The organism is Corynebacterium glaucum (assembly GCF_002287505.1).
Classification (GTDB): Bacteria; Actinomycetota; Actinomycetes; order Mycobacteriales; family Mycobacteriaceae; genus Corynebacterium; species Corynebacterium glaucum.
The window spans coordinates 1,299,454-1,354,872 of sequence record NZ_CP019688.1; the positions used below are offsets into that span (position 1 = coordinate 1,299,454).

At 64.0% G+C, this 55,419-nt stretch carries 54 protein-coding genes and 1 tRNA gene (2 of these 55 cut by a window edge); 22 read left to right on the forward strand and 33 right to left on the reverse strand.

The genetic code is table 11. The features are described 5' to 3' along the window. On the reverse strand, positions 1–789 hold the 5' portion of the coding sequence (gene dop / locus CGLAU_RS06335) for a depupylase/deamidase Dop (RefSeq protein ID WP_095659958.1). 723 nt of this gene lie to the left of the window's left edge; the window shows 789 of its 1,512 coding nt (coding positions 1–789); the start codon lies at positions 787–789; its stop codon lies off the left edge, out of view. Between the two features lie 33 nt (positions 790–822). Then, positions 823–1,698: a pyridoxal 5'-phosphate synthase lyase subunit PdxS gene (pdxS, locus tag CGLAU_RS06340; protein ID WP_095659959.1), complete on the reverse strand. Its 876-nt coding sequence runs from the start codon at positions 1,696–1,698 to the stop codon at positions 823–825. 75 nt (positions 1,699–1,773) lie between these two features. Here pdxS and pdxR point away from each other — a divergent pair, with 75 nt between their 5' ends. After that, entirely contained in the window at positions 1,774–3,225 is a 1,452-nt protein-coding gene (gene pdxR / locus CGLAU_RS06345; RefSeq protein WP_095659960.1) for a MocR-like pyridoxine biosynthesis transcription factor PdxR, read from the forward strand. Positions 3,226–3,344: 119 nt separating this feature from the next. Further along, positions 3,345–4,988: an HNH endonuclease signature motif containing protein gene (locus CGLAU_RS06350; protein WP_095659961.1), complete on the forward strand. Its 1,644-nt coding sequence runs from the start codon at positions 3,345–3,347 to the stop codon at positions 4,986–4,988. On the opposite strand, the gene CGLAU_RS06355 is transcribed toward CGLAU_RS06350, so the two are convergent. The 4 genes from CGLAU_RS06355 to CGLAU_RS06370 all read right to left on the reverse strand — a co-directional run bounded on the left by CGLAU_RS06355 (position 4,985) and on the right by CGLAU_RS06370 (position 9,769). Further along, positions 4,985–6,019: a bile acid:sodium symporter family protein gene (locus CGLAU_RS06355; protein ID WP_095659962.1), complete on the reverse strand. Its 1,035-nt coding sequence runs from the start codon at positions 6,017–6,019 to the stop codon at positions 4,985–4,987. The two genes, CGLAU_RS06350 and CGLAU_RS06355, sit on opposite strands and share 4 nt — an antisense overlap. A 106-nt stretch (positions 6,020–6,125) precedes the next feature. Continuing rightward, positions 6,126–7,667, reverse strand: coding sequence for a proteasome ATPase (gene arc / locus CGLAU_RS06360; RefSeq protein WP_095659963.1), 1,542 nt, complete (start codon positions 7,665–7,667; stop codon positions 6,126–6,128). Positions 7,668–7,690: 23 nt separating this feature from the next. Next, positions 7,691–8,524, reverse strand: a complete 834-nt coding sequence (locus CGLAU_RS06365; RefSeq protein WP_095659964.1) for a tRNA (adenine-N1)-methyltransferase — start codon at positions 8,522–8,524, stop codon at positions 7,691–7,693. 33 nt (positions 8,525–8,557) lie between these two features. Then, a complete protein-coding gene (locus tag CGLAU_RS06370) occupies positions 8,558–9,769 on the reverse strand; it encodes a M18 family aminopeptidase (RefSeq protein WP_095659965.1) in 1,212 nt (403 codons plus the stop codon). A 32-nt stretch (positions 9,770–9,801) separates the two neighbouring features. On the opposite strand from CGLAU_RS06370, the gene CGLAU_RS06375 reads away from it, so the two are divergent. After that, positions 9,802–10,638, forward strand: a complete 837-nt coding sequence (locus tag CGLAU_RS06375; protein ID WP_198304848.1) for a RecB family exonuclease — start codon at positions 9,802–9,804, stop codon at positions 10,636–10,638. Here CGLAU_RS06375 and CGLAU_RS06380 read toward each other — a convergent pair. From CGLAU_RS06380 to CGLAU_RS06420, 9 genes are all read right to left on the reverse strand, one after another. Beyond that, positions 10,635–12,320 carry a formate--tetrahydrofolate ligase gene (locus CGLAU_RS06380; RefSeq protein ID WP_095659967.1) on the reverse strand — a complete coding sequence of 562 codons (1,686 nt, stop codon included), beginning with the start codon at positions 12,318–12,320 and terminating at the stop codon, positions 10,635–10,637. The genes CGLAU_RS06375 and CGLAU_RS06380 overlap by 4 nt on opposite strands. A 5-nt stretch (positions 12,321–12,325) precedes the next feature. Continuing rightward, complete coding sequence (locus CGLAU_RS06385; protein WP_198304850.1) at positions 12,326–13,675, reverse strand: anaerobic C4-dicarboxylate transporter; 1,350 nt, start codon at positions 13,673–13,675, stop codon at positions 12,326–12,328. A 78-nt stretch (positions 13,676–13,753) separates the two neighbouring features. After that, positions 13,754–15,178 carry an aspartate ammonia-lyase gene (aspA, locus tag CGLAU_RS06390; protein ID WP_095659969.1) on the reverse strand — a complete coding sequence of 475 codons (1,425 nt, stop codon included), beginning with the start codon at positions 15,176–15,178 and terminating at the stop codon, positions 13,754–13,756. 8 nt (positions 15,179–15,186) lie between these two features. Then, positions 15,187–16,035: an ATP phosphoribosyltransferase gene (hisG, locus tag CGLAU_RS06395; RefSeq protein WP_095659970.1), complete on the reverse strand. Its 849-nt coding sequence runs from the start codon at positions 16,033–16,035 to the stop codon at positions 15,187–15,189. Positions 16,036–16,081: 46 nt separating this feature from the next. Next, positions 16,082–16,345, reverse strand: a complete 264-nt coding sequence (locus tag CGLAU_RS06400) for a phosphoribosyl-ATP diphosphatase (RefSeq protein WP_095659971.1) — start codon at positions 16,343–16,345, stop codon at positions 16,082–16,084. 24 nt (positions 16,346–16,369) lie between these two features. Then, positions 16,370–17,041 carry an HAD family hydrolase gene (locus CGLAU_RS06405; protein ID WP_269768535.1) on the reverse strand — a complete coding sequence of 224 codons (672 nt, stop codon included), beginning with the start codon at positions 17,039–17,041 and terminating at the stop codon, positions 16,370–16,372. Further along, the gene (locus CGLAU_RS06410) at positions 17,034–17,414 is read right to left on the reverse strand and encodes a hypothetical protein (RefSeq protein ID WP_198305086.1); all 381 of its coding nucleotides are present in this window, start codon (positions 17,412–17,414) and stop codon (positions 17,034–17,036) included. Before CGLAU_RS06410 ends, CGLAU_RS06405 begins: the two co-directional genes overlap by 8 nt. 33 nt (positions 17,415–17,447) lie before the next feature. Continuing rightward, positions 17,448–18,683 carry a cysteine--1-D-myo-inosityl 2-amino-2-deoxy-alpha-D-glucopyranoside ligase gene (gene mshC, locus CGLAU_RS06415; protein WP_095661083.1) on the reverse strand — a complete coding sequence of 412 codons (1,236 nt, stop codon included), beginning with the start codon at positions 18,681–18,683 and terminating at the stop codon, positions 17,448–17,450. Positions 18,684–18,735: 52 nt separating this feature from the next. Then, complete coding sequence (locus CGLAU_RS06420) at positions 18,736–19,575, reverse strand: undecaprenyl-diphosphate phosphatase (protein WP_095661084.1); 840 nt, start codon at positions 19,573–19,575, stop codon at positions 18,736–18,738. An 88-nt stretch (positions 19,576–19,663) separates the two neighbouring features. On the opposite strand from CGLAU_RS06420, the gene CGLAU_RS06425 reads away from it, so the two are divergent. After that, complete coding sequence (locus CGLAU_RS06425) at positions 19,664–20,710, forward strand: WD40 repeat domain-containing protein (RefSeq protein ID WP_232507063.1); 1,047 nt, start codon at positions 19,664–19,666, stop codon at positions 20,708–20,710. 23 nt (positions 20,711–20,733) lie between these two features. After that, positions 20,734–21,819, forward strand: coding sequence for a quinone-dependent dihydroorotate dehydrogenase (locus tag CGLAU_RS06430; protein ID WP_095659974.1), 1,086 nt, complete (start codon positions 20,734–20,736; stop codon positions 21,817–21,819). Here the strand turns inward: CGLAU_RS06430 and CGLAU_RS06435 are convergent. Both CGLAU_RS06435 and CGLAU_RS06440 read right to left on the reverse strand, forming a co-directional pair. Next, entirely contained in the window at positions 21,794–22,141 is a 348-nt protein-coding gene (locus CGLAU_RS06435; RefSeq protein WP_095659975.1) for a hypothetical protein, read from the reverse strand. The genes CGLAU_RS06430 and CGLAU_RS06435 overlap by 26 nt on opposite strands. Positions 22,142–22,164: 23 nt before the next feature. Next, positions 22,165–22,695: a YbhB/YbcL family Raf kinase inhibitor-like protein gene (locus CGLAU_RS06440; protein WP_095659976.1), complete on the reverse strand. Its 531-nt coding sequence runs from the start codon at positions 22,693–22,695 to the stop codon at positions 22,165–22,167. Between the two features lie 216 nt (positions 22,696–22,911). On the opposite strand from CGLAU_RS06440, the gene CGLAU_RS06445 reads away from it, so the two are divergent. The 3 genes from CGLAU_RS06445 to CGLAU_RS06455 all read left to right on the forward strand — a co-directional run bounded on the left by CGLAU_RS06445 (position 22,912) and on the right by CGLAU_RS06455 (position 24,344). Then, positions 22,912–22,997: transfer RNA gene (locus CGLAU_RS06445), tRNA-Leu, on the forward strand. 76 nt (positions 22,998–23,073) lie between these two features. After that, positions 23,074–23,745 carry a TVP38/TMEM64 family protein gene (locus tag CGLAU_RS06450; protein WP_095659977.1) on the forward strand — a complete coding sequence of 224 codons (672 nt, stop codon included), beginning with the start codon at positions 23,074–23,076 and terminating at the stop codon, positions 23,743–23,745. An 11-nt stretch (positions 23,746–23,756) separates the two neighbouring features. After that, positions 23,757–24,344: a MarR family transcriptional regulator gene (locus tag CGLAU_RS06455; RefSeq protein ID WP_095659978.1), complete on the forward strand. Its 588-nt coding sequence runs from the start codon at positions 23,757–23,759 to the stop codon at positions 24,342–24,344. Here CGLAU_RS06455 and CGLAU_RS06460 read toward each other — a convergent pair. The 3 genes from CGLAU_RS06460 to CGLAU_RS06470 are packed head-to-tail and all read right to left on the reverse strand — an operon-like array spanning position 24,286 to position 26,962. Next, positions 24,286–25,647: an SPFH domain-containing protein gene (locus CGLAU_RS06460; RefSeq protein WP_095659979.1), complete on the reverse strand. Its 1,362-nt coding sequence runs from the start codon at positions 25,645–25,647 to the stop codon at positions 24,286–24,288. The genes CGLAU_RS06455 and CGLAU_RS06460 overlap by 59 nt on opposite strands. A 7-nt stretch (positions 25,648–25,654) precedes the next feature. After that, complete coding sequence (locus tag CGLAU_RS06465) at positions 25,655–26,080, reverse strand: NfeD family protein (protein WP_095659980.1); 426 nt, start codon at positions 26,078–26,080, stop codon at positions 25,655–25,657. Between the two features lie 27 nt (positions 26,081–26,107). Beyond that, complete coding sequence (locus tag CGLAU_RS06470; RefSeq protein WP_095659981.1) at positions 26,108–26,962, reverse strand: DUF3097 domain-containing protein; 855 nt, start codon at positions 26,960–26,962, stop codon at positions 26,108–26,110. Positions 26,963–26,996: 34 nt separating this feature from the next. Between CGLAU_RS06470 and CGLAU_RS06475 the strand changes: the two genes are divergently transcribed. Then, positions 26,997–27,764, forward strand: a complete 768-nt coding sequence (locus tag CGLAU_RS06475; RefSeq protein WP_095661085.1) for a hypothetical protein — start codon at positions 26,997–26,999, stop codon at positions 27,762–27,764. A gap of 12 nt (positions 27,765–27,776) precedes the next feature. Here the strand turns inward: CGLAU_RS06475 and CGLAU_RS06480 are convergent, their stop codons facing one another. From CGLAU_RS06480 to CGLAU_RS06490, 3 genes are all read right to left on the reverse strand, one after another. Further along, positions 27,777–28,811 carry a ferrochelatase gene (locus tag CGLAU_RS06480; protein WP_095659982.1) on the reverse strand — a complete coding sequence of 345 codons (1,035 nt, stop codon included), beginning with the start codon at positions 28,809–28,811 and terminating at the stop codon, positions 27,777–27,779. Between the two features lie 64 nt (positions 28,812–28,875). After that, entirely contained in the window at positions 28,876–30,777 is a 1,902-nt protein-coding gene (locus CGLAU_RS06485) for an NlpC/P60 family protein (RefSeq protein WP_095659983.1), read from the reverse strand. Positions 30,778–31,251: 474 nt separating this feature from the next. Next, on the reverse strand, positions 31,252–31,767 hold the full coding sequence (locus tag CGLAU_RS06490; RefSeq protein ID WP_095659984.1) for an Rv1476 family membrane protein: 516 nt from the start codon (positions 31,765–31,767) through the stop codon (positions 31,252–31,254). A 226-nt stretch (positions 31,768–31,993) separates the two neighbouring features. Here CGLAU_RS06490 and acnA point away from each other — a divergent pair, with 226 nt between their 5' ends. The 3 genes from acnA to CGLAU_RS06505 all read left to right on the forward strand — a co-directional run bounded on the left by acnA (position 31,994) and on the right by CGLAU_RS06505 (position 36,191). Then, positions 31,994–34,774, forward strand: coding sequence for an aconitate hydratase AcnA (gene acnA, locus CGLAU_RS06495; protein ID WP_232507064.1), 2,781 nt, complete (start codon positions 31,994–31,996; stop codon positions 34,772–34,774). A gap of 72 nt (positions 34,775–34,846) precedes the next feature. Continuing rightward, positions 34,847–35,398 carry a TetR/AcrR family transcriptional regulator gene (locus tag CGLAU_RS06500; RefSeq protein ID WP_095659986.1) on the forward strand — a complete coding sequence of 184 codons (552 nt, stop codon included), beginning with the start codon at positions 34,847–34,849 and terminating at the stop codon, positions 35,396–35,398. Between the two features lie 49 nt (positions 35,399–35,447). Then, positions 35,448–36,191, forward strand: a complete 744-nt coding sequence (locus CGLAU_RS06505) for a glutamine amidotransferase-related protein (protein WP_095659987.1) — start codon at positions 35,448–35,450, stop codon at positions 36,189–36,191. An 18-nt stretch (positions 36,192–36,209) separates the two neighbouring features. Here the strand turns inward: CGLAU_RS06505 and CGLAU_RS06510 are convergent, their stop codons facing one another. Beyond that, positions 36,210–36,908 (reverse strand): NAD(P)H-binding protein, encoded by a 699-nt coding sequence (locus CGLAU_RS06510; protein ID WP_232507065.1) that lies wholly within the window; start codon positions 36,906–36,908, stop codon positions 36,210–36,212. Positions 36,909–36,978: 70 nt separating this feature from the next. Between CGLAU_RS06510 and CGLAU_RS06515 the strand changes: the two genes are divergently transcribed. The 5 genes from CGLAU_RS06515 (at position 36,979) to CGLAU_RS06535 (ending at position 41,652) form a co-directional block, all read left to right on the forward strand. Then, on the forward strand, positions 36,979–37,245 hold the full coding sequence (locus tag CGLAU_RS06515; protein ID WP_095659988.1) for an ACT domain-containing protein: 267 nt from the start codon (positions 36,979–36,981) through the stop codon (positions 37,243–37,245). A 2-nt stretch (positions 37,246–37,247) separates the two neighbouring features. Then, entirely contained in the window at positions 37,248–38,618 is a 1,371-nt protein-coding gene (locus tag CGLAU_RS06520) for a PFL family protein (protein WP_095659989.1), read from the forward strand. Between the two features lie 65 nt (positions 38,619–38,683). Then, complete coding sequence (locus CGLAU_RS06525) at positions 38,684–39,373, forward strand: MerR family transcriptional regulator (RefSeq protein WP_095659990.1); 690 nt, start codon at positions 38,684–38,686, stop codon at positions 39,371–39,373. Continuing rightward, a complete protein-coding gene (locus CGLAU_RS06530) occupies positions 39,366–39,992 on the forward strand; it encodes a hypothetical protein (protein WP_095659991.1) in 627 nt (208 codons plus the stop codon). Before CGLAU_RS06525 ends, CGLAU_RS06530 begins: the two co-directional genes overlap by 8 nt. A gap of 88 nt (positions 39,993–40,080) precedes the next feature. After that, complete coding sequence (locus tag CGLAU_RS06535; protein WP_095659992.1) at positions 40,081–41,652, forward strand: HNH endonuclease signature motif containing protein; 1,572 nt, start codon at positions 40,081–40,083, stop codon at positions 41,650–41,652. Positions 41,653–41,696: 44 nt separating this feature from the next. Here CGLAU_RS06535 and CGLAU_RS06540 read toward each other — a convergent pair whose 3' ends face one another. Beyond that, entirely contained in the window at positions 41,697–41,960 is a 264-nt protein-coding gene (locus CGLAU_RS06540; protein WP_157731283.1) for a PLD nuclease N-terminal domain-containing protein, read from the reverse strand. 43 nt (positions 41,961–42,003) lie between these two features. Here CGLAU_RS06540 and CGLAU_RS06545 point away from each other — a divergent pair, with 43 nt between their 5' ends. Both CGLAU_RS06545 and CGLAU_RS06550 read left to right on the forward strand, forming a co-directional pair. Beyond that, positions 42,004–42,741, forward strand: a complete 738-nt coding sequence (locus CGLAU_RS06545; protein ID WP_095659994.1) for a glutamine amidotransferase — start codon at positions 42,004–42,006, stop codon at positions 42,739–42,741. A gap of 155 nt (positions 42,742–42,896) precedes the next feature. Next, positions 42,897–43,901 (forward strand): hypothetical protein, encoded by a 1,005-nt coding sequence (locus tag CGLAU_RS06550; RefSeq protein WP_095659995.1) that lies wholly within the window; start codon positions 42,897–42,899, stop codon positions 43,899–43,901. A 52-nt stretch (positions 43,902–43,953) separates the two neighbouring features. Here CGLAU_RS06550 and CGLAU_RS06555 read toward each other — a convergent pair whose 3' ends face one another. The 8 genes from CGLAU_RS06555 to CGLAU_RS06590 are packed head-to-tail and all read right to left on the reverse strand — an operon-like array spanning position 43,954 to position 51,932. After that, complete coding sequence (locus CGLAU_RS06555; RefSeq protein ID WP_095659996.1) at positions 43,954–45,582, reverse strand: ABC-F family ATP-binding cassette domain-containing protein; 1,629 nt, start codon at positions 45,580–45,582, stop codon at positions 43,954–43,956. A gap of 57 nt (positions 45,583–45,639) precedes the next feature. Next, positions 45,640–46,056: a metal-sulfur cluster assembly factor gene (locus tag CGLAU_RS06560; protein WP_095659997.1), complete on the reverse strand. Its 417-nt coding sequence runs from the start codon at positions 46,054–46,056 to the stop codon at positions 45,640–45,642. A gap of 4 nt (positions 46,057–46,060) precedes the next feature. Continuing rightward, entirely contained in the window at positions 46,061–46,543 is a 483-nt protein-coding gene (sufU, locus tag CGLAU_RS06565) for a Fe-S cluster assembly sulfur transfer protein SufU (protein WP_095659998.1), read from the reverse strand. Further along, positions 46,540–47,772, reverse strand: coding sequence for a cysteine desulfurase (locus CGLAU_RS06570; protein ID WP_095659999.1), 1,233 nt, complete (start codon positions 47,770–47,772; stop codon positions 46,540–46,542). Before CGLAU_RS06570 ends, sufU begins: the two co-directional genes overlap by 4 nt. Further along, entirely contained in the window at positions 47,772–48,527 is a 756-nt protein-coding gene (gene sufC, locus CGLAU_RS06575) for a Fe-S cluster assembly ATPase SufC (RefSeq protein ID WP_095660000.1), read from the reverse strand. The genes CGLAU_RS06570 and sufC overlap by 1 nt, the downstream gene beginning before the upstream one ends. 25 nt (positions 48,528–48,552) lie before the next feature. Further along, complete coding sequence (gene sufD, locus CGLAU_RS06580) at positions 48,553–49,734, reverse strand: Fe-S cluster assembly protein SufD (RefSeq protein WP_095660001.1); 1,182 nt, start codon at positions 49,732–49,734, stop codon at positions 48,553–48,555. Between the two features lies 1 nt (position 49,735). Continuing rightward, entirely contained in the window at positions 49,736–51,181 is a 1,446-nt protein-coding gene (gene sufB / locus CGLAU_RS06585; RefSeq protein WP_095660002.1) for a Fe-S cluster assembly protein SufB, read from the reverse strand. Continuing rightward, positions 51,168–51,932, reverse strand: coding sequence for a helix-turn-helix transcriptional regulator (locus CGLAU_RS06590; protein ID WP_095661087.1), 765 nt, complete (start codon positions 51,930–51,932; stop codon positions 51,168–51,170). The genes sufB and CGLAU_RS06590 overlap by 14 nt, the downstream gene beginning before the upstream one ends. A 252-nt stretch (positions 51,933–52,184) precedes the next feature. On the opposite strand from CGLAU_RS06590, the gene mptB reads away from it, so the two are divergent. The 3 genes in view from mptB to CGLAU_RS06605 are tightly spaced (at most 57 nt apart) and all read left to right on the forward strand, a layout consistent with a single transcriptional unit that may run on beyond the window. Continuing rightward, complete coding sequence (mptB, locus tag CGLAU_RS06595) at positions 52,185–53,828, forward strand: polyprenol phosphomannose-dependent alpha 1,6 mannosyltransferase MptB (RefSeq protein WP_095660003.1); 1,644 nt, start codon at positions 52,185–52,187, stop codon at positions 53,826–53,828. 6 nt (positions 53,829–53,834) lie between these two features. Then, the gene (locus tag CGLAU_RS06600) at positions 53,835–54,770 is read left to right on the forward strand and encodes an ABC transporter ATP-binding protein (protein ID WP_095660004.1); all 936 of its coding nucleotides are present in this window, start codon (positions 53,835–53,837) and stop codon (positions 54,768–54,770) included. 57 nt (positions 54,771–54,827) lie between these two features. Then, on the forward strand, positions 54,828–55,419 hold the 5' portion of the coding sequence (locus tag CGLAU_RS06605; RefSeq protein ID WP_095660005.1) for an ABC-2 transporter permease. The gene runs 194 nt beyond the window's last position; only the first 592 of its 786 coding nucleotides appear in the window; it begins with the start codon at positions 54,828–54,830; its stop codon lies beyond the right edge, outside the window.

Below are 55,419 nucleotides of genomic sequence, written 5' to 3' on the forward strand. Positions count from 1 at the left end.
GAAGTTGGAGAACTGGCTCATGTTCGCATCGCCGACGATGACGTGGAGGCGGCGGAATCGATCGGCATCGACGTGCGGCTCGTCGCGGGTGTTCATAATGCCCCGGTTCAGCGTGGTTTCCAGCGAGATCTCCTGTTCGAAGAAGTCCGCACGCTGCGAGATCTGGAAACCGGCGCGCTCGGATTTCTGACCGATACCTACGCGGCCCGCGCCGATGATGACCTGGCGGGTGACGAAGAACGGGATGAGCGCCTGGGTGAGTTGGCCAAAGTCGGTTTCGCGCGAATAGAGGTAGTTCTCGTGGCTGCCGTAGGACTGGCCTTTGCCGTCCACGTTGTTCTTGTAGAACTTCAGCGGCGGGCACGGCTCATGGTTGCGCAGCACGCTGACCTGTTCGCTCCACAGTTGCTGAATGTCTGCGGCGGCCTGGTTGAGGTAGTAGTCGCCCGCTGCGTCGTAGATCATCGCGTCGAGCGCGTTCGACGTCTCCGGTGCGGAGTACTCGGGGTGGCCGTGGTCGACATAGAAGCGTGCGCCGTTGACGGTGACGACGTTAGCCACGCCGAGCGCATTCGGGTCGACGACGGGAACCGTGCGGTAGCGCTGCAGGTCGAAGCCGCGGATGTCGTTGAGCGGCGCCTCCTCCGCGTAGTCCCAGCGCGAGCGCGCCGCCGTGTGCATCGCGGCGTACGCCACCACCGCATGGGTCGAGGTGAGCAGAGGGCTTATCGACGGATTGTCTGGAGTCGTAATCCCGTACTCAGTCTCAGTACCCATGAAGCGTGCCATGAGCACCGATGGTAGCTGGTGGAGTGTGGCGGTTTACCAGCCGCGCTCCGCCAGGCGGTGCGGCGCCGGAAGGTCGGCGACGTTGATGCCGACCATCGCCTCGCCGAGACCGCGGGAAGCGTCGGTGACTGCTTCGATGTCCTGCCAGTTCTGGGTCGCCTTCACCACGGCCTTGGCGCGAGCCTCCGGGTTGCCCGACTTGAAGATGCCAGAGCCAACGAACACACCGTCCGCGCCGAGGAGCATCATCTGCGCGGCATCGGCCGGGGTGGAGACGCCGCCGGCGACCAGCAACGGCACCGGGAGCTTGCCGTCTTGTGCGACCTTGGCGACCAGGTCGTAGGGCGCCTGCAGCTCCTTGGCGGCGACGTAAAGCTCATCGCGGTTGCCGTTGTAAATCGCCTGAAGGCCGGCGATCTCCGCCGTGATCTTGCGGATGTGCTTGGTCGCCTCGGAGACGTCGCCGGTGCCGGCTTCGCCCTTCGAGCGAATCATTGCTGCGCCTTCGTTGATGCGGCGGAGAGCCTCACCGAGGTTGGTGGCACCACAGACGAACGGGACGCCGAAGGCGCGCTTGTCGATGTGGTTGCCGTAGTCGGCGGGGCTTAGAACCTCGGACTCGTCGATGTAGTCCACGCCGAGGTGCTCAAGGATCCGCGCCTCCATGGTGTGGCCGATGCGCGCCTTCGCCATCACTGGGATGTCGACTGCGTCGATGATGCCCTCGATCAGGTCCGGGTCGCTCATACGGGCAACGCCGCCCTGGGCGCGGATGTCCGCTGGCACGCGCTCGAGCGCCATCACGGCGACTGCGCCGGCGTCCTCGGCGATCTTCGCCTGCTCAGGGGTGACAACGTCCATGATGACGCCACCGAGGAACTGCTTGTTCAACTCTGAAGATTTGACCATGCAGACCAGGCTGCGCCAACCACTGGTAGATTCCTAGATCCAGTTGGCAATTGATTCTCTGGACCAGTTGGGCTCATGCTTTACGACGTCTCCCCTCGCAACCCTTTACCCCTCCCCGCGCAAATCGCCGCTGCGGTGCGCACCGCGGTGGCTGACGGTTTGCTACAACCCGGCGACGCGGTGCCGTCCACCCGCGTCGCGGCTCAGCAAGCGGGAGTGTCACGCGGCACCGTCGTCGCCGCTTACGACCAGCTGATAAGCGAGGGCTACTTGCTCGCGTCCCAAGGGGCGCCGACGCGGATAAACCCGGAGCTGCAGGTCACGGATCCGGGGCCTCGGGCGGTGCGGGTGAAACGAAGCGTCGACAAGCACCCGCCCCTTATCTCCCTGAAACCGGGCGCGGGCGGTGCCGGAGCGATCAGCCCTGCTGCCTGGCGGCGTGCGTGGCGGGAGGCGGCGGCCGAGCCTGCAACCGCCGGACAACGTGCTGATCCGGCTGGCGAGCCAGAGCTGCGGGAAGCAATCGCCGAGCACCTCCGCCTTGCCCGCGGGGTGACCGTGGATCCGGCGCACGTCGTGGTTACCGGCGGCTCGCGCGAAGGACTGCTGTTGATCCTCATGTCCCTGGGGAAAGGGCTGCGGGTCGGCGTGGAAGACCCGGGGCACCCCGGCCTGCGAAAGGTCATCCCGCTCGCCGGGCATGAAGTGGAGGCGTGCCGCTCTGACGCCGGCGGTGTGGTGGTGTCCGAGCTTGACCCGGGTTTGAACGCGCTCCTGGTCACACCAGCGCACCTCTACCCCTTCGGAGGCACGATGCCCGCCCCGCGTCGAGCGCAGTTGATCGAGTGGGCGGCCCGAACGAACACCGTAGTGATCGAGGACGATTTCAGTGCGGAACTGCGCTATCGCATCACCCCTCACCCCCCGCTGGCAGCGCTCGGAGGCAACGCGGAGGTGATTACGTTGGGCACGTTCTCGACGCTGCTTTCCAAGGAGGTATCGGCGGGATACGTTGTCGCATCTGGGCTATCGGGGGAGGCTCTGCTCGATGTCCGTAAGGTGCTCGGCATGCCTGTCAGCACCGTCACGCAACGGGCGGTGGCAGAGCTGCTTCGCAGCGGTGCCGTGAGGCGCGTTACGCGTGTAACCCATTCCCGGGTCGCGCAGCGCAGGGCCGTAATCGAGTCCTCTGCGCTGACCACCCTGCAATCACTGCCAGGCGCGACGGTGCGGCTTTCCGACGCGGGAGCCGAGGTTCAGTTGCTTTTCGACGATCCCTTGCACCACGACAGTTTCAACCGCACCCTTCGAGCCGAGGGGTTCGAGTGCGCTGTCGTCCAGCCACTCCCGTCCGGCGGGGGCGGTGTAGTGATGGCTTTTGCACATCTCGCCGATCACGAGTTCAACGATGCGGTGCGGGCTGTTCGGCGTGCATGTGGAGTTGCTGGTGGGTCTGGTGGAGTTGCTGGTGGGTCTGATGATGTTGTCGGTGGGTCTGGTGGTGCAGGAGAAACGAGCGCATTGTGATCTAGCTCTCACTTTAGACCATTATGTCTTACTTTGTGGACATAAAGCCCATTCGTGTCGGGAGCGGTTTGTAGGGTGATGCCCAACTTCGAAAAATCGTTCGCTTGAAGGGAGGGTTCATGGCTACCGAACTGGGGAAACATGTCGACACGATCGGCAATGCACTGCTGCAGATTCGAGACACATTCGCCGATCCCTCCCGGTTGAAGTTCGACGACGTCCATAAGGACATGGAGCGGCTTGAGGCCTTCTTCAACGCAAAGCCGCTCATCGACGCCAGCTTCGCCTACATCTGCGAACGCGATGACGCCGGGCGCCTGGCGGGTGCCAAATACCCGAACGCCTACCTTAAAGAATTCATGGGGCTCAGCCCCAAAGAGGCCTTCGACCGCCTTGCTCGCGGCAAAGATCTTTTCGCTGAGCCAGAGATCCCTGAGCCGGAACCGGAGCCTGAGTCCGAGAATGAAGCTGATACCGATGCAGGTGACTTGTTGGACTTCGGTGAAACCGAAGAAGAGCGCCTTGCCCGCGAGGCCGAAGAGCGGCGGCGGCGCGAGCAGGAGCGTCGGAAGGCCGAAGATGCTGCCCGCAAGAAGCAAGAGGAAGCTCGTAAGCATGCGGAGAAGGTGAGCACAGCGAAGCAAGAAGCGATCCGGCAGGAGCTGGACAAGCTCCTCGACGCGGCGAAGGGCGAGCGCGCTCGGTTGCTCGCCAGCGCGCTTGCTGAGGCCGACTGCCGCGACGTCAAAGACCTGCGCGCCACCGTGCGCCGCTGGGTGGACGCCGAAAACCGGAAGCACCGCAAACCTCAACACCCAAACGCGGGGATGGAAAAGCGCTCTCTGCGAATCGGGCAGCCGGGTGCCGACGGCATGGTGGACATTCAGATGAAGGCCACCCGCGGCGACGCGGCCCTCATCAAAGCGCTGGCCGATAAGGGGTTAGTTGCCAACTCCAACCTGCCCGAAGGCATTGAGGATTACCGGTCACCGCAGCAGCGCAGGTACGACCAGTGCATTGCAATTCTCAAGCACTTCGACGACTGTGAGAAGCCGAGGAACGGCGGCGCCGCCTCCCTAGTCATCTCAGTGACAGCCGACGACATCGCGGACGCAGACTCGACAACGCTCTTTTCCACGAACACCGGTATCGAGGTAGACATCTTCGACATCGTCCGCTTGGGCACCGAGGGTGCAGCTGAGTATCTGCTGACCATCGACGGCGCTACCCAAGTGCCCTTGAACCTCTACCGCACGCGCCGAACGGCCTCAATCGGGCAGCGGATCGCGTTGCTTGCAGTTCAGGGTGTGTGCTCTTGGGCAGGATGCTCTGCACCGCTCACCGAGTGCGAGGCACACCATATTCTTGCCTGGATCAGGGGCGGCGACACCAACATCGCGAACCTTACCGGGCTTTGCAGAGAGCATCACCGGCGAAACAACGACGACTGTGACAACTCTTTTAACACCAGTCATATGGAGTATGACGCTGAAGCAGGTCGCGCCGGTTTGCGCAGACCAACCGGCGACCTAGAGTTCAACGACAGCGACGGCGCCCGGAATTGTGCAGTAAGTAAGCTTCGGCGGCGAAAGAAACACCCGCGCCCGACCAGCGCCCCACCGCACTGTGAACCGCCACCCAGCGAACGACCGCACAGCGATCCACCGCGCCCAAGCAGCGGAGATTCCGGCCCGCTGGCAGGAGCCGCACCCTTGCGCCTCCCCGCGGAATTCCCCTTCGGACCAGATGGCCCTCCGTTCTAGTGATTCGCTACGACGTTGCCTGTGTCTCGGCCGGGTGCGTCGCGCGCTGGGCCATTGTCAACCTGCGGGGCATCTTTCTCCGTCGGGCGCCCGCGCACCAACGAGGCGTAGACCGCACCAGTGATGTTGTGCAGCACCGCCGCGACCGCGCCAGGCAGGGCGGCTTCCGGCGCGAAGAACTTGCCCGCCATGCCGCTCGAAAGTCCTGCGGACTGGGTGCCAACCTCGATGGCCACGGTACGCCGGTAGCTCTCCGGCTGGCCGCACAATTTCGAGGTGTAGTAACCAAGGATGTAGCCCAGCACGTTGTGCGCCAGCACCGCAAGAAAGACGATGAGTCCAACCTCAACGAGCGCGTCCTTATTCTTGGCCACCGTCGGAAACACGACGCCGCCGATACCGAGGATGGAGATCCACGGCAGCACCGGAGAGATCTTCTCCATCCACGCGTCCAGCAGGTAGCGCAAAAGAATGCCGCCGATGACCGGGATCAGGACGGTTTGCGCGAGCGACTTCGCCATGCCAGCCGCGTCAACCTGGATCTCGGCCCCGGCGAGCAGCAGCATCAGAATCGGGGTCATGATTGGCGCAACCAAGGTGGACACACTGGTCATGGCCACAGAAAGCGCGACGTCCCCCTTGGAGAGGTATGCGATCACGTTCGAGGAAGTGCCGCCCGGCACCGAGCCAAGCATGAGCAAACCCACCGCAAGCATCGGGTTGAGGTTGAAAAGCTTGGCGACGAGCACCGCTGCCAACGGCATGATGACGAACTGGGCAATCACCCCGATTAGGACAGGGATCGGACGGCGCGCGATCTCCTTGAAGTCCGGGATGGTCAGGGTGAGACCCATTCCGAACATGATGATCATCAGGAAGTACGTGATGTACTGCGTGAGTGGAAGGAACGGGCCTGGAGCGAAGAATGCAATCGCCGAGCCGATCAAGATGAATACCGGAAATGCCGCGACGGCGAAAGCGGCAGACCTGTCCTTCTCGGTGGTGAATTCGTATTCAACTGGCGCGCTCATGTGCCCTCCTGTCCAAAGCGTGGAACGGTGAGTTCCGTTTCGTGGGATAGGAGGCACTGTACGCTACGTCACATTCCTCCGCGCAATGTTTTGCGCAATAAACCCCCTACACACTGGCAGTGCGCGGCTTCTCGCCGGCAAGCACCTCGGCGGCCACGATGCGCTTGCCCTGGCGACCCGATATGCGAGCCCACTCGTCCGGGTTCGCGGTGTTGGGCATATCTTCGCTTTCGTCCTGCTCGGTGCGCACGGCCTCCCGGAGGTGCGCGGCGGTCACACCGGTAGCGTTCGTGCCCGCGATGTGGTCCTTGATGGCCAGCTTCTTGGCCCGGTCCACCACGTTGGCGATCATGGCTCCGGAGACAAAGTCGTGGTAGTGAAGCGTTTCAAAGGTGCCGTCGACAAGCTGCAGGCGCACGAAGGGGCGAGGGGCGAAGAGTTCCTCGACCGCTGCCTCGATGAGTGTTTCCGGCGAATCAGCGAGCGGGATGTCCGCGGTGATGTAGCGGGCGAAGATGTCCGCGGCCTCCTCGCGGTTCGGGCGCGAGACGCGGATCTTGATGTCCAAGCGACCGGGGCGCAGGATCGCCGGGTCGATGAGTTCTTCGCGGTTGGTCGCGCCAATCACGATGACGTTCGCGATGTCCTCCACACCGTCGATTTCGGTGAGCAGCTGCGGCACGACGGTGGTCTCCATGTCGGAAGAGACACCAGAGCCGCGGGTGCGGAAGATGGACTCCATCTCGTCGAAGAACACGATGACGGGACGGCCGTCGGAGGCGAGTTCGCGGGCGCGCTCGAAGATGAGGCGGATGCGGCGTTCCGTCTCGCCGACGAACTTGTTCAAAAGCTCCGGGCCTTTGACGTTAATGAAGTGCGCCTGTCCCCCGTCGCCAATGCGCTGCGACAGCGAATTCGCCACCGCCTTGGCAATCAGGGTCTTGCCGCAACCCGGAGGGCCGTAGAGCAGCAGGCCCTTTGGCGGCGCGAGGCGGTACTGGCGGTAGAGCTCCGGGTAGGCAAACGGCAGCTCGACGGAGTCCTTGATCGTCTCGATCTGGCTCGAAAGGCCGCCGATATCGGCGTAGGTCACATCCGGGACTTCTTCGAGCGAGAGCTGGTTGACCTCGGTCTTGGGGATGCGCTCGAAGGCGTAGCCAGCCTTCGGATCGATCAGCATCGTATCGCCGGCACGAGCCGCTTCCTGCAGCGGATCGGTGAGGTGCACCAGGTGCTCCGTGCCCTGCTGATCCGCCACCACTGCCCGGTTGCCGTCGATCTTTTCCACCAGCATCGCAAGCTGGCCGGTGGATTCGTAACCGCAGGCCTCGACGATCACGGTGCCGTCGCCAAGCCTGACGAGTGTGCCAGGGGCGAGCGAGGTGGGCTCGACCGTCGGTGCGACTTTGACCCGCATCCTGCGCCCGGAGGTGAAGACCTCTGCTTCCATGCCGCGCGGCGAATCCTCAAGGAAGATGCCGTAGGTCGAGGCGGGTTCGCCGAGCGCCTCAACTTGGGCGTAGAGCAGGTTGAGCTTGTCGCGGCTCGACTTGAGTAGCTCGGCGAGCTTGGTGTTGCGCTCGCTCATTGCGCGGTTCTCGCGTTTTAGCTCTCGCAGTTCGGGCCCGAAAGCATCGTCTTCAATCATGCTGTCTAGCTTAACGGCCTAGCTTATCGACGGGCCCTGCGCTGCGGCCTCGGCGGCACCACCCCATCGGCGAGGCGGCGGGTCCAGACTAGGAACGCGGTGTGCGCGTTCATACGGTGCTCTGGACGGGTGGCCAGGCCTTCCACCTTCCACTCGCGCAGCAGCGTTTCCCAGGCGCGAGGTTCGGTGAAGCACTTCGCCTCCCGGATCGCCTCCATGATGTTCATCAGCTGCGGCACGGTGGCCACGTACGTCATGAACACGCCACCGGGAATGAGCACGTCTTTCACCGTGTCGATGAAGTGCCAGGGCTCGACCATGTCCAAGATCACGCGGTCGACGGGACCGTCGAGATCCTCGCGGGTGATCTCGCCGAAGTCACCTAGACGCGGCGACCACCACTCGGGGTGCGAGCCGAAATACTCGGCGACGTTGTCTTTCGCGAAAGCGAGGTGGTCGTCGCGGATCTCGTAGGAGAACACCCGGCCTTCCGGGCCGACTGCGCGCAGCAGCGACATGGTCAGGGCGCCTGAGCCGGCACCTGCCTCAAGCACGCGCGCGCCCATAAAGATGTCGCCTTCGACGAGGATCTGCGCAGCGTCCTTCGGGTAGATCACCGCCGCGCCGCGCGGCATCGACAGCACGTGGTCCACCAGCAGGTGGCGGAAGCACAGGTAGTCCGCGCCTAGCGTCGACTCCACTACCGAACCCTCGTCGGCGCCGATGATGTCGTCGTGCTCGACGATGCCCTTGTGCGAGTGGAACTGCCCGCCTGGCACCAGCTCAATGGTGAAGTGCCGACGCTTGGCGTCGGTGAGCTGAACTTTGTCGCCTGGCTGAAACGGGCCTGAATACATGGACTTCCTCTGGTGTTGCTAACGAGCTGGGTGTTATGCGCCGCTCAAGTATGCCGTAAGCGCCTGCTCGAACCACAGCTGGTCCTGAACACCGGCCAGCTCGCGCGCCGAGTGCATGGACAGAAGCGGGATGCCGACATCCACGGTCGGGATGCCTAGCCTCGTCGAGGAAATTGGCCCGATCGTGGACCCGCACGGCACCTCGTTGTGGCCCACAAAGAACTGCACCGGCACGCCCGCAGCGTCGGCGGCACTGCGCCAGATCGCCTGCGTCTCCGCGTTCGTCGCGTAGCGTTGGTTCGCGTTGACCTTCAGCACCGGCCCGCGGTTCATCATCGGGCGGTGCGTCGGGTCGTGCTTGTGGCCATAGTTCGGGTGCACCGCGTGCGCCGCGTCGGCAGAGATTATTGACGACGCCGCATACACACCCAGCGGGTCACCCATCTCAGGCACTTCCGCAACCAGTTTGGCCAGCACGCGTTCCAAGAGCGGCCCGCCGGCACCCTCAGTAGTCGAGGAGCCAATCTCCTCGTGATTGAACGCGGCGAGCACCAGCACGTCGCCCGACTCTGGACCGTTTTCTACCGCGGCCAGCATCGCGTTGAGCGACGCGTGCACGCTGGAGAGATTGTCCAGGCGGCCTGCCGCCAACAGGTCGCCGAACACCTCGGGACGTTGCGCGTCAGCGGAGATCAGCTCGTGGGCGACGATGCGCTGCGCGTCCACGCCCGCTGCCTCGGCCACGATCTCGCGCAGCGGCCGATCTTCGGCCAGCACCGGTTGCAGGTGCGTTTGCCGGTTCAGCTCCGGCGGGTTGCCGCGGTAGAGGTGAATGGCCAAGTGCGGGACACGGGCGACTGGGCCGGTGGAAACCAGGCGCACCGAGCCGTCGTCAAGCGAGATGCGCCCTGCGAAGGTGAGCTCTCGATCGAACCATGCCTCGACCACTGCCCCTCCGTAGACTTCGACGGCGACCTGGCGGAATCCTTCCCCCTCGAAGTCCATGCCTGGCTTGACAACGAGCCCGGGCGAGTCGGTGTGCGAGCCGATGATGCGAAAGCGCGGCTGCGCGTTCTCGGGCACCCACCAGGCCATGACCGCCCCGCCTTGCACCATGACGTGCCCGCCAGGCGTGGTCGCGGTGTCCTCCGCGAACCCCGCGGCGACAAGCGCGTCGCGGACGTTCGCGGCCGCGTGGTAGGCGCTGGGAGAATCGGCAATGAACTCAGCGAGGTGTTGCGTCATGCAACCCACCCTAGCGATACCCTGTGAACACGATGACTACACCTAAACCGCTCGCGCTCTCCCCGTCGCGTGCCAGCGATTACCGGCAATGCCCGCTGCTCTACCGCCTGCGCACCATCGACCGGCTGCCCGAGCCGAAGACCATTCAGCAGGTTCGAGGCACGCTCGTGCACGCGGTGTTGGAGGAAATGTTCGACTGGCCGCGCGAGGAACGCACCTACCCCGCCGCGGTCAAGCGGCTGAAGCCGGCGTGGGCGCGCATGCAGCAAAAGGAGCCGGACTGCGCCGCGGCAGTTGAGGATGAGCTTCAATTGCTTATCGACGCCCGCGCCCTGCTCAAAGGCTACTTCCACATGGAATCGCCGGTTGGGTTTGATCCGCAGGCCCAGGAGATGTTCGTGGACGCGGTGTTACCCAACGGCGTGCCGGTGCGCGGGTTTATCGACCGCGTGGATGTGGCGCCGAGCGGCGAAGTGCGCGTGGTCGACTACAAGACGGGCAAGATGCCTTCCGCACGGTTTGCCGACGGCGCGCTCGCGCAGATGCGGTTCTACGGCCTGGTGTACTGGCGCCTCTTCGGCGTGATTCCGACCCAGCTCAAGCTGATGTATCTGGGTGTGATGGATTCGCTGATGATCTCGCCGTCGCGCGAGGAGCTGGAGTATTTCGAGCGCGACCTCGGCGACCTTTGGGCGAAGATTGTTGCCGACGGTGTTGAGGGGCGGTTCCGCCCGCGCAAGACGGCGCTGTGCCCGTGGTGCCCCCACCAGGCGTTGTGCCCGGAGTTCGGCGGTACTCCCCCGCCGTATCCGGGGTGGCCCGGTTCGGCGGCGGATGCCGCGGAGGGCGCCACGGAACAGGCGGACTAGAACAGGCCGGTAATCCTGCCGTCGTCGTCGATGTCGATGGTGTTGGCGGCGGGGGTTTTCGGCAGGCCAGGCATGGTCATGACATCGCCGGTGAGCGCCACGACGAATCCGGCGCCGGTGCGTGGGATCAGCTTGCGCACGTGCAGGGTGTGGCCGGTCGGCGCACCGAGCTGGGCCGGATCGTCCGAGAACGAGTACTGCGTCTTCGAGATGCACACCGGCAGCGTGTCGAAGCCGTTGTCCTTCAACACCTTCAGATCGCGCTTCGCGTTCGCGGAGTACTGTACGTTGTCTGCCCGGTAAATCTCGCGCGCAATCGTCTCAATGGCGTTCTCGATGCCGTCGGCCGGATCGTACAGCGGTGCCAACGATTCCTCGGAGAGGTTGTCCAAGAGAAGCTGCGCCAACTCTTCCGCGCCTTCCCCACCGCGCGCCCAGACATCGGCCTCACCGAGCGCGACGCCGAGCTCATCCGCCCATTCGCGGATGAAGGCGCGCTCCGCGTCCGTGTCCGTGGCGAAGAGGTTCAGCGCCACGATCGGGGTCACGCCGAACTTCCGCACGTTTTCGACGTGGCGCTCGAGGTTCACGATGCCGTCGCGCAGCGCGTCGAGGTTCTCAGTCTTCAGGTCATCCTTGGCGACGCCCGCGTTGTGCTTGATGGAGCGAATCGTCACTACGATGACCGCCGCGGCGACATCCAACTCGCCCGCACGCGCCTTGATATCGAAGAACTTCTCCGCGCCGAGGTCGGAGCCGAAACCGGCCTCAGTGAGCACGATGTCGGCGTAGCTCAGCGCCGTGCGCGTCGCGATCAAGGTGTTGCAACCGTGTGCGATGTTGGCGAACGGGCCGCCGTGGATGAACGCCGGGGTCCCGCCCAGGGTCTGCACGAGGTTCGGGTTGATCGCCTCCTTGAGCAGCGCCGCCATTGCGCCTTCTGCGTGGAGCTGACCTGCGGTGACGGGGTTGCCGTCGAAGTCCAGGCCGATGGTGATTGCTGCGAGGCGGCGCTTGAGATCTTCCAGGTCGCCGGCGAGACCGAGGATCGCCATGATCTCAGAGGCCGCAGTGATGGTGAACCCGGTTTCGGCGGGCACGCCGCTGGTTGGACCACCTAGACCGGTGACCACGTTGCGCAGCGCGCGGTCGTTCACGTCCAGGCAGCGCTGCCATGTGACGCGACGCGGGTCAATGCGCAGCTCGTTACCCTGCTGGATGTGGTTGTCGATCATCGCTGCCAGCGTGTTGTTGGCGCTGGTGATCGCGTGGAAATCCCCGGTGAAATGGAGGTTGATGTTCTCCATTGGGACGACCTGGGAGTAGCCACCGCCGGCGGCGCCGCCTTTGATACCCATGACGGGGCCGAGCGAAGGCTCGCGAAGCGCCACCATCGCTTTCTTGCCGAGCCGGGTCAGCGCGTCGGTAAGCCCGATGAGGACGGTGGACTTACCCTCGCCCGCCGGTGTCGGCGAAACACCGGTGACCAGCACCAGCTTTCCCGGCTCCGAGTCCGACACCTGGGTGACGTCCACCTTGGCCATGTACTTGCCGTACGGCACCAACGCCTCGTCCGCGACCCCGGCACGGGCGGCGATCTCGGTGATCGGCTCGAGCTTGTGGGCCTGTGCGATCTCGACGTCGGTCTTGGGCTGGGTTTCCTGCGTGTGCTGGGCTGTCATAGGCCTCAGAGTACCGCAGCGCCGATGGCGTACCCCAGGGCTACGGCGATCGCGATGCAGATCACTCCAGGGATAAGGAATGGGTGGTCAAAGACGTATTTCCCGATGCGTGTGGAGCCTGTGTCGTCCATTTCGACAGCCGCGAGCAACGTCGGGTAAGTCGGCAGTACGAACAGTGCTGACACTGCCGGAAAAGCGGCCACCGCGGTCAGTGGGCTAACGCCGATCGCCAATGCAGCGGGCATGAGTGCCTTCGCCGTTGCAGCTTGCGAGTACAACAGGCACGCCGCGAAGAACAGCACGACGGCGAGCAACCACGGTTGCGCCTGCAGCACGTCCCCGGCAATGCTCTGAATGTCTTCGAGGTAGTGGTTGATGAATGTCGTGCCCAGCCACGCAACACCCAAAACGCACACGCTGGCGGACATGCCAGACTTAAATACTTGGGTGTTCAGCACCTCTGCCGCTTGGGACCGGCTCGTCAGAAGAATGACAGCAGCGGCAGCGAGCATGATGGCCATGATGGCCTCGTTGCGCGGGATAGCGGGGTCTTGGATCAAACCGATCTGGTCCGAAATTAGCGTGGCGTAAACCATCACAAGCACAATGGCAATAAGGAAGATCGCCACCGAGGTTTTCGCCCCTTGCTTGACGACGGCAGCTTCGCGCCCATTCGGCGGGGCGACGAGCCCGTCGCGGAGGCGCTGCTGGTACACGAAGTCGTCGTCAAGCTCTTTGCCCATTCTGTTAGCAACCCAAGCTGTGGGGAAGATTGCGAGGAATGTGGCGGGGAGCATGACCGCGAGCAGCTGCAGATACCCCACGCCGAGGGGCTCCAGAATGGAAGCCATGAACACCACGGCCGCAGAGATGGGCGACGCGACAATTGCCATCTGGGATGCGATGACCGCGACCGACAGTGGGCGCGACGGGCGGACCCTGCCTTCCTTCGCGACCTCGACGATCACCGGAAGGGTGGAGAATGCGGTGTGTCCGGTGCCGGCGAGCACCGTCATCAGCCAGGTGACTATCGGCGCGTAGAGCGTGACGCGCTTTGGATTCCTGCGGAGGAACCGTTCGGCAAGTTGAACGAGGTAGTCCATACCACCAGCGAGCTGCATCGCAGCGATGGCTGCAATGACGCACATGATGATGCCGATCACGTCGAACGGGATGGCATCTGCGCTGACTGGGACACCGGTCAGACCAAGTACGAGGACCCCGAGGCCACCGGCGAAGCCGATAGCTACGGAGCCCATACGCGCGCCGAGGACGATGGCGCCGAAAAGGATGATGAGTCGCGCGAGGAGGAGCACGTTTACGGTCTTTCGATAGGAATGTTCAAGTACTCCCATTATCGGCCGGAAGGTAGCACCTAAGCGGTCAAAACCACTGTGATGTCCGCTACCTGCCCCGCTCGGTCCGGTGCGGGGTTAGTCCTCGTCGATGTAGAGCTTGCCGCGGTACTCAGGGTGCATGAGGTTCTCCTTGCTCAATGCTTTGTCCAGCTCATCTTGGGTCATGAGCTGCTTCTCCAGCACGAGGTCGTAGACGCTGCGCCCGGTCTCCGCTGCCTCGCGGCCGATGACGTCGCCGGCGTGGTGGCCAATCACCGGGTTGAGGTAGGTGATGATGCCGATGGAGCGGGTGACGTAGGACTCGCAGATTTCCTTGTTCGCGGTGATGCCGGTGACGCACTTCTCGCGCAGGGTGCGGGCGGCGTTTGTGAGGAGGCGGATGGACTCGAACAGCGACTGCGCGATCACCGGCTCCATCACGTTGAGCTGGAGCTGACCAGCCTCGGCGGCCATGGAGACCGTGACGTCGTTGCCGAAGACCTTGAAGCAAACCTGGTTGACCACTTCCGGGATCACCGGGTTGACCTTCGCCGGCATGATCGAGGAACCGGCCTGGCGCTCCGGCAAGTTGATCTCGTTCAGGCCAGCGCGCGGACCAGAGGAGAGCAGGCGCAGGTCGTTACAGGTCTTGGAGAGCTTCATCGCGGCGCGCTTAATGGCGGAGTGCATCATGACGTAGGCACCGGTGTCCGAAGTTGCCTCGATGAGGTCCGGCGAGGCCTGGATGTCCAACCCCGTGACCTCGCGAAGCGCCGCAACGACCTGGTCGCGGTAACCCGTCGGGGTGTTGATGCCGGTGCCGATCGCGGTCGCGCCCAGGTTGACCTCGAGCAGGGACTCAGCGGAATTGCACAGGGTGCGCTGCTCCTCGGCCAGGTTCGATCCAAAGGCGGAGAACTCCTGGCCAAGGGTCATCGGGACCGCGTCCTGAAGCTGGGTGCGGCCCATCTTCAAAATGTCGGCGAACTCGTCGCCCTTCTCGCGGAATGCCTTCTGCAGCTGGTCGAACTCCTCGATCAGGCTCCGCACCGCGTAGTACACGCCAAGGCGGAACCCGGTCGGGTACGCGTCGTTCGTGGACTGGGACATGTTGACGTCGTCGTTCGGGTTGAGGTGGTCGTAGGAGCCCTTTTCGTGTCCCATGATCTCCAGCGCAACGTTGGCAACGACCTCGTTGGTATTCATGTTTACCGAGGTGCCGGCGCCGCCCTGGAAAACGTCGGAGGGCCACTGGTCCATGCAGAAGCCCTCGTCGAGAATCTTGTCGCATGCGGCGACGATTGCCTCAGCCTTATCCTTCGGCAGGGTGTGGAGGCGGCGGTTGGCAACTGCGGTGGCCTTCTTCACCTGCACCATGCCGCGGATGAACTCCGGGAACTCGTTGACGGTAGTGCGGGAGATCTGGAAGTTGTCCACCGCGCGAAGCGTGTGGATGCCGTAGTACACGTCCCCCGGCACTTCCATGGTGCCGAGCAAGTCTTCTTCAATGCGTTGGGTCATGCCCGTCACTATAGGCGGGCAATGCGCAGCTCGGTGGCCAAAATGCCCTCCGCGCCGATTGAAGCGAGCTGGTCCATCACCTGGTTAGCCTGCGACTTTCGAACCATGGCGCGTACCGCAACCCAGCCATCGCGAGACAGCGGGGACACCGTTGGGCCGGTAATACCGGGGGTGAGTGCCGTGGCTTGATCGAGGTGGTCTCGGCTGACGTTGTAGTCAATCATCAGGTAGTTGTGGGCGGTCAAAATGCCGGTGATGCGGTTGAGCACCCGGGTGTGATCCTCGCTCAGCTCGAAGCCCTGTCGCTTCACGACGACAGCCTCGCTGGCCAAGATCGGGTCCCCGAACGGGGCCAAGCCCTGCTGGCGCAGTGTCGCGCCCGTGGAGACGACATCTGCGATCACGTCGGCGACGCCGAGTTTGATTGAAATTTCCACAGCGCCGTCGAGGCGAATCACCGCACCCGGAGCGATGCCGCGCGCGGCGAGGTAGTCCTCCACCAGGTGCGGGTACGAGGTAGCGATGCGCTTGCCCTCGAGCGCTTCCACCGTCCAGGTTTCGCCCTGCGGCGCAGCGAAGCGGAAGGTCGAGGCGCCGAAGCCGAGCTCGAGCACCTCATCCACATTCGCACGCGAATCCGCAGCCAGATCGCGGCCGGTAATGCCCAAGTCGAGGTGTCCCTGCGCGACGTAGATCGCGATGTCTTTCGGGCGCAGGAAGAAGAACTCAACGCCGTTGGCCTCATCGACAACGTTGAGCGCCTTAGTCATGCCCCGGCCCTTGTACCCCGCCTCCTTCAGCACGCCGAGCGCGTGTTCAGAGAGGGCACCCTTGTTCGGGACAGCAATCTTGATCATGGCGTGGGATTCCTTAGGGGCAAGTCTTCGGTGCAGGTTGCAGTAGTTAGAGGTACTTGTACACGTCGTCTGGGTTCAGACCGCGCTTGAGCATCATCACCTGAGTCCAGTACAGTAGCTGGCTCATCTCCTCAGCGAGCTCAGCATCCGACTGGTACTCGGCGGCGATCCACACCTCACCGGCTTCTTCAATGATCTTTTTGCCGATGAAGTGCTCGCCCTTATCCAGCGCCTCAACCGTCCCGGAGCCGGACGGGCGTTCAGAAGCCTTGGTAGAAAGTTCGGCGAAGAGCTCATCGAAGTTTTTCACGGTGAGAAAGTCTAACCCACTACCTCATGCAGACGCCGCTTGCGTAAACCAGGCATCGACGTCGCTCGCGTCTGCTCCGACAAACCGCGCCGGGTCGAACACCGTAACCCCATCGGGCACCTCAGACGCCAGGCCGAGCACGACGCACCCGGCGGCTGCTCCAGCGCTCATCCCGTTCCAGGAATCTTCGAAGACGAGGCAGTCGCTCGGGTCAGCACCCACCCGTCGTGCCGCTTCCACGTACATGTCCGGGTGCGGCTTCGCACGCGCCACCTCATCGCCGGTGATTGTGTCCACGAAGAACTCCCGACCAATCACGTCAATGCACGCGTCCGCCAGCACACGCTCGGTATTGGTGCACACCAGCATCGGGGTGCCGCGCTTCTTCAGCGCCGCCAGCAGCGGCCCCACACCGGGATTGACCTCCACGCCCTGGGATAGCAGCTCCCGCATCCGGGCGTACATCCATGCCTTATAGCGTTCAACATCGCCGTCGACAAGCGAATGCCCTGCCCACTCCGCGACGATCCGCAAGGTGGACTCGAAGCTTCCTCCGACGGTGCGCTCGCGCACCTCGGCGGTCAGCGGGCGGGCGAGGAGTTCACCGAGTTCGTACGTTGCGATGCCCCACTGCGGTTCGGTGTCAATGAGGGTGCCGTCCATGTCCCAGAACACGGCGGCAGGCGCGCTACTCAATTTCGGGCAGCTCCTGCAACGCCTCGTCGGTCGCTCCGGTTGCGGCCGCCGCGCGGAACACCAGCGATTCGATGTCCGCCTTCTCCTCCGGCTCCAGCACCGCGTTGGCGTACTTGTCGTTGAAGTCGCTCAAGTTCTCGTAGAACGGCTTGGTCACCTGTGCGAGCTGGGGGCCCTCCGGATCGTCGCCGAGCAGATCCAGCGCGTCGAGGTACATCTCAATCAGCGCCTTGAGCTCAGGCAGAACCTCCGGGTCGAAGGGCTCGTCCCACAGCGCCTTGTCGTCGTCGTTGAGGTAGGAACCTGTAGCAAAAGTGCGCAGGTCATCGATGAATTCGTCTACATCATCCTGGAACTGGGCGCGGATGGACATCTCCGGAGCGGTCATAGCGTTTATCTTCGCGGATTACGCGGCGACGCGCACGCCGAGCAGGCCATCAATTGCCGCGGCAAGCATGCCGTCATGGTCACCCGGGGCTTCGTCGAGAAGCTTCAGGGCAGCGGGAGTATCCAGATCGTTGGCGAGAGCCTCACGAAGCTTATCGACGACCCCTTGCACCCGCTCTGCCTCCACCTCCTGCGCAAGGTTCGTACGCCAGAGCGCGAGTCGGCGCTCCGCATCCTCGAGGATGTCTTGCGAGAAATCCCGGTCCTTGCGGTAGTGGCCGGCGAATACCGCGAGGCGGATCGCGGACGGATCGTGTCCGGCCTCGGTGAGCTTGTGCACGAAAACGAGATTGCCCAGTGACTTCGACATCTTGACGCCGTCGAGGGAGATCATGCCCGCGTGCACGTAGTGGCCCGCCATGCGCGGGACATCGTAAGCGGCCTCGGCGTGGGCGGCAGAGAACTCGTGGTGCGGGAAGGCGAGGTCGGAGCCGCCGCCCTGGATGGAGAACTGCTTGCCAAGACGGTTCGTGGCGATTGCCGAGCACTCGATGTGCCAACCCGGCCGGCCCGCGCCGAACGGGGACTCCCAGGCGGGTTCGCTTTCGCGGTGGCCTCCCCACAGCAGCGCATCGAGCGGGTCGCGCTTGCCCGGGCGCTCCGGATCGCCGCCGCGCTCTGCGAAGTACTCCTCCATGGTGGCGCGGTCCAAGTTGGACTCGTAGCCGAACTGCAGCGTCGCGTCGATGGGTGCGTAGATGTCGGTGACGCCGGTTTCTGGGTCGGTGAGCTCGTACGCGGCGCCGGTATCGAGGAGGCGCTGCACCATTGCAATGACTTCGCCGATGGCCTCCATGGCGCCGATGTAGTCGCGGGGCGGGATGACGCTGAGCTCTTCCATGTCGCTGCGGAAGAGATCGGTCTGGCTGTCTCCGAGTTCGCGCCAGTCGACGCCGTCGCGCTCCGCGCGCTCGAAGAGCGGGTCGTCCACATCGGTGACGTTTTGCACGTACCGCACCTTGTGCCCGTTCGCCAGGAGCTGGCGGTAGACAAGATCGAAGGTTAGGTACGTTGCCGCGTGGCCGAGGTGGGTCGAGTCGTATGGGGTGATCCCGCAGACGTACATGCCCACTTCGCCGTTCGCGTCTGGAGTGACATCGACGGGTTTGACTCGTTGATCAGCAGTGTCGTGGAGCTGCAACGGGACTGGGTCACCGGCGACGGCGGTAATGGACGGGGTCGGCCAAGCATGCATGCGCACCACACTACTCGCGACTGCGACATACCCCACAGGCGCGGCAAATCCCCTAATAAGGCTGCATGACTCCGGTTGCCAGAAGGATCATGACGATGATTCCCAGCGGAATGCGGTACGCGGCGAACCAGGCGAACGAGTGGTGGGAAACGAACTTGAGCAACCACGCAATCGAGATGTAGCCGAGCACAAACCCGATGCCCGATCCGACCAGCAACTGCAACCCTGAGGCGGATTGGCCGGCCTGCGGGTCGAAGGCATCGGGAAGCGAGAACAGGCCCGACGCGAGCACCGCAGGGATGGCCAGCAGGAAGGAGAACCTGGTTGCCACTTCGCGATCGAGGTTCAGGAACAAACCGCCGGAGATCGTGCCGCCGGAGCGCGACACGCCCGGGATCAGCGCAAGACACTGCCACAGGCCCATAAGGATTGCGTCCTTCATGGTCAGTTCCTCGAACCCGCGGGTCTTGCGCCCCTTGCGTTCCGCAAGGATGAAGACGAAGGAGAACAGGATCAGCACCGTGGCGGTGATCCAGAGGTTGCGGAAGTTTTCCCGGATGAGGTCTTTGAGCAGCACACCCGCGAGCCCCACCGGGATCGTGCCGACGATGACCATCCAGCCCATGCGGTAATCGAATCCGCGCTTCGTCTTGTCCAGCACTCCGGCAAACCACGCCGTGAGGATGCGCCAGATGTCCTTGGCAAAGAAGACCAGCACCGCGAGTTCGGTGCCCAACTGGATCACGGCCGTGAAGCTGGCGCCCGCGTCTTGGCCCCAGAACAGCTCGGACACAATGCGGAGGTGGCCGGAGGAGGACACGGGGAGGAACTCGGTTAAGCCCTGCACAATGGACAAAACGATGACTTGAAGCCACGTCATGGACTCGGTCATAACTTGCGCGTCGGGTTGAATCACGGTGTGCAACCCTACTCCACCGCAGCTGAAGAACCGTGAAGGCTGGTTGCTAGTGTTGAGGGCTGTGAAGAAACTCCGCGCTTTCGAGGCCGCCGCGGCAGTCCTTGCCGTTGCACTTGGCACAGCGGCGCTCACCGCGTGCAGTCGCCCGACCGAGCTTGCCGACGAGCTCGCGGTGAACATGGGCAATGCCTCCCCTATTGAGTCTCCATCCGCGACAGACCCAGACGGCGAGGTCCACGAGTATGAGCCCGTGCTGGATCTTGACACTACCGATGGGCTGATCGCGGTGCGCACTGCGGACGCCATCACGGTCGGTGCTCTCGACGAAATCCTCGATGAGACCGCGGAGTCCTGGCCCCTTGAAGCTGAATGCGGCGATGTTTCCGCCAACGCTGGCGTGTTCGCTGTCGGCTGCGGCACGACGGTGCGCACGTTCACAGCGTCAGGCGCCGATGAACTTCCGGTTGAGCACCCGGCCACGTCCGCTACGGTGACCTCGAGCGGCGAGATTCTCGCAGGCAGCAGCGAAGAACGTGACGTCTGGGTGTACCGCGACGGCGAGTTGGTCAAGACGATCCCCGTGGCCCGCGAAACCGACTCCATTCAGGCGGTGCCCGTCGACGGCCAACCGGACACAGTGGTGCGCACCAACAGCTTCGACACCACGATCCAGGACCTCGATTGGAACGGCGGCCGTCAAGGCGGCACGCTGCGCGTCGGCCTCGGCGTTGGCAAGACGGCCGGAGGCGAGCAGGGACTGGTCCTCGCTGCGGACACCACCGGAAACCAGCTGTTGGTCTACACCTCCGACGACATCATCCGCCTCCACCAGATGGCACCCGTGCCCGAAAGCCCGTGGGACGTCTCGTGGGATCCGGCCAATCGCCTCGTGTGGGTCGCATCCACCTCCCAGAACCTGGTCACCGGGTACGACATCTCGCGCGGCGTGCCACTCCAGCGGGCCCAGTTGCGCACCGTCGCCAATGCGCAGAGCATCATTTCGCTTGACGACGGCACGCTGGTCCTCGCCTCCGCTACCGGCGACGGCATCCAAATCATCACCCCAGCGCAAAAAGACCTGCGGGATCTCCCCACCTCCGATCGTTAAACACAACGCAAAGGAACACACTGATGAAGCTCTACGACGCCGCACTCAAAGCCATGTTCCTTCTTCCGCCGGAGCGCATCCACGGTGTCATGAGCACCGCGCTGCACTTGCTGCACTTAGCGCGACCGGTAAACCGCGCCATGGAGCGCGTGGTGCGGGTCCACGATCCGGCACTGGAGCAGGAACTCTTTGGCGTGCGCTTCCCGGCACCCTTGGGTTTGGCTGCTGGTTTCGATAAGAACGCCACCGCCGTGGACGCATGGGGCGCCATCGGATTTGGTTACGCCGAGCTAGGCACCGTCACGCCGAAGCCGCAGCCGGGCAACCCTGCGCCGCGCCTGTTCCGCCTGCCCAAGGACAAGGCGATCTTGAACCGCATGGGATTCAACAACGAGGGCGCACTCGATGCGGCGCAGCGTCTCAAAGCCAAGCGCTCGGATGACGTCATTGGCATCAACATCGGCAAGAACAAGACTCAACAGGACGCAGTGGCCGACTACCGCGCCGGCGCGACGGTGCTGGGTCCGCTCGCTGATTACTTGGTCGTGAACGTATCCTCACCGAACACACCGGGACTTCGCGACCTCCAAGCGGTCGAGGAATTGCGTCCGATTCTGCAGGTGGTCGTTGAGGCCACGGACACCCCAGTGCTGGTCAAAATCGCACCGGATCTTTCCGACGAGGACGTCGATGCGGTGTCAGACCTCGCCCTGGATCTCGGCCTTGCCGGCATCGTCGCAACCAACACCACCATTTCCCGCGACGGCCTTTCGACACCCTCCGATGAGGTCGAGGCGATGGGGGCCGGCGGCATTTCCGGCGCGCCGCTCGCGGACCGCGCGCTTGAGGTGCTGGCCCGCCTGCACAACCGCGTGGGCGATCAGCTGGTGCTCATCAGCGTCGGCGGCATCATGACGCCCGAGCAGGCGTGGGAGCGAATCACCGCGGGGGCAAGTCTGCTACAGGGCTACACGCCGTTCATCTACGGCGGTCCGGGGTGGATCCGAGGCGTGCACCAGGGCGTCGTTAAGCAACTGAAGCTCCATGGCCTCAGCCATATCTCTGAGGCTGTAGGCAGCGGCCTTACATGGACAGACGGCGCAGAATAAGGGCGCAGAGCAGCGCGCCGACGCCCCACATCGCGAGCCAGAACGTTGGGGTGAGGGCGAGCACGGTGTTCGGCACGATGATGCCGATGCCGATCAGGAGCACCGCAATCGCGAGCGCGATGACCTGCTTGCGGGAGCCCGCCTGGGTTTTGTCCGTGGTGGCGAATGCACCGAAGATGATCGCGGCGATCACCGTGAGCAGAAACTGCGGCGTGAGCGCGTAGACCTGCTCACCGCGCATGAAGGCGAGGAAGGCAAAAATAAACAGCACGACGGCGAGAGCTAGGAAAGCGCCGCCGGCGCGCAGTTGAATGGGGACCATGGGCCGGATGTTACCGGGCCGGTCTACTTGTTCTCGTACCAACCCCAGAGGATGGCGCGGCCGAGCGTGTGAAAGTAGAGGTTGAAGCCAAGCTGGGTCGGGTTCGCGATCTCCGCCGGATCGAACTCCGTATCTACAGCGTGGACGGCGAAGAGGTAGCGGTGAGGTCCGTGACCCTCCGGCGGGTTAGCGCCGTAGTAGCCCTTGATGCCGGAGTCGCCGGTCAACACCGTCGCACCCACGCCAAGCCCGTCTTCCGAGCCTGCACCGGCCGGAAGCTCGGTGACATCGGCAGGAATGTTGAAAGCGGACCAGTGCCAGAACCCCGAGGCGGTCGGCGCGTCCGGGTCGAAGCAGGTCACAGCAATGGACTTCGTGCCCTCAGGCAGGCCCGACCATGCGAGCTGCGGGCTCACCGCGTCATCGCCAGCGTGCTTGTCGGGCAGCTCTTCGCCGTCATGGAAGTCGGTGGAGGTGAGCTCGAAGCCGGGCACGTCCTTGAGCGGGGCGTACGGATCGGGGCCGGGGAAACGATCAGAAATGTAGGAAGCCATGGCTCCATTCGTACCGATTTCTAGTGATCGCTGCCATAGCATGCCGCAAAGAGTTGCGCATCTCTCTTCAATGCGACGCGTCGGGGCGGAAACAACAGCCCGCAAAGCCAGCAGATTCTGACCCGATACCGGCGGTGCGCTGGCGATTTGGCGATGTCGGAGCCCCGCCCTATAGTTATCGAAGTGCCCAGCCGAGAGGCTGAACAAACACCCTATGCCCGGGTGGCGGAATGGCAGACGCGCTAGCTTGAGGTGCTAGTGTCCTATTAACGGACGTGGGGGTTCAAGTCCCCCCTCGGGCACAAAAATACCGGCCCTGTGAACAGCAAACACACTGTCCAGAGCCGGTTTTCTTATTCAATAGCGACGGGAGGGATCGTGCCGACACTCTCCCCGCGACGCATCTTTCTCCTCGCCCTCGCCGCCGCTCTATTCATCGTTGCTTGGGCGCTTCTCGACGTCCCGCCGCTCGCCGTCCTGCGCCAATGGGCGGATGAGACCGGCCCCTGGTTTCCAGTGTTGTTTTGGCTGCTCTACGTTGCTGTCACCCAGTTCCCCATCCCGCGAACCATCATGACGGTGTCCTCCGGCATCCTGCTCGGCAGCGCGCTGGGCATTACCGTCGCGGTGACCGCCACAATGGTCTCCGCCGTTGTCTCGCTGCTCATAGTGCGCTTCCTCTTGCGGGATTGGGTCGCGCCGCGGCTTACGCACCCCTCGATCGAGACCATCAACCAGCGCCTTGAGGCTCGCGGTTGGCTCGCCGTCGCCAGCCTGCGCATGATTGCGTTCGTCCCCTTCTCCATCCTTAACTACACCGCGGCACTCACCCGTGTACCGGTCCTGCCGTTCGCGGTAGGGACGTTCGTGGGCTCACTGCCAGGCACTATCGTCACCGTTCTCTTCGGAGATACCCTCACCGGGGAGGCGTCGCCAGTGGTCGTCGTCGCCACAATCGTCCTGTGTGTCGTGGGTTTCGCCGGTTTGCTTGCCGACGCCCTCTTGCCCGCATCGGTTACCTCCAGTAAAGCCTCAGAGGTAGACGCGTAGACTTAGCCACCATGATTGGCGTCCATGCACGGTACCGGGGCCGCGATAAGCGGCGCGCTGACGTGGTTGCGCGATCCGCCGAGGCGCTGGCGACGCTGCCTGGCGTTTCCCCGTTCGAGATGGTGAGCGTCGAAGACATCCGCACCGACGTGGATTCGTCGGAAGCAGCGCTCAACCTCGTGATGGCCCTGCTGTCCGACGGCAACTGGGCGATCGGGTTGGGCATCACGCAGAACGGACGCGGGGTCTATGCGGCCTCAGATGCCGTCGGCACGCGCCCTGCTCAGGTGAAAGTCGGCGTGGATACCCGGCGCCCCGGCACCGCTGCCGAGGACATCGCGGCGGTGTTCGCCCTTCTTGGCCATGTGCTGCATAAGCGGACCCTTGAGGGCCGCGAAGCGACATCGCTTGTGCGCAGCGGCATGAACCAAAATGAAGCGGCCCGCGAGCTGGGCATCTCCAAGCAGGCGATGAGCCAGCGTCTGCAGGCCGCTGGGTGGCAGGCGGAGCAGTCCGGGTGGAAGCTCGCCCTGCACTTAATTACTCGGGCCGAGGCTGATCAACCCACTGGCCCGGCTGGCCCTGCTGCGGAGGCATAGGCGGGCGCTGGAACTGGCCGTAATCTTCCGGCCGCAGCTCTGAAGGCTGCACCGATTCGCGCTGCGCCTCCTGGCGAGGTTGCGCCTCCACCGTCGGGCTCGCCGGCTCGCCAGCACGAACTCGCGACGCGATGCCGCTGCTCGATTCGATTTCCCGCTGAGACGACTCGCGTGATTCCGCCGGGGCAGGATTCTGCGTCGGGTCCGGTTCGTCGACGTGCTTGTTGGCCACAGCGCGGGCCTCGGCGAGCGCCTTGGCAAGCTCCGGGTCGGTGGAGGTGTCGAACCACTTGTCCGTGTCGTCCTGGCCGGCCATCTCGCGGGTCGCGTCGTCGACGCGCTCCGCCTCGTAGCGGAACACGCCGTCGTCGTCCTTGTCCGCAAACGCGCGGGCAAATTGCTCCAGCGAGTTGCCGAACTGCGACGGGATCATCCACATCGTCGCCGCCTCGTTGTTGGCAATCTTCGGCAGCTTGTCCAGGTACTGGTACGCAAGAAGTTCAGGCGTGACACCCGCCGACTTGATCGCGGCGTTCACCTTTTGGATCGCGCGCGCCTCACCCTGTGCCTCGAGGAACTTCGCCGCACGCTCACCTTCGGCGCGCAGGATCACAGCCTGACGCTCCGCCTCCGCGTTCAAAATGGCCGCGTGCTTTTCACCCTCGGCGGAAAGGATGCGCGCCTGCTTCTCGCCCTCGGCCGTCTTAATGTCGGACTCGCGCTTACCCTCGGCGGTAAGAATCATCGCGCGCTTCTCGCGATCCGCCTTCATCTGCATCTCCATCGACTGCTGGATCGACGGCGGCGGATCAATCGCCTTCAGCTCGACTCGGCTGATGCGCAGACCCCACTTCGCGGTCGCGGCATCGAGCTCGCCGCGCAGACGACGGTTGATGGTCTCGCGCGAAGTCAGGGTCTCCTCAAGCGTCATGCCGCCGACCACATCGCGAAGCGTCGCCACCGAGATCTGCTCAACACCGACGAGGTAGTTGTCCACGCCGTAAATGGCCTTCGCAGGGTCGTTGATCTGGAAGGTGACCACCGTGTCAATTGCAACGGTCAGGTTGTCCTGGGTAATCACCGCCTGCGGCGGGAAGGACACGACGCGTTCACGGGTGTCAACGCGGGCACGAATGCGGTCCACGTACGGCACCAGCAGGGTGAGACCACCGGACACGGTGCGGGTGTAGCGGCCGAGGCGCTCGATGACGGCAGCCTCGCCCTGCGGGATCAGTTTCACGGATGCGAACAGCAGCGACGCCACCAAAACGATGATGACGATAAAAGCGATAAGCGCGCCCATTAACGCACTACTCCTTCCAGACGACCGCTACGGGGCCGTCGATTGCGGAAACGGTCACGAGCTGGCCGGCAGGAATCGTTTCCGCCGGATCCAGAGCGCGGGCAGACCAGATGGAACCATCGAAACGCACTTGCCCCGTAGTCGGGGTGATCGCCTCGACGACTTCCGCACGCGAGCCCACCAGGGCGCGCGGGGATTCGTCGTAAAGCATTGGTGTGTCGAGGCGCTTGCGCAGGTATGGGCGCAAAAAGAACCAGAACCCCGCGGAGGAGACGGCGAACATGGCCACCTCCGCCCAAAGCGGGACACCGAGCAGCGAAATGCCGGCGGTTGCTAACGCTCCAGCTGCGAGCATTAGCAGCGTCATCTCCCCGACCAGCAGCTCAAGCCCTGCGAGGATGCCGGCTGCAATGAACCAGATCAAAGCACCCATGGATTCGAGACTACACGGCACGCCCTGCTACACGTCAGCCTTAGAAAGCTCCGGATTGGTCACGAAATCCACCAGACGCTCCACCGCTCCGATCAGCGTGTGGTCCATGTCGCGGAATGTCGAAACCGAATCGTAGACGCGATGCCAGCCTTCCTTCGGGTCCGACCACCCGAGCCGCTGGCACACGCCCGTCTTCCAATCCTCGCCGCGCGGCACGTCCGGCCACGCACGAATCCCCACGCTGGCTGGCTTCACCGCCGCCCAGATGTCGATGTACGGGTGGCCGGTGACCAGCACGTGTTCGCCGACGTTTTCAACAAGGCGGGATTCCTTCGTGCCCTCAATCAGGTGGTCTGCAAGCACACCGATCCGCCGACCTGGCCCCGGCTGAAACTCGGCGAGACGCTCCGGCAGGTTGTCCAGGCCCTCGAGGTATTCCACCACCACGCCCTCGACGCGCAGGTCGTGGCCCCACACCTTCTCTACAATCGCTGCGTCATGGATGCCCTCCACCCAGATGCGGCTCGGCATGGCCACCTTCGCTTTGACTCCCTGCACCTTGCGCGAGCCGGAGTTCGAATGCGTGGGTGCGCTTTGTTGCCGCGCCACGTAGCGCCTCAACGTCACTCGCTGCCCTTCGAGCAGAAACGCGCCGGGAAGCAGCTTGAACAGGCGCTGCGTGCCACGGCGGTCTTCCAGACGCACGAAATCGCCGTCGTAGGTGCGCTCGGCTCCTACAACAGCGCCAACGAAGTCGTCGCCAACCACCTCGACCACCATCCCCGGCTCGGCCGGTACCTGGGGATACGTCGGTTTCCGCGTCCGTGCATGGCCTTTGAGGATGTCGTCCCCGTAACGGTCATCGTGCCTCGAAGTGCTCATAGTGGCAGGGATTGTATCCGTTAAAATCGCTGCCGTGCATACCCGCGCCGAAGTCTATTCCCCGCTCCAAAACACCGCCGTCTGGCTCGCGGCCTGGCTCTACGGAGTCGAGTCCACCGACGACACCATCGATGCACTCACAGACCTCGGAGACACCCACAGTTACGGTGGTCAGGGGCTTTCGCAGTTGCTTGCCGACGCCCGGTTGGAAGCCGCCCTTGACTCCCCCGAACCCGTCATCCGCTTGGTGCTGTGGGGACCCGGACAGGCTCCAGGTCTTAGGGCCGGAACCCCTGCGATGCAGGCGCTGACCCCTGCCGGCGCGATCGTGATTCGCGGTGAGGGATCCCGTTCCCACATTCTGGTTCCGTCCTACGACTCCAGCGGCCCCCGGCCGGGCGTTTCCTGGCGCTGGTTCGAAGACGACGAGCGCCTCCCAGAGCCGGAATGGCTCTCACCCGGCGAGGCCGACGCGCTGCTTTCCCAGGCAACGAATGACGCAGCCGCGCTCATCGAAGCCGCCGGCGGCACGCGGGCTGAGCTGCCGAATCCGCGGTTGGCCGTGGGCACGCTGGCCGATTTCTACGACACACCAGGGCTTCCCGCTGGTGTTACCCCACGGGCGGCGAAACTCTTTTCACGAGCGGATCGCGTCGCGGCCACCATCGAGACCGTGACTGACCGACTCGGCGACCACAGTTTCGACCCGCAGCTGTTCGCGCTGTGGCGACACATCCGCTCCGCGCGCATGGCAGGAGTTGCGGATGCGGTGATGGACTATCGCCGGGAATGGGCGTCGTAAAGCGAAAAGCTTTTAACGACGGACCGGTGCGCAACACTCAGGCGCACAGGGCGCACCGTTGACCGTGCAACCCTGGACCGTGACTGTCGAGAGGGTCTGCGGCTCGATGCCCTGAGCGACGCACTCAGCGATGTCGACCACCATGCCCGCGAACTCCTGCTCGAGGCCGACGGTGGGAACGCGATTGAGCGTCATGCCGCGGGCCTCGCACGCCTCCTTGAGCTCGGTGTCCAGATCCCAGACAACCTCCATGTGGTCCGTGATGAAACCGACCGGGACGGCGACGATGTGCGAAGTTCCCGCAGTCTCGTTGAGCTCCTCGGCACGATCGACGATGTCAGGCTCAAGCCACGGGGTCGCGGGGTTACCCGAGCGCGACTGCCACACGACCTCGTAATCATCGACGCCTGCCGCCTCAGCGATCAAGCGCGATGCTTCCCCCACCTGGCGGGAGTACAGATTCGCGTCGCCCGGGCCACCGGCGGCATCGTCGGCAGCGTTGGGCACGCTGTGGGCGGTGAAGAGCACCTTGGTGCCAGATTCCGGAGCACGCCCGAGCGCCTCGCGGGTGCGCTGCGCCATGAGATTCACAAACGACGGGTTGCCGTAGAACTGCCAGAGCTTGGTGTACTCGATTTCCGGCGTGATATCGCGGAGGCGTTGGATGTCCTCGTCGTACTGGCGGCAGGCGGAGTACCCGCCCCACGCGCTGGTAGCAAAGACCAGCACGTTGCGGTGACCGTCTTCGGCGATCTGCTTGGCCGTGTCCTCTGCGAACGGGTGCCAGTTCCGGTTGCCGAAGTACACCGGGAGGCTGTGGTCGCGCTCGGCGAGGGCCTGCTCAATGTGGCTGATCAGCTCGCGGTTCTGCGCGGTAATCGGGCTCACCCCGCCGAAGTGGAAGTAGTGCTCACCGACTTCAGCCAACCGCTCGCGGGGAATGCCGCGGCCACGCGTGACATTCTCCAAAAAGGGAATGACCTCGTCCTCACCTTCGGGGCCGCCGAAAGAAAGGACGAGGAGTGCATCGTAGTCAGAAAGCGCCATAGGAGCCATCGTAGTGAAACGAGACCACCCACCGGCGCATCTTGCTGCACCTATTAGAGACCTATTAAAGGAGACGCACCGCGTGCTCCGACATATTCGACCAACGCACCGGAACGATGGAGACGTTCTGACCGGATTGCGGAGCCTCGATCATCATGCCGTCGCCGAGGTAGATCGCGACGTGCTGGCTTCCACCCGGCCCCCAGAACAGCAGGTCGCCGCGCTGCGCCTGGCTCGGGTCAATCTTAGTGCCGCGCTGGTACTGGTATCCGGTGTAGTGCGGAAGGGAGATGCCTGCCGCGGCAAAGGCGTAGAGCACGAGGCCGGAGCAGTCGAACCCCTTCACCGACCCACCGTTGAGGCCGGTGGTTGGGCCGTTGGCGTCGCCGCCGCCCCACACGTACGGCGTGCCCACCATGGCCTCCGCGCGGGCGATGACGGTTTCGACCTGCGCGGCGTTCGCGGTCGATGCCACCTTGGCGACGACCTCTTTCACGTCCTCCGTCTTGGATTCCGGAGTTTCCACCTCCGGAAGGACGGACACGACCGACGGGGACACCTCTACTACCTCGGCTGCGTCGGCCGCTTCGGCTGCCTGGGTCGTAGCGGGAGTTTCAACGCGCGACGGTGAGGCGCTCTGCTCATTCCGGGATCGGTCGGAGAGTTGGGCTTGCACATTCGCCAACGCGTCGGCGGGCGATTCGGACGCGAGGCCCATGCCGTTTTGCAGACCGCCCGCGAAAGCGGTGACGATCTCACCCGTGCTGTAGTTCTCCGAAACGCCGCGGGAGGTGCTACGGGTAGCGCCGCGGTCAGACGAACCCACGCCGGTGAGCGGGCTGGCATACGGGTCTTCGAAAGTCGCGTGCGGCAGCTGCGATGCGCCAACGAGCACGGTGGCGGCAACGATGCTGGCTGCCTGCGCGATGATGTGCTCGGGGATCTCGAGGCCTGGGGTCGCACCCTCTGCGGCGTATGCGGTGGCAATTGCTTCGGCCACGGTCTCTTCGTCAGCAGCAGGAGCTTCAGGAGCCAACTCGGCTACTCGGTCGGTGACTTCCTCGATGACGTCCTGCTCGATCGACGCGGGGTCGATGGTCACCGGGGCGGTCTCAACGGTTTCCTCATCGACGATCTCTTTGTCGACGATCTCTTTGTCGCCGGTCTCTTTATCAACGGCCTCCTCAACGGGAGCGCTCTCAGGCCTCACTTCAGCGAGAGAAGCTTCTGCGTTGTAAAGAGCGGTCTCCGCAGTTTCAAGCTCAGTGGAGCGTTGCCCGAGTGCCTCCGACGAGCTGTCGAGCAGGGAGCGCGCATCTGTCTCAGCGCGAACTGCAGCCTCTGCGGCAGCCTCGGCGAGCTCCAGCGCTTCGCGCGCGGTCGATTCCTCGTTTGCGGCTTCGGTGCGGGCGCGTTCAACTTCCTCAAGAGCTGCGCGCTTCTCCGCCATCCCACTGCGGATGTACTGGGCGCGATCAAGGGCGTCCTTTTGGGATGCGTCGTCTGCAAGCGCGGAGATCCGTGCGGAGCCTGAACCTCGGTACTGCGATCGAGAAAACGACTCGAGATCTGCACGAGCGGCGTCAACGGCCTCTTGGGCTGCCTTCAACCGCTCTGCGGCGGCGTCGGCGCCGCGGCGTGCTTGCTCAGCACGCGCCTGAGCGTCGCGCAGGTCAACGAATGCGCGGTTCACTCTCTCTTGAAGGGCACCCATGTCGAGCTGCAACGCGTCGACATCGGCCTGAGCTTTCGCGACCGCCGACGCGAGTGCGGCGGCGGACGGAGTTTCGTCGCCGCCCGCTACCGGAGTGAACAGCGACGAGGACAGAACGATGGTTGTCGAGCAGGCGACGGCGCCGGCCGTGAGGCGCAGCCGAGGGCGGCGCGCATCCCGAAACAGGTTGACCACGGAGGTACTCCTCACACCGCGCATCGCGGCCACAAAGCCGCAGGAGTGAACGTGCATGACTAGGGCACATCCGGCGACGCTGTGACAAGACCTAGGCCTTGACGCACGGCAATATCGATTGACTACTGATGTTGGCGCATCAACTGACAGTGGCACGATCCTTCACCCGATCCAGTGCGCAGAACTTGGCGTGCTTCCCCACATGCCCGATCTGTCCGCGTTCCCAGCTTGACTAGGGCTGGAAACATTGCAACGGAACTTGAAAGTTTCTTGCTTCTGTCAACTCACGAGCCGACACGAGAACCATACGTCACGTAACAAGTCTGTTTCACAATCTTTACCAATAATCACATTGGTCAAGTTTGTTCCCGTTACCATTCACCCGCCTCATGCAGGTGTTATGGCGCGCCAAATTCGTGTAGTGACGTTCGTCACACGCGGGAATATGGTTGGCTAGGATTCTTAGCCGGCGCGAGAGTAAAGGCTAGGCACCTGACGCGCCCGAGGGGTGGGCAGGTTATGTTCGACTGATTAGGCCACGCGCGGAGACGAGGAGGAACGGATCGCGAACCACGTTGCCGCGACCACCAGACTCACCGCAATGAACATTGCCGCGGCGATACCTGGCCACGGCAACGACAGTCCGTCTGCCGCCTCGAAGAACGCGCGGACCCCGTCTGCATAATCTGGCTGGCCCGCCATCGCGCGTTGCCCCTGTTCGATTTGGGCGCGGGTCAGTTCATCGCTTACGCCAGCCACTGCATGGGGAGTACGGATAAGCACAGTCTCGACGCCGGTTTCGAGCTGGAGATCCTGCGCGAGATCACGGAGCTGCGGCACGTGATCAGGCGTCTGCTCAAGCACGACAATGCTGACTTGATCGGCAGCTGGCCCACCGGATGCGGCGACGTCGGCAAGCGCCTGCACCAAGTCCGACTCGAGCACGGGATTCACCGGGTTCTCGGTGCCGAAAGCGATACCGTCCTCGCGTAGCTGCGCGACAAGGCCAGCAATATCGGCGGTCTCAGAGAAGTGGGCGGTCGACATGGTGTCCGGGTGGCAAGCTTTCGCGCTAGGAAATGGAACGTTTGGTTATGGGATGGCGCTTTCAAGATACCGTCGATAAGCAAAAGCTCCCGACAACTGGGCGGCAAACCCAAAAACATTACGCCCGTACTGTTAGTATCAACTCAGAACTGTGGCGGCTCGCTTAAGATTGAGGGTTGACCGCCATGGGTCACATACCCAAAAACGACGAGAAATGGAGCTCACTGTGGCTGAAAGCAAGAACTCCTTCAACGCCAAGAAGACGCTCGAGGTCGGCGACAAGTCTTACGACTACTTCGCACTCGACGCCGTCGAAGGCATGGAGAAGCTTCCCTACTCCCTGAAGGTGCTTGGCGAGAACCTGCTGCGCACCGAGGACGGCAAGAACGTCACCGAAGACCACATCAACGCGATCGCAAACTGGGACCCGTCGGCTGAGCCGTCCATCGAGATCCAGTTCACCCCGGCTCGTGTGCTGATGCAGGACTTCACCGGTGTGCCGTGTGTGGTCGACCTGGCCACCATGCGTGAGGCAGTCAGCGCTCTCGGCGGCTCCCCGGAGCAGGTCAACCCGCTGAACCCGGCTGAGATGGTCATCGACCACTCCGTGATCATCGAGGCATTCGGCTCCTCCGACGCGCTGGATAAGAACGTCGAGATTGAGTATGAGCGCAACGAGGAGCGCTACCAGTTCCTGCGCTGGGGTGCTGAGAACTTCTCCAACTTCCGCGTCGTGCCGCCGGGAACCGGCATCGTCCACCAGGTCAACATCGAGTACCTCTCCCGCGTTGTGTTCGACAACGAGGGCGTTGCATACCCGGACACCTGCATCGGTACGGACTCCCACACCACCATGCAGAACGGCCTGGGCATCCTGGGCTGGGGCGTGGGCGGCATCGAGGCTGAGGCTGCAATGCTGGGCCAGCCGGTCTCCATGCTCATCCCGCGCGTGGTCGGCTTCAAGCTCACCGGCGAGATCCCTGCCGGCGTGACCGCGACCGACGTCGTGCTCACCATCACCGAGATGCTGCGCGAGCACGGTGTGGTGCAGAAGTTCGTCGAGTTCTACGGCAACGGTGTCAAGCAGATTCCGCTGGCAAACCGCGCCACCATCGGCAACATGAGCCCGGAGTTCGGCTCCACCTGTGCGATCTTCCCGATCGACGAGGAGACCATCAACTACCTCCACCTCACCGGCCGCTCCCAGGAGGACATCGACCGCGTCGAGGCATACGCCAAGGCACAGGGCATGTGGCTGGAGCAGGACGCTGCCGAGGCTGAGTACTCCGAGTACCTCGAGCTGGACCTGTCCACCGTCGTGCCGTCTATCGCTGGCCCGAAGCGCCCGCAGGACCGTATCCTGCTCTCCGATTCCAAGCAGACCTTCCGCAACCAGCTGCCGGACTACAACACCGCTGGCGACGAGACCTTCGAGCCGGTTCGTGCTGAGAAGGTTGAGACCGTCTCTTACAACGAGTCCTGGCCGGGCAACGGCGAGTCCGCAGCTGAAGGCGCTGAGGGCCGCGCGTCCAAGCCGGTCATCGTGGAGTCCCCGCAGGGCGGCGAGTACACCCTCGACCACGGCGCGGTTGCGATTGCCGCCATTACCTCCTGCACCAACACCTCCAACCCGTCCGTCATGGTCGGTGCGGCGCTGCTGGCACGCAAGGCTGCGGAGAAGGGCCTGAAGGCTAAGCCGTGGGTCAAGACCATCATGGCTCCGGGTTCCCAGGTTGTCGACGGCTACTACGAGCGCGCTGACCTGTGGAAGGACCTCGAGGCTGTCGGTTTCTACCTCTCCGGCTTCGGCTGCGCATCCTGCATCGGTAACTCCGGCCCGCTGCCGAATGAAGTTTCCGAGGCGATCAACGAGTACGACCTGACCGCCACCGCGGTGCTCTCCGGCAACCGTAACTTCGAAGGCCGCATCTCCCCCGACGTGAAGATGAACTACCTCGCGTCCCCGCTGCTGGTCATCGCATACTCCATCGCCGGCACCATGGACTTCGACTTCGAGACCCAGCCACTGGGCCAGGACCAGGACGGCAACGACGTCTTCCTGCGCGACGTGTGGCCGTCCACCGAGGAGATCGAGTCCACCATCGCTTCCACTATCTCCCGCGAGATGTACGAGGCGGACTACGCCGACGTGTTCAAGGGCGACGAGCAGTGGCAGGGCCTCGACGTTCCGGAGGACGAGACCTTCCAGTGGAACGAGGACTCCACCTACATCCGCAAGGCACCGTACTTCGACGGCATGCCGGAAGAGCCGGAAGATGTCACCGACATCGAGGGCGCTCGCGTGCTGGCCAAGCTGGGCGACTCGGTGACCACCGACCACATCTCCCCCGCTTCCTCCATCAAGCCGGGCACCCCGGCTGCGGACTACCTCGACTCCCACGGTGTTGAGCGCCAGGACTACAACTCCTTCGGCTCCCGCCGCGGTAACCACGAGGTCATGGTTCGCGGCACCTTCGCCAACATCCGCCTGCGCAATGAGCTGGTGGATGAGCAGGGCGGCTACACCCGCGACTTCACCAAGGAAGACGCGCCGCAGGACTTCATCTACAACGCCGCGATGAACTACGAGGCCGCGGGCATCCCGCTCGTCGTGCTCGCAGGCAAGGAGTACGGCACCGGTTCCTCCCGTGACTGGGCTGCGAAGGGCACCAACCTGCTCGGCGTGCGTGCCGTCATCGCGGAGTCCTTCGAGCGCATTCACCGCTCCAACCTGATCGGTATGGGCGTGCTGCCGCTCCAGTTCCCGGAGGGTGAGTCCCACGGCTCGCTCGGCCTGGACGGCACCGAGACCTTCACCATCTCCGGCATCACCGCCTTCAACGAAGGCGACGAGATCCCCAAGACGGTTCACGTGAAGGCCGAGAAGGACGGCGCTGACGCCATCGAGTTCGACGCGGTCGTGCGCGTGGATACCCCGGGTGAGGCGGAGTACTACCGCCACGGCGGAATCCTGCAGTACGTGCTGCGCCAGATGGTCAAGAGCTAAATAGCACCACTCGGAGGGGCTGCTCGGTTGTGTGCCGGGCGGCCCTTTCGTCGTAAAGCAAGAAAGCCCCTCATGCCGATTATCAGTGACCTCGAACTCTCCCGCCGCCGCCAAGGCATCATCGATGCTGCTCGCGCATGCTTTGCGCGCTACGGCTTTGAGGGGGCGACCGTGGCGCGGCTGGAAGAGGCCACCGGCAAGACGCGCGGGGCGATCTTCCACCACTTCAACGACAAAGAGGCGCTATTCCTCGCCATCGTCAGCGAGGACGCGAAGCGCCAGGCGGAGGTGGTCAGCCAGCGCGGCCTGGTCGAGGTGATGCGCGACATGCTGCACAACCCCGACGAGCACGACTGGATGGTCACCCGAGCCGAGATCGTGCGGAAGCTCCGCACCGACCCCGAGTTCGAGCTGCGCTGGAGGGAGCATCAAGAAGTGCTTGACGACGCAGTGTTAGCCCGACTTCGCGCCAATACCCAAATGCGCGACGATGTTCCGGTTGAAGTGGTTCAAACGTATTTGGAGACGGTGCTCGAGGGCTTCATTACGAAGCTGGCTGCCGGTGAGACGCCGGAGCGGCTCGAGGCGATGCTTGACGTTGTAGAGCAGTCGGTCCGCGGCTGACGCCAGCGCGATTCAGTCTTAGTAGACCAAGCGGTATAGACTTGCCGGTATGTCCAAGCTCCTTTTCCTCTCCTTGCGAACCGGTGAGATCGGTCCCGACGTGGCCCGCGCCGAGTACCACGACGCGCTCACAGCGGCTGGGATGGACGAGGTGGGTATGGAGCTTCGGATCATCGACTCTGCTGATGCGGCGGTGGGGCCGCTAACCGGCGTCGACGGGGTAATCGTCGGCGGGAGCTCGCTGAACGTGACAAACGCAGAGACAGACGCCGGCTACGACGACTATCAGCGCCACGTGCACGCGCTGCTCGCGGACTTGGTTGAGTCGGGCGTGCCGGTGTTCTTCGTGTGTTTCGGGTTGTCGTGGCTCGTGCACTACTGCGGTGGCGCCGTTGGCCGCGACCGGCCAGAGGACTCTGGGCCGACCCAGGTGCGCCCGATCGAAGCTGGCCGTCTGGATCCGCTGTTGGCCGGGTCGCCGGAGGAGTTCACCGCCCTGACCGGGCACACCGAGAACCCGCAGGGGGTGCCGGAGGGCCTAGAGCTGCTCGCTGAAGGGCCGGACGGGCTGGTGCAGATGGTGCGATATGGCGAGCACGTGTGGGCAACGCAGTTCCACGCCGAGATGGACGCAGACGCCATGCGCACGCGCATGGACTTCTACTACGATTACGGCTACTTCCCCGCCGAGGAATACGCCCGCATCGTGGCCGATCTGCCGAACCACGACGTTGCCTACGCCAACGGGCTTGTCCGCGCATTCGCGCAGTACTGCGCCGCTCAGGCGCGGTAGCCGGGCTAGCCGGGCAACTTAATCGAGATCGGAAACTGCGGCGTCGCCGTCTTCGAACTCGAGCGGGTTGTCCGCGAACGGCTCGCCGCGGTTGACGGCCTCGACGATGACGTCAGCGACGAGTTCGCGTGAGGTTTCGGAGCCTTCCGCCCTTTCGCTGGTGAGCAGGGAGATGCCGTTCGACGGGCCGTCGGTAAGCAATGTGGGCCCCAAGATTTGGTGCGAGAGCTGCGAGCCGAGCAAACGGCGATCGACTGCTTTCTTGCTTTCGACGTAGGCGTACCAGGACGAGCCATCGTCATCGGTGGTGGCGTCCTGCGCGCCGGCGTATGAGACGTTGATGAGGAACGGCGCGAAGTCTTCGAGCTGCTCGAGCGCGTCGATCATGGTCAGGGCCGCGTCGCGGTCGACGGCGAAAGTCTTTTCCGGGCTGCCGCCGCCGGCACCTGCGGACCACACGACGACGTCGAACGGGGTGAGCAAGCGCGCCCATGCCTCGACGTCGAGCTCGGTGAGGTCCTGGACGATGACAGTTGCGCCGGCGTCCTTAAGATCCGCAGCGTGGTCGGGGTTGCGGACAAGCGCCGTGACGTGGTGGCCTTCGTCGACAAGCTTTGGGACGGTGTGCTTGGAGACGTTGCCGCCGGCGCCGAGAACGAGGACGTAGGCGGTGTCGGACGGGGTGTCGGACATGGTTGCGGGATCGATGTCAGTCATGAGTCCCACGGTAGTGAAACTGTGCTGGCGGTGGTGTGGCCGTGTGGCGGCTGGGATACCCTTATCCACCATGCACGCAATCATCACCACCACTGGCCAAGACCGAGTTGGCATCATCGCGGGTGTGGCTCAGGCAGCCGCGGAGCGAGACCTGAATATCGTGGACCTGTCGCAGACACTCATGGAGAACTTCTTCACCATGATCATGCGCGTCGAGGTGCCGGCGGGAGCGGATATGGGCGCGCTCCAGGAGCACCTGACTGCTGCGGGCGACAAGCTCGGCGTGGTCGTGCGCATTCAGGCCGAAGACCTATTCACCGCGATGAATGAGATCTAGCCATGGCAACTGATTTGGACTTCAAGTCGCACCGCATCCTCGACGTCATCCAGATGATCGAGGACTACCGCCTGGACATCCGCACGGTGACCATGGGGATCTCGCTCATCGGCTGCACCCGCCCCACGATGGAGGCGACCGCGCAGGCGGTTTACGACCGCGTCACCGAACGCGCCGCGCAACTCGTGCCGGTGTGCGAGGGCATCGAGCGCGAGCTGGGCATCCCGATTGTGAACAAACGCATCTCGGTCTCCCCCATCTCGCTCGTGGCCGCGGGTGTGGAGGGCAACCCGGTCGAGATTGCGCGCGCCCTGGACCGCGCCGCAGCCCAGCTCGGCATCAACTTTGTGGGCGGCTACTCGGCCCTGGTTGAAAAGGGTGCAACGGAGGCGGATTCCCGGCTTATTCGGTCGATTCCGGAAGCGTTGGCGTCGACAAGCAATGTTTGTGGCTCCGTGAATGTGGCGACCTCGCGCGCGGGCATCAACATGGATGCGGTGGCTGTGATGGGCCGGGTGATCAAGGAAGCGGCCGAGCTGACTGCCGACGAGTCTTCAATTGCCTGCGCGAAGCTGGTGGTATTCGCGAACGCGGTGGGCGACAACCCGTTCATGGCTGGGGCGTTCCACGGCATCGAGGAGCCCGACACCGTGGTGTCTGTGGGCGTGTCCGGGCCGGGTGTGGTGGATAACGCGATCGGCTCGCTCGAGGGAGCGTCGCTGAACGAGGTGGCCGAGGAGATTAAGAAGGCCGCGTTCAAGATCACGCGCGCCGGGCAGCTGGTGGGCAATATGGCATCGGAACGCCTCGGCGTGCCGTTTGGCATCGTGGACCTCTCGCTCGCGCCGACCGCGGAGATGGGCGACTCGGTCGCGCACATTTTGGAGCACATGGGGCTTGATCAGGTAGGCACGCACGGCACGACGGCGGCTTTGGCGTTGTTGAACGATGCGGTGAAGAAGGGCGGCATGATGGCCTGCTCGCGTGTGGGCGGGTTGTCCGGCTCCTTCATCCCGGTCTCGGAGGACCAGGGCATGATTGACGCTGTGCGCGCAGGCTCCATCACCATGGACAAGCTCGAGGCGATGACGTCGATCTGCTCAGTGGGCTTCGACATGATTGCGATTCCGGGCGACACCTCCGCCGAGCTCATCGCGGGCATGATCGCGGACGAGGCCGCGATCGGCGTGATGAACCACAAGACCACCGCCGCACGCCTCATTCCGGTGCCGGGCACCAAGCCCGGTGACGAGGTGAACTTCGGCGGTCTGCTCGGCTACGCGCCGGTGATTCCTGTGACTGCTGTTGGCAACGACGCTTTCATCCGCCGCGGCGGTTTCATTCCGGCGCCGGTGCACGGGTTCCGGAACTAGGTATTTTGGCCGGGTTCCGCACCGGGGCTTGACCCTCACGCGACGTCATAGTTCACACTGACGTCATGAGAATCTCCGACGTCGCGCGCGCCGCCGGCTGCTCCGTGCGCGCCATCCGCCACCTCCACGAGACCGGCGCCGTCCCCGAACCGGCCCGCACCAGCGGCAACTACCGCGACTACTCAGCCTCTGATCTGGTCGCGGTGCTTCGCGCCCGGGCACTCATCGATGCGGGAGTCGCGGTCGCAGACACCCACTCACCCGATGCGGTGGAGCGATCCATTTCGCTTATCGACGCCCGGTTGGCCCTGCTCTCCCAACAGCGAGCGCGCCTCATCGCGCTGCGGGAGAGCCCGGTAGGCATGCCCGCCGATGTGCGGGAGCGCCTGCTTGAGGTACTGGGTGACTCTGCTTACGCGCGTTCGGAGGTCGACGCGTTCGACTTGATGGCGGTAGCTGGCGTTGCTACTCCGGCAACGTGGGAGACGCTGCGTGCGAACCTCAGTGACGACGGCTGCGTTGTGGCGTCGCGGGAGCTCGCGGATATCTGGGAAGAGCTGGGGCGGATGCGGGAGCGGGATGGGCGGGTTGGAGGGGCCGTCGATAAGCTCAAGGCCCTGTATCCGCAGACTGTGATGCGGGGTGTGGCTGCGACTTTGAGCCCGGGTGACCTGCCGCTGGAGTTTGGGGACTTGGAGGTTCAGGGGGCGCAGGGGGTTGCGGTACGAGCTTTGGCAGGCGAGTTCGATGCGTAAGGTGTGGGGTTTGATTGAGCGGCATCCGGCCGTGCGGATGTGGCGGTATGAAATGGGGTTGTACCGGGATCTCTTGCGGTGGGTTCGCGGACGGGTCGTGGTTCCTGAGGGTGCGACCGTGCTGCCGCATCAGCCGGGGAGGTTGCAGATGGTTGGGTTTCTTACCGCGGTCATGTTGATCGAGATTGTGGTGGTGCACTTTCTGCTGCCTGCAGGGGTGGTGCGGGTTGTGGCGCTGGTGCTTTCGGTGTGGGGGCTGGTGTTTGTGTGGTCGATGATTGCCGGGGAGCGTGTGCACCCTGGGTACGTGGATGATCGCGAGCTGGTGCTGCGGCGTGGGAAGAAAGTGTTTGCGGTTGTGCCGCTGGCTGATGTTTCGGTTGTGCGTCGTGACCGGACCTTTGAGGCGGAGGTTGCTGTTGGTGGCGGCGAGCTTGTGGTTGGCGGGCCGGTCGGGACTGATGCGGTGGTGGAGCTATTGTCTCCTGTTGCGGCCGCGCGAGACGGTTACCCCTGGCAGAAGCCGATTTGGGAGGATGTGGATCGGGTGCGGTTTTATTCGGGCGGTGATGCTGGGGTGTTGGGGCGATTGGGCGCTGCGCAGCTCGATGTCCACTGAAGTGTGCGTTCAGGCTCTTCCATTGTGTCGGTCTTGTTTTGTATATTCGAGATGAATTGACCCGCACATCTGTTTGAAGGGAGGGATCATGGTTACGGAGCTGGAACGCAATGTCGACGTCGTCGGCAATGCCCTATTCCAGATCCGGGACATGTTTGAAGACCCCTCCGAAGTGGCGTTTGACGATGTGCGTGAATCGATGGAGAAGCTCGAGGCGATCTTCAATGCCAAGGCCCTGATTGATGCCGCCTTCGCGCACATCTGTGAACGCGATGAGGCTGGGCGGCGCGTTGGCGCGAAACATCCGAATGCGTATCTGAAGCAGTGTTTGGGACTGTCGCCTAAGGAGGCGTATGACCGGCTCGCGCGGGGCAAGGACCTGTTCGCGGAGCCGTCTGTGGCAGGCCCAGGCGAACATGGGAACGACATTGATTCGGACCAGGACGCCGCTGCGCGTGAAGCCGAGGAACGAGAGCGTTCGGAGCGGGAGCGCCTCGCGAGAGAAGAACAACAGCGAGCGAGGCAGCGGGCCCGCGAGAACCAGCGGAAGGCCCGTGGTCAGGCCGGCCAGGTGAGTGGGGAGAAACAAGCGGCTATCCGCCAGGAGTTGGACAACCTCCTCGAGGCTGCGCAGGGTGAACGGCAGCGCTTGCTTGCCGACGCCATGCGCGAGGCCCTCACCCGCGACGTTGCGGACCTGCGGGCCACCGTGCGGCGCTGGGTGGACGAGGTCAACCGCAAGCACCGTCGGCCGGAGAACCCAAACGCCGGGATGGAAAAGCGTGGTGTGTTCGTCGGCCAGCGGAAGGCGGACGGTACCTTCGACATCCGCATCACCGGTGTTGCTGGCGACACAGCGCTGATGAAAGCGCTGCTGGATAAGGGCACCGCGCCGAATTCGAACCTCCCGGAGGGTGTGGAGGACTACCGCTCCCCTTCCCAACGCCGCTACGACCAGCTTATGCAGATACTCAAGCACTACGACACCTGCAAGCAGCAGCGAGACGCGCACGGTTGCGCTTCGGTGGTGGTCAGCGTGACTCTCGACGACCTTGCAGACGCCGACGCAACCACGCGGTTCAGCACCAACACGGGCATCGACCTCGACTGTTTCGACCTCGTCCGCCTCGGCATGGACGGCACCGCCGACTTCGTGCTTACGGTTGAAGGAACGACTGGGGTGCCGCTGAATCTGCAGCGCTCCACGAGGATCGCTTCGATTGCGCAACGGGTCGCGCTACTGGCCGTTGATGGAGTGTGTGCCTGGGCCGGCTGCAGCGTTCCGCTGAGTGAGTGCGAGGCACACCATGTCCTTGCTTGGATCCGGGGAGGGAACACGGACATCGCCAACCTCACCCCGATGTGCCGAGAGCATCACCGGCAGAACAACGACCACTGGGACCACAGGTTTAACAAGAGCCACATGGAGTACGACCCTGGCGAAGGCCGAGCGGGCTTACGAAGAAGGGGTCGGAAAGATCTCGAGTTCAACCATTCCGACGGAGCACGGCACTCTGCGGTGCGGAGACTGCGAACCCGCGGCCAACCAGCGAACCCCGCACGAACTAGTGATCCCGGGGAGCCGAGGAAGCCTGCGCAGCCTGTGCAGGCGGAGCTGCTGCTAGTGCCGCAGGCCCAAGACCCTGACCCGCCGTTCTAACCACACACTGCCCTGCCCTTACACGGCTGGGCAGTGACGCCGCGTCAACGTTTCTTACCTGCAGCGAAGTAACTCACCCAGCCAAGAATGTCGACGAAGGTGATCAATGGCGCCCACGCCCATTTCGGGCCGCGCACCCTTCGCTTGTTCGCGCGCGCCAGGTCTGCGAGGGCGATCGCCTTGGCGGTGCTGTCGACCACAAGCACAGCACCGAGGGCTCGACGCTGGCCGCGCGACAACGAGTTCCAGCCCTCCCGCAAAGCGGCGAGTAGGTGGTCGGCGAGTTCGGCAAGCGGATTCTTTTCCATGCTCCTGACCCTACCTCGGAACCCGTGCACTAAGTTTGGGGAAATGACCGTCGATCGCCCCTTCCTGCTCCTCAGCACACGGCCGGAGGACGCAGCCGCCAACGAAGAGCGCCTCTCCTTCCAGACGAAGATGCGCATCCCTGAGGACGCGATTGAACAGCGCCGCGTTGAGCAGGGGCCGCTTGGAGACGTCGACCTCGATGCGTATTCGGGGGTCCTCCTTGGAGGGAGCCCGTTCAACCACACTGAGCCGTCGAAAAGCGAACTGCAACTGCGTGTTGAGCGTGAGATTGGGACCCTTGTCAACGAAATCATTGACCGCGATTTTCCGCTCATGGGTGCGTGCTACGGCATCGGCACGGTTGGCAGCGCGATCGGGGCGCGGCTCGGCGACGAGTTCGCGGAGGAGGCCGGCATGGTTGAGCTTTTGCTTACCGACGACGCAGTGGACGACCCACTCCTAGACGGCTTTCCGCCATCCTTCCCCACTCTGGTCGGGCACAAGGAGGCGATCAGCGAGCTTCCCGAGTCCGCGACGCTCTTGTTGACCGGCATCGGATGCCCCACCCAAATGTTTCGCGTGAAGACGAATGTCTACGCGACGCAGTTCCACCCCGAACTCACCGCTGAGACCCTCGAGGCGCGGCTGCGGCTATATGCGCACCTCGGGTATTTCCGCCTCGACGTGTTTGACGACATCTTGGAGACGGCGCACGCGCACGATTACAGCTACTCGAACCGGATTCTGGCGAACTTCGCTGAGCGCTACCGTCGTTTCTAGTTCGCGGCGCGCGGGCGCGCGGGCTGGGATGTCCATTTAAGTGGGCATTTGCTCCCGAAAGCTGGCCTGGATGATCTTTCGTGAGTTACGTTCATTATGCCGACGAACGAATCTATCAAATCCACCTGCGGGTGGTGCAACGAAAGGCTCCAGCAATGTACGACGACTATCCCACCCACCCTGACTACCCCGATTACCCCAGTGATTACAGGCGCCCAATTAGGGCCACCAATCGCATCGACGTCGTTTTCGAGCGTGACGATGATGGCTGTGAACACGGTTTGACGATCGAGGCCACCGCCGATGGGCCCGAAATCATCGCCGGCGTACTCGAGGCCGTCTCGCTTCACGACATCACTACCGCCGACGCTGCCCAAGGAGCACGGGAAGTGCTTGCTCGGTGCAAGAGTTCCTTGGAACACATTGCGTTGTTCCACGGACCCGGCGACCCGCCACCGGACGATTACCTGGGTTCCAGCCCCGAGGTGAGGTCGAGGAAGTCTTTCGACGACCCGGTCGTGTGGTACCTGCGGCTCGATTTCGCGGGTGGGGAGATTGCGATCAAGCACTCCGACGGGCCGGCGGTCTTGCGTGGGCCGTTCGACGCCGCGATTGCGAAGCAGCTCGGCACGACATTTTTTACTGAGCTCACCGAGGCCCTCGAGCACCTCGCGCCGACGGCGGCGTCCGGCAACGTGCGTATCATCCATGAGCGTGATGGGGACAAGATTTCTGGAACCACCGTGCACATCCCGATGAACGGAACCGATGCGCTGAGCGGCGTCCTCGGCTGGATTAAGGACACCGACCGCTACATCGTGGCGGAGCCCGCGCAGGCCACGAGCGGCATTGTGCAGGCGTGCCGCGGGATCGATCCGGTGGTCGTTCCGTTCCGCCTCGAGGACGACGAGCATTCGGAGGACAGCTTGCCGTTTAGCAACGACTGCCCGATCGTGGTCGTCGATTGCGTTGAGAAGCTCATCAGGCTCCACGCCGCCGATGGCACCATCGAAGCCCAACAGAAACTGCACAAGACCGGCGCTGCACAGATCCGTCGTGCGCTGCACCAACAGTTCCGCGAGCGCGGGGTGTCGATTGCCCCCGACTACCACAATCGGTACGGGTGGCAGCGCGATCTGGCCATGGCGGCCCCGTTCTAAGACGCAAGGTTGCGGGGTGGCCCGCCGAGGTTGCCCAGAGAACCTGCTGCCGCTAGGCCAGCTCGACGATCTCCATGTATTCGTCGCTCCAGAGGTCCTCATCGCCCTCCGGCATGATGATGACGCGCTCCGGCTCTAGGGCGCGCACCGCTCCGGGATCGTGGGTGACCAGCACGACCGCACCGGTGTAGGTCTTGAGCGCGTCGAGGACCTGCTCGCGGGACTGTGGGTCGAGGTTGTTGGTCGGCTCGTCGAGGAGCAGCACGTTCGCGCGGGAGGAGACGAGCGTCGCCAGTGCGAGGCGCGTCTTTTCGCCGCCGGAGAGAGTGCCTGCCGGCTGCTCGAGCTTGTCACCGGAGAACATGAACGCGCCCAAGAGCCCGCGAAGGTCCTGCTGGCCGGCATCGGGGCATGCCTCGATGGTGTTCTCCCATACGGTCTTGTCGCCGTCGATGGTGTCGTGTTCCTGGGCGAAGTAGCCGATCTTCAGGCCGTGGCCGGTGACAAGGCCGCCTTCGCCGTCGGTGCGCTCCACACCTGCAAGCAGCTTGAGCAAGGTGGTCTTGCCGGCGCCGTTGGTGCCCAGCACCACCACGCGCGAGCCCTTGTCAATCGCCAGATCCACGCCTGCGAAGACTTCGAGCGAACCGTACATCTTGGTCAGCCCCTTGCCGTACAGCGGCGTTTTGCCGCATGGGGCGGGCTCCGGGAACGAGATGGCGGCGAACTTGTCAGCGACGCGGACGTCGTCAAGCTCGCTCATCATGCGCTCCGCACGAGCGAGCATCTGCTTCGATGCGGCGGCCTTGGTTGCTTTCGCCCCGAGCTTCGCCGCCTGCTTCTGCAGCGCCGAGGCCTTCTTCTCGGCGTTGGCGCGCTCGCGGCGGCGCCGTGCTTCGTCCTCGGCGCGGGCCTTCTGGTACTTGGAAAAGCCCATGTTGTACACATCGGCCTCCGCGCGGACGGCGTCGAGGAACCAGATCTTGTTGCAGACGTCGTCGAGGAGCTCGACATCGTGGGAGATCATGATCAGCCCGCCGTCATGCTTGGACAGGAATCCGCGGAGCCAGGTGATCGAGTCGGCGTCGAGGTGGTTCGTGGGCTCGTCGAGAAGCAGCGTGGTGGCTGACTTCCCCGACCCGGAGCGGGAGGCGAAGAGGATCTGTGCAAGTTCGACGCGGCGGCGCTGGCCGCCCGACAAGGTCTTGAGCGGCTGGTCAAGGATCCGCTCAGGCAGACCCAGGTTGTCGCAGATCTGCGCCGCTTCGGCGTTCGCCTCGTAGCCGCCGAGTGCATGGTAGCGCTCCTCCAGCCGCGAGTATTTGGCGATCGCCTTGTCGCGCTCCGCCCCGTCGGCGGTCTCCATGAGCGCCTGCTGCTTCGCCATCGAGCGCTGAATCTCGTCCAGCCCGCGCGCCGAGAGCACCCGGTCACGGGCGGTCTGCTCGATGTCGCCCTCCTTCGAGTCCTGCGGCAGGTAGCCGATCTCGCCGGATCGAGTCACCGAACCGCCGTACGGCTCCGTCTCCCCCGACAGGATGCGCATCGTGGTGGTTTTGCCGGCGCCGTTGCGGCCCACCAGGCCGATGCGGTCGCCGGGCTGGACACGGAGGTGTTGCCCCGGGGCGTCGAGAAGCGTGCGCGCGCCGACGCGCACCTCGAGATCATTGGTGACAATCACGCCGTACCACCTTACGCTGGCGCGGCGAAAGCGCTAAACCAACGGTAAGCAGCGAAACTACACCGCGAACCCGAGCGCGCGGAGCTGCTCTCGGCCCTCTTCGGTGATCATGTGCGGTCCCCACGGCGGCATCCAAACCCAGTTCAGGGCGATCTCATCCACGGCGGTGTTCTCCACCACCGAGATGCGCGCCTGCTCTTCGATCACGTCGGTGAGCGGGCAGGCCGGCGACGTCAGCGTCATGTTGATGACCGCGACCGTGGGTTTCGTGGAGCCGTCTTCGGCGGTTCCACCCTCGATCCAGATGTCGTAGACCAATCCGAGGTCAATGACATTGATACCCAGCTCCGGGTCGATCACGTCGCGCATGAACTCTTCGACGTCGCCGACCAGCTTGAGCTGTTCCTCGGTCTGGGTCGGGCGCTCGCCCGCACCGCCGAAGTTGGATGCAGTCTTTTCTTCCTTCTGTTCCATTTCCCTATCCCTCCGTCTCGTTGCCGTTAGCCGTATCAGTTCCGGCAGCCTCAACCGCCTCAGCGGTCGCCGCCTCGAACGCTTTCCAGCCCAGCAGCGCGCACTTCACGCGGGCGGGGAATTTGGCCACTCCGGCGAACGCGACGCCGTCGCCAATCAGCTCCGCGTCGCCTTCGATCGTGCCCCGTGAGGTCACCATCTCCTCGAACGCCGCGAGTTTCTTCCAGGCTTCGCCCACCGACAACCCAATGAGCTCCTCGGCCATCACCGAAGTCGACGCCTGCGAGATCGAGCAGCCTTCCGCGTCGTAGGAGACATCCTCGACCGTGTCGCCGTCCGCGGACAGGTGCACCCGCAGCGTCAGCTCGTCGCCGCACGACGGGTTGACGTGGTGCACCTCCGCCTCGTACGGCTCGCGCAGGCCCGCATGCTGCGGGTTCTTGTAGTGGTCCAGGATCACTTCCTGGTACATCGCTTCCAGGTTCATCGTGTGAAGAACTCCTTCGCTTTGCTTATCGACGACACCAACGCGTCAACCTCATCAAGCGTGTTGTAGAGGTAGAAGCTCGCCCGGGAGGTGGACTGCAGGTCGAGCCCTCGGTGGGCAGGCCACGCGCAGTGGTGGCCGGTGCGGATTGCCACGCCCTCGGAGTCGAGCACCTGCCCAAGGTCGTGCGGGTGCACGCCCTCGACCGTAAAGGCAATCGCGCCGCCACGCTTCTCGGCTGTCAAAGGACCGGCGATGCGCAGACCGTCGATAAGCTGCATCTGCTCGAGAGCATAAGCCGTGAGCTCGTGCTCGTGCCGGGCAATGTTTTCCATGCCGACCTCTTCGAGGAACTCGACCGCCGCGCCGAGCCCGACGACCTGCGACGTCATCTGCGTCCCGGCCTCGAAGCGCTGCGGTGCCGGGGCGTAGGTGGAGCCTTCCATCCGCACCACCTCGATCATGGAGCCGCCGGTGAGAAATGGCGGGAGGTCGTTGAGGTGCGGCGAGTACACCGCGCCGACGCCGTTCGGGCCGCACATCTTGTGGCCGGAGAACGCAGCGAAGTCGACGCCGAGCTCGCGGAAGTTGACCGGCATGTGCGGCACCGACTGGCACGCGTCGAGCACCGTGAGCGCACCGACGGCTTTCGCGCGGCGCACCATCTCGGGCACATCGGCGTGCGCGCCGGTGACGTTGGACTGGTGGGTAAACGCCACTATCTTGACGGAGTCGTCGAGCTCAAGCGAGTCGAGGTCGATGCGCCCGTCCTGGGTCATCGTGTACCACTTCAGCGTGGCACCCGTGCGCCGCGCCAGCTCCTGCCACGGCACGAGGTTGGCGTGGTGCTCGAGCTCGGTGATCACGATGGTGTCGTGCTCGGTGACTTGGAAATCGCCGGCGCGCTCGTCACCGAGCACATACGCGACGAGGTTGAGTGCCTCGGTGGCGTTCTTCGTGAAGGCGAGCTCATGCTCCTCCGCACCCACGAAGCGGGCGATCCGGTCGCGGGCCGTCTCGTATGCGTCGGTGGCTTCCTCCGCGAGCTGGTACGAGCCGCGGTGCACGGGGGCGTTGCAGCCCATTACAAAGTCGCGCTCCGCGTCCCACACCCGCTGCGGGCGCTGCGAGGTCGCGCCGGAGTCCAGATAGACCAACGGCTTCCCGTCGCGAACCGTGCGCGAGAGGATCGGGAACTCCGCGCGGATTGCTTCGACATCAAGTGCCATTAGATGAACTTCTCGTACCCTTCGGCCTCAAGCTGATCTGCGAGCTCCGGACCACCGGTTTCGACGATCTTGCCGTCCGCAAACACGTGGATGAAGTCCGGCTGCACGTAGTTCAGGATGCGCTTGTAGTGGGTGATCATGAGCACGCCGCCGCCGGTCTCGTCCTGGTAGCGGTTGATGCCCTCGGAAACCACGCGCAGCGCGTCGACGTCGAGGCCGGAGTCGGTCTCGTCCATCACGGCAAACTTGGGCTTCATCAGCATCAGCTGCATCACTTCGTGGCGCTTCTTCTCGCCGCCGGAGAATCCTTCGTTCACGGAGCGCTCGCTAAACGACGCATCCATCGACAGCGCATCGCGCGCCGCGTTGAGCTCACCTACCCACTCGCGCAGCTTCGGCGCCTCGCCGCGCACCGCGGTCACCGCAGAGCGCATGAAGTTGGAGGAGGACACGCCCGGCACCTCGACCGGGTACTGCATGGCCAGGAAAAGGCCGGCGCGGGCGCGCTCGTCGATCTCCATGTCGAGGATGTTCTCGCCGTCGAGCAGCACCTCACCCTCGGTAACCTCGTACTTCGGGTGGCCGGAGAGGGTGTAGGCAAGGGTGGACTTGCCGGAGCCGTTCGGGCCCATGATCGCGTGCGTCTCACCGCCGTTGATGGTGAGGTTCACGCCCTTGAGGATCGGAGTAGGCTCCTGGCCCTCCTCCGTCGGCAGGACGTTGGCGTGCAGGTTCTTGATTTCAAGCGTTGACATTGGGTTCCTTGTACGTGTTGGGCCGTTAGTTGTTGTTCTGCTCGAGCTCGCCTGCAACGCGGGCGATGAGTTCGTCGCGGACCGATTCCACCGGGATGTGGTTGAGCACCTCGTTGAAGAAGCCGCGGATGATCAGTCGCGTCGCTTCTCCCTCCGGGATACCGCGGGAGCGCAGGTAGAACAGCTGCTCCTCGTCGAAGCGGCCGACGGTCGCGGCGTGGCCGGCACCGGCGATCTCACCGGTCTCGATCTCCAGGTTCGGCACTGCGTCGGCGCGGGCACCGTCGGTAAGCACGAGGTTGCGGTTCGTCTCGTAGGTGTCGGTGCCGGTTGCTGCGGCGCGGATGAGCACGTCGCCGACCCAGCAGGTGCGCGCCTCCGGCAGGCCGGAGTTCTTGTCGCCTTGGAGCGCACCCTTGTACAGCACGTTGGAGCGGCAGTTGGGTACCGAGTGATCCACCAGCATGCGGTTCTCGATGTACTGGCCGGCGTCGGCGAAGTACACGCCGCTGAGCTCAACATCGCCGCCCGGGGCTGCGAAAGTCACGCGCGGAGTGAGGCGCACGATCTCACCGCCGAACGCCGCGACGGTGTGGCGCAGCGTCGCGTCGCGCTCAACGCGGATCGACTGCTGGCCTACGTGCACGGTGTCGCGTGCCCACTCGGTGTCCACCACCGCGTTCACGTGGGAGCCCTCGCCGATGTTCCAGTTCACGTTGTCGGCGTGGGTGCCGGAGCCTTCGTAGCGCACGATGACGGTGGCTTGGGAGTGCGCGCCGGTTTCAACGAGAATCGTCGCGAACGTGGTCGCGTCCAAGCCGGCACCGGTCACGGTGACCACGATCGGCGCATCGAGCACTGCATCGGCAGGCACCGTGATGATGGTGCCGTGCTCTGCTGCGCTCCACGCCTGGGCGGCCACGCGGTCGACGGGGCCGCCGGCGACCCGTAGGCGCTCATCCGAGGCGGGGACTTGCTCGACGATGACGTTGGACGGGCCGTCGATACGCACCTGCGCTGGGGCCTGCTGGGCGAACTCTCCGGTGTGCAACCCGCGGAGCCTACGCAGCGAGACGAAGCGCCAGACCTCGTCGCGGCCGGAGGGAACCGGGAAATCCGCGACGTCGAAAGACTGGAACAGGTCGCCCTTGTTGTTGTGCGTGGTTGCGTTGCCAACTGGGGTTACTGGGGTGACAGGAGTGGTCAATCTAGCCCACCGATCCTTCCATTTGCAGCTCGATGAGGCGGTTGAGCTCGAGGGCGTATTCCATCGGCAGCTCCTTGGCAATCGGCTCGACGAAGCCACGCACGATCATCGCCATCGCCTCTTCCTCCGGGATGCCGCGCGACATGAGGTAAAACAGCTGCTCCTCGCTGACCTTGGACACCTTCGCCTCGTGGCCGAGGGTGACGCGGTCATTGCGGATGTCGTTGTACGGGTAGGTGTCGGAGCGGGAAATGTCGTCCACCAGAAGCGCGTCGCACTCAACATTGGACACGGAGTTGGAAGCGTTCGCGTTGACCTGGATCAGGCCGCGGTAGGCGGATCGGCCACCGCCGCGAGCGACGGACTTCGACACCACGGACGACGACGTGCGCGGTGCAAGGTGCACCATCTTCGCACCGGTGTCCTGGAACTGACCCTCGCCGGCGAACGCGACGGAGAGCACCTCGCCGCGGGCGTGCTCACCGGTCATCCACACGGCCGGGTACTTCATGGTCACCTTGGAGCCGATGTTGCCGTCGACCCACTCCATAGTCGCGCCTTCCTCGGCGCGGGCGCGCTTGGTCACCAGGTTGTAAACGTTGTTCGACCAGTTCTGGATGGTGGTGTAGCGGCAGCGGCCGCCCTTCTTCACAATGATCTCGACCACAGCGGAGTGCAGCGAGTCCGACTTGTAGATCGGTGCGGTGCAGCCCTCGACGTAGTGCACGTAGGCGTCTTCGTCGACAATGATCAGAGTGCGCTCGAACTGGCCCATGTTTTCCGTGTTGATGCGGAAGTAGGCCTGGAGCGGAATGTCCACGTGGACCCCCGGCGGCACGTAGATGAAGGAACCGCCAGACCACACCGCCGAGTTCAGCGCGGAGAACTTGTTGTCGCCGGCCGGAATGACGGAACCGAAGTACTCCTGGAACAGCTCCGGGTGCTCGCGCAGGCCAGAGTCCGTGTCCACGAAGATAACGCCCTTCTCTTCCAGGTCCTCGCGGATCTGGTGGTAAACCACCTCGGACTCATACTGGGCAGCCACACCCGCAACCAGGCGCTGCTTCTCAGCTTCGGGGATGCCCAGCTTGTCGTAAGTGTTCTTGATGTCCTCGGGCAGGTCGTCCCAGGTGGTGGCCTGTTCCTCGGTGGAGCGCACGTAGTACTTGATGTTGTCGAAGTCGATGTCGCTCAAATCGGCGCCCCAAGTGGGCATCGGCTTCTTCTCGAAGATCTCGAGCGCCTTGAGGCGCTGGTTGAGCATCCACTCCGGCTCGTTCTTGATGCCGGAGATGTCGCGGACGACATCCTCGCTCAAACCGCGCCGGGCAGAAGCGCCCGCCACGTCGGAGTCGTGCCATCCGTAGTTGTAGGCACCGATGGACTCGATGATCTGATCATCATTCATCGGGGTTTCAAGGCCGGGTGCTGGGTTAGCTTTCGTCATTGTTGCCGCTCCTTTCATAATTGTCTCCTGCCGCAGAAGCGGGTGCGGCGAGAGGGATGTTGGTCGTGCAAATGCCGTGCCCGTTCGCAATGAGCGCGAGTGGCTGAACGTGCCGACCCACGAGTTGAGAAATGGCCTCATGCTCTACGTCGCACAGCTCCGGGTGCTTCGCCGCAACCGCGGAAACTGGGCAGTGGTGCTGGCAGATTTGGATCCCGCCGCCGGCGCGGGTCACCGAAGTCGCGTAACCGTGCTCCTCGAGCGCGGCGGCAACCTCGGCGACTATCGCCTCAACGTCATCGGCGCTATCAGCGTCAGTAACGCCATCAACATCCGCAGCACCGGCACTTTCAGCACCGTTCGACACCTCGCCCCGCACGCCGCGCAGAATCTTCGCGATCCGCCCCTGGGCAAAGGCGCGCACCGCGTCGTCGCCCCCGAGCGATTCGATGAGATCTACGGCGTCGAGCGCGAGCTCGTCGTACGTATCGCCGAAGTGGCTTCGCCCCTGGTCAGTCAGCCGGAAATACTTCGCCGGGCGCCCGCGCCCGACTTCCGCGCCCGCCACGGAGTTCGCCTCGCAGGTTTCTACGAGTGCATCCGCGATCAGGGCATCAAGGTGACGGCGCACACCTGCGGGGGTGAGCCCCAGCTCCGCGCCAAGCTCGGTGGCGGTGACGGGTCCGCGCTTGAGCAGCTGCGACATAATCTTTCGCCGCGTATCGCCGCCGACACTGCGCGTAGTCGCCATCGTCTCCACCTCACTTCCCTCGAGTTCCGGCGCAACCAAGTGCTTCGCCTTTTCACAACACTAGTGTGCGTTAATTCATTTCGCCCCTAAGGGTCGCCTTGCTCAAAGGGGGCATTTCGCTTGACGACGGTCCCCCGCGCCCCCGCCCAACCGCGCCAAATAGAATCTGCCGGTGTGAACCTCCGCCGCCGTACAGCACGCCCAGCCCGCAAGGGTGCTTCGAGCTTGTCCGTGCGCAACGCGCTGCCTCGGATGGGTAATCCGGGGTCTCGATCAAGCTCGCTGCATGACAGTTCGGGGGTGGGAACGGGCGCGGGTGAGGCGTCGATAAGCGAAAAGAAGCTGCTTTTCTTGCTGCGATGGCTGGGTGCGGTGGGTGCCCTGCTGATGGGGCTGGGTGGCTTGGGCGGCGGCGCGCTGCCGGTGGTGGACAACCCGTGGTTTGGGCTGCCTGGTGGCGCTCTTATGGGGCGGATGATGCTTGCGTCGTCCTCGGTTGTGTTGGTCGGGGTGGGGCTGATGGTGGCTGCGTGGCTCATGATGGCACCGCTGATTGGGGTTGGCCGGAGCCCCGCGCGGGTGCCGGCGCGGGTGATGGTGGGGACGTTTATCGCGTGGACCGCACCCTTGCTGATCACTGCTCCCCTGTTCACGCAGGACATTTACTCGTATCTTGCCCAGGGGTCGATTGTGCGACAGGGTATCGACCCGTACTCTGCGGGTCCGGTGGAATTGCTCGGCGCCGAGCATCACCTCGCACGCTCGGTGCCGTTCATTTGGGCGGAGTCCCCGAGCCCGTACGGCCCGGTCGCATTGGGGATCGCGGCGGGGATCTCGGCGTTGACGAACGACGACATCTTCGCCGGTGTGCTCACCCACCGGGCGATATCGTTTTTCTTTGTCTTGATCGCGGCGTGGGCAACGGTTGCGCTGGCGAAGCGATGCAACGTGCACCCAACGACTGCGCTGTGGCTCGGGGTGTGCAATCCCCTGACCATCCTGCACCTGATCGGTGGCATCCATAACGAAGCGATTATGGCTGCGTTCATGCTGGTCGGCCTCGAGGTGGCGTTCCGTGGCCTGGAGCGGTTGGACCGCCACGGACTCGGCGATGCCGCGGGCTGGGCACTGTTCGTGCTGTCAGGTGCGCTGCTGACCTGCGGTGGCTTGGTGAAAGTGACCGGGTTTGTCGCACTCGGGTTTACAGGGATGGCGCTCGCGCGGGTGCTCCGGGCGCGCATGAATTCGCGCATGAATTCGCGCAGGGGAATGCGCGGGCGTGCGCGGGCGCTGGTGGCTGCCGCGATCGCAGCCGCCGTGGGGCTGCAGGCGGCGGTCCTTGCCGCGACTGCCGTGGTTTCGTCCTGGGTCAGCGGCATCGGATTTGGCTGGGTGACAGGCCAGGGCGGGGCTGCCGAGATTCGCAGCTGGATGTCGGTAACTACTGACATTGGGATCGCTGCCAGCCAGATGGCGATGCGGCTGGGCTTGGGCGACCATTCCGATGCGATGCTCTTGGTCACCCGCGGCGCCGGGCTTTTGGTGGCGGGTGCCTTCATGATCCGCATGCTGTGGGCGACGTTTACCGGCGGGATTCACCCGATCGGCGGGCTCGGCGTTTCCATGCTTGTGCTGGTTGCACTGTTTCCGGTCGTGCACCCGTGGTACCCGCTCTGGGCACTGCTGCCGCTTGCGGCGTGGGCGAACCGGCCAGCCTTCCGCACCGCGGTGGCGGTGATCAGTGCCACCTTCTGCTTCCTCGTGCTGTCACGCGGCCTCGCGCTGCCGCCCGACGCTGTGGCCACCATCTACACCACCGCTGCGGCGTGCTTCTCAGTACTCGCCTTGTGTGTCTGGATCTGGTGGCAGCGGCGCGGGCGCCTCGCGCTACGATAACCAGCCATGGACCACGCGCTTGTTGTCGATTCCGTGGTGAAGCGCTTCGGCGACACCACCGCCGTCGACGGCATGACATTTTCGGCCGCCCGCGGAGAGATCCTTGCGCTGCTCGGCCCGAACGGCGCCGGTAAGTCGACGCTGATCGACATGTGCACCGGGTTCGCCTCCCCTACCGACGGGTCAATTCGGGTACTTGGGATCGACCCGGCTACCCACCCGCAAAGGGTCCGCGACCGAATCGGGATCATGCTTCAAGAGGGCGGCGGCTACTCCGCAGCGTCCGTTAACCAGATGCTCAAGTTGGCGACCGCCTACCACCTCAATCCGCATGACCCGCAGTGGTTGTTGGAGCTGCTCGGCCTTGAGGGTGTTGCCAACACGTCGTACCGCCGGCTCTCAGGTGGCCAGCGACAGCGGCTCTCGCTGGCGTTAGCGATCATCGGCAGGCCCGAGCTTGTCTTCCTCGACGAGCCGACAGCTGGACTGGATGCGCAATCGCGCCACGCCGTGTGGGAAATCGTCGAGGCGCTCAAACGCGACGGCACGACCGTGGTGGTGACCACCCACCTCATGGATGAGGCGGAGGCGCTCGCGGACCAGGTGGTCATCGTGGATCGTGGGCGAGTCGTGGCAAAGGGCACCCCCGCGCAGCTCATTGCCCAGGAGGAAGCCAGAGCCGACGCGGCGACTATCACCATTGAGACAGCCACGGCGCTCGACCTGGCGGCGTTAAATGAAGTACTCGCCCCCTTTAGCCTGGCGGCGGAATCGCTTCGCCACCTGCGCTACCTGATCCACGGCGCAGGGACTCCCGAGGTCCTTGCAGCCCTTGCTGCCGAGGCGGCGCGCCAAGGCGTGCTCATCCGCGACCTCGCTGTCGCCCACCACAGCCTCGAAGATGTCTTCTTGTCCCTCACCGGCCGAGAGCTGCGGAGCTAACCCAGCGAAACCGCCGAACCCACCTAACCCAGCGAACTCACCGAAAGGAGAATCCGCATGACGCACGCCGACGCCCCAGCAAGCCGCCGCATTGCCCCAGGCACATTCACTCCGGATCCGCACCCCGCGCCCCTCCGCTCCATGGCCGCTGCCCAAGGCCGCCTCGAGGCCCGCCTCATGCTGATGCACGGCGAGCAGCTCCTGCTCAACATCATCATCCCCGCAGCCCTCCTCGTTGGCACCGTCATCATGCCTGTCTTCGGCGACATCGGTTTCGGCGTCATCGTGCCCATGGTGTTCGCGGCGGCGGCGACCTCGGTGGGCTTCACTGGCCAGGCAATCGCGCTTGCCTTCGACCGTCGTTACGGCGCGCTCAAGCGAGCCGGGGCGTCAGGCGCGCCGCCCTGGGTGATCATCAGCGGCAAAATCATCGGAGTCCTGGCCGTGGTGGCGGTGCAGATCCTCATTCTCGGTGCCCTCGCGCTCGCGCTCGGGTGGCGCGTCAGCGCGGGCGGGGCCATTGCCGGCCTGGCCACCCTCCTCGTCGGCGTCGCTGTGTTCACCTCGCTCGGGCTCTACCTCGGTGGCTCTTGGTCGCCCGAAGTCGTGCTCGCGGTGGCCAACCTGATCTGGATTGTGCTCATGGGCA

What these genes read in the sequence shown, in the direction of transcription:
- pdxS (WP_095659959.1), bottom strand. Translation starts at nt 1,698, where the DNA reads ATGGTCAAATCTTCAGAGTTGAACAAGCAGTTCCTCGGTGGCGTCATC.
- pdxR (WP_095659960.1), top strand. Translation starts at nt 1,774, where the DNA reads ATGCTTTACGACGTCTCCCCTCGCAACCCTTTACCCCTCCCCGCGCAA.
- CGLAU_RS06350 (WP_095659961.1), top strand. Translation starts at nt 3,345, where the DNA reads ATGGCTACCGAACTGGGGAAACATGTCGACACGATCGGCAATGCACTG.
- CGLAU_RS06355 (WP_095659962.1), bottom strand. Translation starts at nt 6,019, where the DNA reads ATGAGCGCGCCAGTTGAATACGAATTCACCACCGAGAAGGACAGGTCT.
- arc (WP_095659963.1), bottom strand. Translation starts at nt 7,667, where the DNA reads ATGATTGAAGACGATGCTTTCGGGCCCGAACTGCGAGAGCTAAAACGC.
- CGLAU_RS06365 (WP_095659964.1), bottom strand. Translation starts at nt 8,524, where the DNA reads ATGTATTCAGGCCCGTTTCAGCCAGGCGACAAAGTTCAGCTCACCGAC.
- CGLAU_RS06370 (WP_095659965.1), bottom strand. Translation starts at nt 9,769, where the DNA reads ATGACGCAACACCTCGCTGAGTTCATTGCCGATTCTCCCAGCGCCTAC.
- CGLAU_RS06375 (WP_198304848.1), top strand. Translation starts at nt 9,802, where the DNA reads ATGACTACACCTAAACCGCTCGCGCTCTCCCCGTCGCGTGCCAGCGAT.
- CGLAU_RS06380 (WP_095659967.1), bottom strand. Translation starts at nt 12,320, where the DNA reads ATGACAGCCCAGCACACGCAGGAAACCCAGCCCAAGACCGACGTCGAG.
- CGLAU_RS06385 (WP_198304850.1), bottom strand. Translation starts at nt 13,675, where the DNA reads ATGGGAGTACTTGAACATTCCTATCGAAAGACCGTAAACGTGCTCCTC.
- aspA (WP_095659969.1), bottom strand. Translation starts at nt 15,178, where the DNA reads ATGACCCAACGCATTGAAGAAGACTTGCTCGGCACCATGGAAGTGCCG.
- hisG (WP_095659970.1), bottom strand. Translation starts at nt 16,035, where the DNA reads ATGATCAAGATTGCTGTCCCGAACAAGGGTGCCCTCTCTGAACACGCG.
- CGLAU_RS06410 (WP_198305086.1), bottom strand. Translation starts at nt 17,414, where the DNA reads ATGTCCATCCGCGCCCAGTTCCAGGATGATGTAGACGAATTCATCGAT.
- mshC (WP_095661083.1), bottom strand. Translation starts at nt 18,683, where the DNA reads ATGCATGCTTGGCCGACCCCGTCCATTACCGCCGTCGCCGGTGACCCA.
- CGLAU_RS06420 (WP_095661084.1), bottom strand. Translation starts at nt 19,575, where the DNA reads ATGACCGAGTCCATGACGTGGCTTCAAGTCATCGTTTTGTCCATTGTG.
- CGLAU_RS06430 (WP_095659974.1), top strand. Translation starts at nt 20,734, where the DNA reads ATGAAGCTCTACGACGCCGCACTCAAAGCCATGTTCCTTCTTCCGCCG.
- CGLAU_RS06435 (WP_095659975.1), bottom strand. Translation starts at nt 22,141, where the DNA reads ATGGTCCCCATTCAACTGCGCGCCGGCGGCGCTTTCCTAGCTCTCGCC.
- CGLAU_RS06440 (WP_095659976.1), bottom strand. Translation starts at nt 22,695, where the DNA reads ATGGCTTCCTACATTTCTGATCGTTTCCCCGGCCCCGATCCGTACGCC.
- CGLAU_RS06455 (WP_095659978.1), top strand. Translation starts at nt 23,757, where the DNA reads ATGATTGGCGTCCATGCACGGTACCGGGGCCGCGATAAGCGGCGCGCT.
- CGLAU_RS06460 (WP_095659979.1), bottom strand. Translation starts at nt 25,647, where the DNA reads ATGGGCGCGCTTATCGCTTTTATCGTCATCATCGTTTTGGTGGCGTCG.
- CGLAU_RS06465 (WP_095659980.1), bottom strand. Translation starts at nt 26,080, where the DNA reads ATGGGTGCTTTGATCTGGTTCATTGCAGCCGGCATCCTCGCAGGGCTT.
- CGLAU_RS06470 (WP_095659981.1), bottom strand. Translation starts at nt 26,962, where the DNA reads ATGAGCACTTCGAGGCACGATGACCGTTACGGGGACGACATCCTCAAA.
- CGLAU_RS06480 (WP_095659982.1), bottom strand. Translation starts at nt 28,811, where the DNA reads ATGGCGCTTTCTGACTACGATGCACTCCTCGTCCTTTCTTTCGGCGGC.
- CGLAU_RS06485 (WP_095659983.1), bottom strand. Translation starts at nt 30,777, where the DNA reads ATGCACGTTCACTCCTGCGGCTTTGTGGCCGCGATGCGCGGTGTGAGG.
- CGLAU_RS06490 (WP_095659984.1), bottom strand. Translation starts at nt 31,767, where the DNA reads ATGTCGACCGCCCACTTCTCTGAGACCGCCGATATTGCTGGCCTTGTC.
- CGLAU_RS06500 (WP_095659986.1), top strand. Translation starts at nt 34,847, where the DNA reads ATGCCGATTATCAGTGACCTCGAACTCTCCCGCCGCCGCCAAGGCATC.
- CGLAU_RS06505 (WP_095659987.1), top strand. Translation starts at nt 35,448, where the DNA reads ATGTCCAAGCTCCTTTTCCTCTCCTTGCGAACCGGTGAGATCGGTCCC.
- CGLAU_RS06510 (WP_232507065.1), bottom strand. Translation starts at nt 36,908, where the DNA reads ATGACTGACATCGATCCCGCAACCATGTCCGACACCCCGTCCGACACC.
- CGLAU_RS06515 (WP_095659988.1), top strand. Translation starts at nt 36,979, where the DNA reads ATGCACGCAATCATCACCACCACTGGCCAAGACCGAGTTGGCATCATC.
- CGLAU_RS06520 (WP_095659989.1), top strand. Translation starts at nt 37,248, where the DNA reads ATGGCAACTGATTTGGACTTCAAGTCGCACCGCATCCTCGACGTCATC.
- CGLAU_RS06525 (WP_095659990.1), top strand. Translation starts at nt 38,684, where the DNA reads ATGAGAATCTCCGACGTCGCGCGCGCCGCCGGCTGCTCCGTGCGCGCC.
- CGLAU_RS06530 (WP_095659991.1), top strand. Translation starts at nt 39,366, where the DNA reads ATGCGTAAGGTGTGGGGTTTGATTGAGCGGCATCCGGCCGTGCGGATG.
- CGLAU_RS06535 (WP_095659992.1), top strand. Translation starts at nt 40,081, where the DNA reads ATGGTTACGGAGCTGGAACGCAATGTCGACGTCGTCGGCAATGCCCTA.
- CGLAU_RS06540 (WP_157731283.1), bottom strand. Translation starts at nt 41,960, where the DNA reads ATGGAAAAGAATCCGCTTGCCGAACTCGCCGACCACCTACTCGCCGCT.
- CGLAU_RS06545 (WP_095659994.1), top strand. Translation starts at nt 42,004, where the DNA reads ATGACCGTCGATCGCCCCTTCCTGCTCCTCAGCACACGGCCGGAGGAC.
- CGLAU_RS06550 (WP_095659995.1), top strand. Translation starts at nt 42,897, where the DNA reads ATGTACGACGACTATCCCACCCACCCTGACTACCCCGATTACCCCAGT.
- CGLAU_RS06560 (WP_095659997.1), bottom strand. Translation starts at nt 46,056, where the DNA reads ATGGAACAGAAGGAAGAAAAGACTGCATCCAACTTCGGCGGTGCGGGC.
- sufU (WP_095659998.1), bottom strand. Translation starts at nt 46,543, where the DNA reads ATGAACCTGGAAGCGATGTACCAGGAAGTGATCCTGGACCACTACAAG.
- CGLAU_RS06570 (WP_095659999.1), bottom strand. Translation starts at nt 47,772, where the DNA reads ATGGCACTTGATGTCGAAGCAATCCGCGCGGAGTTCCCGATCCTCTCG.
- sufC (WP_095660000.1), bottom strand. Translation starts at nt 48,527, where the DNA reads ATGTCAACGCTTGAAATCAAGAACCTGCACGCCAACGTCCTGCCGACG.
- sufB (WP_095660002.1), bottom strand. Translation starts at nt 51,181, where the DNA reads ATGACGAAAGCTAACCCAGCACCCGGCCTTGAAACCCCGATGAATGAT.
- CGLAU_RS06590 (WP_095661087.1), bottom strand. Translation starts at nt 51,932, where the DNA reads ATGGCGACTACGCGCAGTGTCGGCGGCGATACGCGGCGAAAGATTATG.
- mptB (WP_095660003.1), top strand. Translation starts at nt 52,185, where the DNA reads ATGGGTAATCCGGGGTCTCGATCAAGCTCGCTGCATGACAGTTCGGGG.
- CGLAU_RS06600 (WP_095660004.1), top strand. Translation starts at nt 53,835, where the DNA reads ATGGACCACGCGCTTGTTGTCGATTCCGTGGTGAAGCGCTTCGGCGAC.